At 61.3% G+C, this 57,671-nt stretch carries 51 protein-coding genes and 2 riboswitches (2 of these 53 cut by a window edge); of the genes, 16 read left to right on the forward strand and 35 right to left on the reverse strand.

The genetic code is table 11. From position 1 onward, the window contains the following. Together RGV59_RS22900 and RGV59_RS22905 are read left to right on the forward strand one after the other, a co-directional pair. A protein-coding gene (locus RGV59_RS22900; protein ID WP_126586472.1) for a TonB-dependent siderophore receptor crosses the window boundary here: on the forward strand, window positions 1-693 show its final stretch. The gene continues 1,545 nt to the left of window position 1, outside the view; 693 of the gene's 2,238 nt are visible here — the last part of the coding sequence; its start codon lies off the left edge, out of view; its stop codon occupies window positions 691-693. A gap of 143 nt (window positions 694-836) precedes the next feature. Beyond that, a complete protein-coding gene (locus tag RGV59_RS22905; protein ID WP_046483715.1) occupies window positions 837-1,058 on the forward strand; it encodes a hypothetical protein in 222 nt (73 codons plus the stop codon). 100 nt (window positions 1,059-1,158) lie between these two features. Here RGV59_RS22905 and RGV59_RS22910 read toward each other — a convergent pair whose 3' ends face one another. The 10 genes from RGV59_RS22910 to RGV59_RS22955 all read right to left on the reverse strand — a co-directional run bounded on the left by RGV59_RS22910 (window position 1,159) and on the right by RGV59_RS22955 (window position 10,676). After that, complete coding sequence (locus RGV59_RS22910; protein WP_017848379.1) at window positions 1,159-1,650, reverse strand: GNAT family N-acetyltransferase; 492 nt, start codon at window positions 1,648-1,650, stop codon at window positions 1,159-1,161. 165 nt (window positions 1,651-1,815) lie between these two features. Then, window positions 1,816-2,922 (reverse strand): cell division protein ZapE, encoded by a 1,107-nt coding sequence (zapE, locus tag RGV59_RS22915; RefSeq protein WP_046483725.1) that lies wholly within the window; start codon window positions 2,920-2,922, stop codon window positions 1,816-1,818. 15 nt (window positions 2,923-2,937) lie between these two features. Next, complete coding sequence (locus tag RGV59_RS22920) at window positions 2,938-3,273, reverse strand: nuclear transport factor 2 family protein (protein ID WP_017848377.1); 336 nt, start codon at window positions 3,271-3,273, stop codon at window positions 2,938-2,940. A 51-nt stretch (window positions 3,274-3,324) separates the two neighbouring features. Further along, window positions 3,325-4,041: a helix-turn-helix transcriptional regulator gene (locus RGV59_RS22925; RefSeq protein ID WP_026140198.1), complete on the reverse strand. Its 717-nt coding sequence runs from the start codon at window positions 4,039-4,041 to the stop codon at window positions 3,325-3,327. Between the two features lie 133 nt (window positions 4,042-4,174). Beyond that, window positions 4,175-6,832: an aminopeptidase N gene (gene pepN / locus RGV59_RS22930; protein ID WP_126586474.1), complete on the reverse strand. Its 2,658-nt coding sequence runs from the start codon at window positions 6,830-6,832 to the stop codon at window positions 4,175-4,177. Window positions 6,833-6,845: 13 nt separating this feature from the next. Beyond that, entirely contained in the window at window positions 6,846-7,676 is an 831-nt protein-coding gene (locus RGV59_RS22935; protein WP_126586476.1) for a DUF2797 domain-containing protein, read from the reverse strand. Beyond that, window positions 7,673-7,933 carry a YeaC family protein gene (locus RGV59_RS22940; protein WP_017848373.1) on the reverse strand — a complete coding sequence of 87 codons (261 nt, stop codon included), beginning with the start codon at window positions 7,931-7,933 and terminating at the stop codon, window positions 7,673-7,675. The genes RGV59_RS22935 and RGV59_RS22940 overlap by 4 nt, the downstream gene beginning before the upstream one ends. A 12-nt stretch (window positions 7,934-7,945) precedes the next feature. Next, on the reverse strand, window positions 7,946-8,818 hold the full coding sequence (locus tag RGV59_RS22945) for a rhomboid family intramembrane serine protease (protein ID WP_126586478.1): 873 nt from the start codon (window positions 8,816-8,818) through the stop codon (window positions 7,946-7,948). Next, a complete protein-coding gene (locus RGV59_RS22950) occupies window positions 8,815-9,786 on the reverse strand; it encodes a metallophosphoesterase (RefSeq protein WP_046383153.1) in 972 nt (323 codons plus the stop codon). Before RGV59_RS22950 ends, RGV59_RS22945 begins: the two co-directional genes overlap by 4 nt. Then, window positions 9,786-10,676, reverse strand: a complete 891-nt coding sequence (locus tag RGV59_RS22955) for an NAD(+) kinase (protein ID WP_003217892.1) — start codon at window positions 10,674-10,676, stop codon at window positions 9,786-9,788. The genes RGV59_RS22950 and RGV59_RS22955 overlap by 1 nt, the downstream gene beginning before the upstream one ends. Window positions 10,677-10,819: 143 nt before the next feature. Between RGV59_RS22955 and RGV59_RS22960 the strand changes: the two genes are divergently transcribed. Then, complete coding sequence (locus RGV59_RS22960; RefSeq protein ID WP_079443633.1) at window positions 10,820-11,767, forward strand: DUF1853 family protein; 948 nt, start codon at window positions 10,820-10,822, stop codon at window positions 11,765-11,767. 32 nt (window positions 11,768-11,799) lie between these two features. Here the strand turns inward: RGV59_RS22960 and RGV59_RS22965 are convergent, their stop codons facing one another. The 13 genes from RGV59_RS22965 to cobW all read right to left on the reverse strand — a co-directional run bounded on the left by RGV59_RS22965 (window position 11,800) and on the right by cobW (window position 31,568). Beyond that, a complete protein-coding gene (locus RGV59_RS22965) occupies window positions 11,800-15,093 on the reverse strand; it encodes an ImcF-related family protein (RefSeq protein WP_416152040.1) in 3,294 nt (1,097 codons plus the stop codon). After that, a complete protein-coding gene (locus RGV59_RS22970; RefSeq protein WP_219730913.1) occupies window positions 15,090-16,250 on the reverse strand; it encodes a hypothetical protein in 1,161 nt (386 codons plus the stop codon). Before RGV59_RS22970 ends, RGV59_RS22965 begins: the two co-directional genes overlap by 4 nt. 2 nt (window positions 16,251-16,252) lie before the next feature. Continuing rightward, window positions 16,253-16,606, reverse strand: coding sequence for a PAAR domain-containing protein (locus RGV59_RS22975; RefSeq protein WP_226926366.1), 354 nt, complete (start codon window positions 16,604-16,606; stop codon window positions 16,253-16,255). 55 nt (window positions 16,607-16,661) lie between these two features. Further along, a complete protein-coding gene (locus tag RGV59_RS22980; RefSeq protein ID WP_158243629.1) occupies window positions 16,662-17,027 on the reverse strand; it encodes a YceK/YidQ family lipoprotein in 366 nt (121 codons plus the stop codon). Window positions 17,028-17,143: 116 nt separating this feature from the next. Further along, entirely contained in the window at window positions 17,144-17,926 is a 783-nt protein-coding gene (locus tag RGV59_RS22985; protein ID WP_322247147.1) for a hypothetical protein, read from the reverse strand. Between the two features lie 32 nt (window positions 17,927-17,958). Further along, window positions 17,959-18,738: a hypothetical protein gene (locus tag RGV59_RS22990; RefSeq protein ID WP_322247057.1), complete on the reverse strand. Its 780-nt coding sequence runs from the start codon at window positions 18,736-18,738 to the stop codon at window positions 17,959-17,961. Window positions 18,739-18,965: 227 nt separating this feature from the next. Continuing rightward, on the reverse strand, window positions 18,966-21,059 hold the full coding sequence (locus RGV59_RS22995; RefSeq protein WP_102618979.1) for a lipase family protein: 2,094 nt from the start codon (window positions 21,057-21,059) through the stop codon (window positions 18,966-18,968). Further along, the gene (locus RGV59_RS23000) at window positions 21,056-21,604 is read right to left on the reverse strand and encodes a hypothetical protein (RefSeq protein WP_126587381.1); all 549 of its coding nucleotides are present in this window, start codon (window positions 21,602-21,604) and stop codon (window positions 21,056-21,058) included. Before RGV59_RS23000 ends, RGV59_RS22995 begins: the two co-directional genes overlap by 4 nt. A 13-nt stretch (window positions 21,605-21,617) precedes the next feature. Further along, window positions 21,618-24,974, reverse strand: a complete 3,357-nt coding sequence (locus RGV59_RS23005) for a type VI secretion system Vgr family protein (protein WP_416152041.1) — start codon at window positions 24,972-24,974, stop codon at window positions 21,618-21,620. 110 nt (window positions 24,975-25,084) lie between these two features. Beyond that, complete coding sequence (locus tag RGV59_RS23010; RefSeq protein WP_102618975.1) at window positions 25,085-25,687, reverse strand: vWA domain-containing protein; 603 nt, start codon at window positions 25,685-25,687, stop codon at window positions 25,085-25,087. 53 nt (window positions 25,688-25,740) lie between these two features. Beyond that, a complete protein-coding gene (locus RGV59_RS23015; RefSeq protein WP_126586685.1) occupies window positions 25,741-26,742 on the reverse strand; it encodes an ATP-binding protein in 1,002 nt (333 codons plus the stop codon). Further along, on the reverse strand, window positions 26,742-30,503 hold the full coding sequence (gene cobN / locus RGV59_RS23020) for a cobaltochelatase subunit CobN (RefSeq protein WP_322247058.1): 3,762 nt from the start codon (window positions 30,501-30,503) through the stop codon (window positions 26,742-26,744). The genes RGV59_RS23015 and cobN overlap by 1 nt, the downstream gene beginning before the upstream one ends. A 3-nt stretch (window positions 30,504-30,506) precedes the next feature. After that, the gene (gene cobW / locus RGV59_RS23025) at window positions 30,507-31,568 is read right to left on the reverse strand and encodes a cobalamin biosynthesis protein CobW (protein WP_017846596.1); all 1,062 of its coding nucleotides are present in this window, start codon (window positions 31,566-31,568) and stop codon (window positions 30,507-30,509) included. A gap of 91 nt (window positions 31,569-31,659) precedes the next feature. After that, window positions 31,660-31,860: riboswitch (cobalamin riboswitch) on the reverse strand. A 41-nt stretch (window positions 31,861-31,901) separates the two neighbouring features. Next, window positions 31,902-32,112, forward strand: a riboswitch (cobalamin riboswitch). A 96-nt stretch (window positions 32,113-32,208) separates the two neighbouring features. Between cobW and RGV59_RS23030 the strand changes: the two genes are divergently transcribed. The 4 genes from RGV59_RS23030 to cobM all read left to right on the forward strand — a co-directional run bounded on the left by RGV59_RS23030 (window position 32,209) and on the right by cobM (window position 34,319). Beyond that, on the forward strand, window positions 32,209-32,397 hold the full coding sequence (locus RGV59_RS23030) for a CbtB domain-containing protein (RefSeq protein ID WP_017846597.1): 189 nt from the start codon (window positions 32,209-32,211) through the stop codon (window positions 32,395-32,397). A gap of 11 nt (window positions 32,398-32,408) precedes the next feature. After that, window positions 32,409-33,113, forward strand: coding sequence for a CbtA family protein (locus tag RGV59_RS23035; RefSeq protein ID WP_017846598.1), 705 nt, complete (start codon window positions 32,409-32,411; stop codon window positions 33,111-33,113). Further along, the gene (locus RGV59_RS23040) at window positions 33,110-33,502 is read left to right on the forward strand and encodes a cobalamin biosynthesis protein (RefSeq protein ID WP_046484972.1); all 393 of its coding nucleotides are present in this window, start codon (window positions 33,110-33,112) and stop codon (window positions 33,500-33,502) included. Before RGV59_RS23035 ends, RGV59_RS23040 begins: the two co-directional genes overlap by 4 nt. Before the next feature lie 70 nt (window positions 33,503-33,572). Then, window positions 33,573-34,319 carry a precorrin-4 C(11)-methyltransferase gene (cobM, locus tag RGV59_RS23045; RefSeq protein WP_126586689.1) on the forward strand — a complete coding sequence of 249 codons (747 nt, stop codon included), beginning with the start codon at window positions 33,573-33,575 and terminating at the stop codon, window positions 34,317-34,319. A 254-nt stretch (window positions 34,320-34,573) separates the two neighbouring features. Here cobM and nfuA read toward each other — a convergent pair whose 3' ends face one another. Further along, a complete protein-coding gene (gene nfuA / locus RGV59_RS23050) occupies window positions 34,574-35,158 on the reverse strand; it encodes a Fe-S biogenesis protein NfuA (protein ID WP_003190728.1) in 585 nt (194 codons plus the stop codon). 94 nt (window positions 35,159-35,252) lie between these two features. Next, window positions 35,253-37,547 carry a fatty acid cis/trans isomerase gene (locus RGV59_RS23055; protein ID WP_104903034.1) on the reverse strand — a complete coding sequence of 765 codons (2,295 nt, stop codon included), beginning with the start codon at window positions 37,545-37,547 and terminating at the stop codon, window positions 35,253-35,255. 164 nt (window positions 37,548-37,711) lie between these two features. Between RGV59_RS23055 and metH the strand changes: the two genes are divergently transcribed. Together metH and RGV59_RS23065 are read left to right on the forward strand one after the other, a co-directional pair. After that, complete coding sequence (gene metH / locus RGV59_RS23060; protein WP_017846602.1) at window positions 37,712-41,422, forward strand: methionine synthase; 3,711 nt, start codon at window positions 37,712-37,714, stop codon at window positions 41,420-41,422. Window positions 41,423-41,473: 51 nt separating this feature from the next. Beyond that, entirely contained in the window at window positions 41,474-41,692 is a 219-nt protein-coding gene (locus RGV59_RS23065; protein WP_017846603.1) for a DUF2970 domain-containing protein, read from the forward strand. On the opposite strand, the gene RGV59_RS23070 is transcribed toward RGV59_RS23065, so the two are convergent. Next, entirely contained in the window at window positions 41,689-42,756 is a 1,068-nt protein-coding gene (locus RGV59_RS23070; RefSeq protein WP_017846604.1) for an ABC transporter substrate-binding protein, read from the reverse strand. The genes RGV59_RS23065 and RGV59_RS23070 overlap by 4 nt on opposite strands. A gap of 422 nt (window positions 42,757-43,178) precedes the next feature. Between RGV59_RS23070 and RGV59_RS23075 the strand changes: the two genes are divergently transcribed. Beyond that, the gene (locus RGV59_RS23075) at window positions 43,179-44,837 is read left to right on the forward strand and encodes a nitrite/sulfite reductase (protein ID WP_017846606.1); all 1,659 of its coding nucleotides are present in this window, start codon (window positions 43,179-43,181) and stop codon (window positions 44,835-44,837) included. Beyond that, on the forward strand, window positions 44,821-45,315 hold the full coding sequence (locus RGV59_RS23080; RefSeq protein ID WP_017846607.1) for a DUF934 domain-containing protein: 495 nt from the start codon (window positions 44,821-44,823) through the stop codon (window positions 45,313-45,315). Before RGV59_RS23075 ends, RGV59_RS23080 begins: the two co-directional genes overlap by 17 nt. A gap of 40 nt (window positions 45,316-45,355) precedes the next feature. Here the strand turns inward: RGV59_RS23080 and RGV59_RS23085 are convergent, their stop codons facing one another. Next, complete coding sequence (locus tag RGV59_RS23085; RefSeq protein WP_104904541.1) at window positions 45,356-45,760, reverse strand: MerR family transcriptional regulator; 405 nt, start codon at window positions 45,758-45,760, stop codon at window positions 45,356-45,358. A gap of 70 nt (window positions 45,761-45,830) precedes the next feature. Between RGV59_RS23085 and RGV59_RS23090 the strand changes: the two genes are divergently transcribed. Further along, window positions 45,831-47,054, forward strand: a complete 1,224-nt coding sequence (locus tag RGV59_RS23090; protein WP_126586691.1) for an NADH:flavin oxidoreductase/NADH oxidase family protein — start codon at window positions 45,831-45,833, stop codon at window positions 47,052-47,054. Between the two features lie 77 nt (window positions 47,055-47,131). After that, complete coding sequence (gene poxB / locus RGV59_RS23095; protein ID WP_126586693.1) at window positions 47,132-48,856, forward strand: ubiquinone-dependent pyruvate dehydrogenase; 1,725 nt, start codon at window positions 47,132-47,134, stop codon at window positions 48,854-48,856. Between the two features lie 104 nt (window positions 48,857-48,960). Here the strand turns inward: poxB and RGV59_RS23100 are convergent, their stop codons facing one another. After that, window positions 48,961-49,518 (reverse strand): NADPH-dependent FMN reductase, encoded by a 558-nt coding sequence (locus tag RGV59_RS23100; protein WP_017846611.1) that lies wholly within the window; start codon window positions 49,516-49,518, stop codon window positions 48,961-48,963. 227 nt (window positions 49,519-49,745) lie between these two features. Between RGV59_RS23100 and RGV59_RS23105 the strand changes: the two genes are divergently transcribed. Beyond that, complete coding sequence (locus RGV59_RS23105; RefSeq protein ID WP_046383133.1) at window positions 49,746-49,982, forward strand: hypothetical protein; 237 nt, start codon at window positions 49,746-49,748, stop codon at window positions 49,980-49,982. A 63-nt stretch (window positions 49,983-50,045) separates the two neighbouring features. On the opposite strand, the gene RGV59_RS23110 is transcribed toward RGV59_RS23105, so the two are convergent. Both RGV59_RS23110 and gspG read right to left on the reverse strand, forming a co-directional pair. After that, complete coding sequence (locus RGV59_RS23110; protein ID WP_017846613.1) at window positions 50,046-50,390, reverse strand: hypothetical protein; 345 nt, start codon at window positions 50,388-50,390, stop codon at window positions 50,046-50,048. Window positions 50,391-50,493: 103 nt separating this feature from the next. Continuing rightward, window positions 50,494-50,940: a type II secretion system major pseudopilin GspG gene (gene gspG, locus RGV59_RS23115; RefSeq protein WP_104903031.1), complete on the reverse strand. Its 447-nt coding sequence runs from the start codon at window positions 50,938-50,940 to the stop codon at window positions 50,494-50,496. A 151-nt stretch (window positions 50,941-51,091) separates the two neighbouring features. Between gspG and RGV59_RS23120 the strand changes: the two genes are divergently transcribed. Further along, entirely contained in the window at window positions 51,092-51,985 is an 894-nt protein-coding gene (locus RGV59_RS23120) for a LysR substrate-binding domain-containing protein (protein WP_017846615.1), read from the forward strand. A 5-nt stretch (window positions 51,986-51,990) separates the two neighbouring features. Here the strand turns inward: RGV59_RS23120 and RGV59_RS23125 are convergent, their stop codons facing one another. The 5 genes from RGV59_RS23125 to RGV59_RS23145 all read right to left on the reverse strand — a co-directional run bounded on the left by RGV59_RS23125 (window position 51,991) and on the right by RGV59_RS23145 (window position 57,148). Then, on the reverse strand, window positions 51,991-52,560 hold the full coding sequence (locus RGV59_RS23125; protein ID WP_102618072.1) for a GNAT family N-acetyltransferase: 570 nt from the start codon (window positions 52,558-52,560) through the stop codon (window positions 51,991-51,993). Between the two features lie 20 nt (window positions 52,561-52,580). Further along, on the reverse strand, window positions 52,581-54,836 hold the full coding sequence (locus tag RGV59_RS23130) for an Orn/Lys/Arg decarboxylase N-terminal domain-containing protein (RefSeq protein ID WP_017846617.1): 2,256 nt from the start codon (window positions 54,834-54,836) through the stop codon (window positions 52,581-52,583). 202 nt (window positions 54,837-55,038) lie between these two features. Beyond that, window positions 55,039-55,779, reverse strand: coding sequence for a DNA polymerase III subunit epsilon (gene dnaQ, locus RGV59_RS23135; RefSeq protein ID WP_173677823.1), 741 nt, complete (start codon window positions 55,777-55,779; stop codon window positions 55,039-55,041). 70 nt (window positions 55,780-55,849) lie between these two features. Continuing rightward, complete coding sequence (gene rnhA, locus RGV59_RS23140) at window positions 55,850-56,302, reverse strand: ribonuclease HI (RefSeq protein ID WP_017846619.1); 453 nt, start codon at window positions 56,300-56,302, stop codon at window positions 55,850-55,852. 87 nt (window positions 56,303-56,389) lie between these two features. Beyond that, window positions 56,390-57,148 carry a class I SAM-dependent methyltransferase gene (locus tag RGV59_RS23145; RefSeq protein WP_017846620.1) on the reverse strand — a complete coding sequence of 253 codons (759 nt, stop codon included), beginning with the start codon at window positions 57,146-57,148 and terminating at the stop codon, window positions 56,390-56,392. Between the two features lie 65 nt (window positions 57,149-57,213). On the opposite strand from RGV59_RS23145, the gene gloB reads away from it, so the two are divergent. Then, window positions 57,214-57,671 carry the 5' portion of a hydroxyacylglutathione hydrolase gene (gloB, locus tag RGV59_RS23150; protein WP_126586695.1) on the forward strand. Its footprint extends 310 nt past the window's final position, so 458 of the gene's 768 nt are visible here — the first part of the coding sequence; the start codon lies at window positions 57,214-57,216; its stop codon lies beyond the right edge, outside the window.

The following is a 57,671-nucleotide window of genomic DNA, read 5'->3' on the forward strand; positions in this document are numbered from 1 at the left end:
TTCAACCCGCAGGACGAGCGCAACGCCAGCAAGCAATACCTCGAACCAGTGGTCGGCAGTAACTACGAAATCGGCCTTAAGGGCAGCCTGCTCAACGAGCGTTTGAACCTGGCCACCGCGTATTTCTGGAGCACCCAGGATAACGTCGCCGAACTCGACAATGCGGCCCCGCCGGACCCGATCACCCGCGAGCAGTTCTACAAATCCGGTGGCAAGGGCAACAAGGTGCAGGGCTTTGAAGTGGAGGTGTCCGGCGAAGTCATGCCGGACTGGAACCTCACGGCGGGCTACACCTACACCCATTCGCTCAACGGCGATAAACAACGCAACAACACTGGCCAGCCGATGAATATGCTGAAGGTGTCGACAGCCTATCGTTTACCGGGCGAATGGCGCGGGTTGACGGTGGGCGGCGCGGTGAACTGGCAGAGCGACTTCTACGACTTCGCCGAGCGGCCGATCGGCGGCCGGGACCAAGAGGGTTACCTGCTCACCGAATCCACCAAGATCACCCAACAGGCCTATACCGTGGTCAACCTGATGTCGCGCTACCAGTTCGACGAGCATGTTTCGACTTCGATTAACGTCAATAATCTATTCGATGAAAAATATTATGAACGCGTCGGCTTTTATAATGGCGTGTACTGGGGCGACCCGCGCTCGATAACCTTGGCTCTCGACTGGAAACTCTAACCGCCCTCCGCCGAAGTTAACAACATTGTTAACTTCGGGAGTTCTCGACGTTAATACCCACTTAATAAGCTGCCCGCACAATCGCCCCATGAATCTGATCAAGGACCGAGCGGATACCGACCACACTGAATGGGAACACCTTGATGAAACCCTCGATTTTGATGCTTGCCGGCCTGCTGACCCTGACTTCCGCGGCGGCTTTTGCAGAAGGCGGCTCGGAGCGCTCGAAGGAGTTCTACAATAACTTCACCTTCACGCAGCAGAAACTCCACGGCAGTAATGAACAAACTGCCTCCGCTGACGGTAAAACTTTAAAGCGCGACACAGCTGATCAATCCAGCACCGAGGCACAACCTAAAAGTTAAGTTAACTTTTATTTAACTCGCATCACCCTGTGCCAATCCGCTCTGTTGGCAAAGGTTAACTTGGCGCCATTCAATGGCGCCTTTTTTTGCCTGTGCCTTATTACAGTGGTTTGTTCCAGAACAACATACGCCCATGGGCCGGATCAAATACCGAGTCGTCAAAACCGAACTTGCGGTACGCCGACTGCGCCACAGCATTGCCCTCGAGCACTTCCAGGGTGATCTTGCAGCAGCCACGCTGACGGGCGATTTCCTCGACCTTCTGCAGCATTTTCTGGCTCAGCCCCAGGCCCCGGAACCGATTCATCACGGCAACATCGTGGACATTGACCAGCGGGCGACAGGCGAAGGTGGAAAACCCTTCAAAGCAATTGACCAATCCCGCAGGCTCGCCGCCCACGAATGCCAGGACACTGAACGCATGCGGGCGCTTGGCCAGTTCAGCCGGCAGTTGTTGCAACAGGTCGGCGGGCAGGCTGTGGCCGCCCCCCATTGGGTCTTCAGCGTAATGATTGAGCAGCAGGGCAATGGCCTCGGCATGCACAGGATTGGTGTAGCTGGCTTGCAGCACCAGGATTTCAGGGGTATCCATTTCCGTCCTCGATAACGACAAACAAGGGAATCAGTTCCCTTTGAGGAGGACGATTGTAAGCGTGGAGCAGGCGCCAGATGAAGGAGATTAACTACAAATAGCTGCCGGAAGGCGCGAAGGTTACCCGCATCAAAAGCGGCCATAGGACTTGCACCAGGCTTTTTCCTACCCCCCAAAGCGCTGCAATTGCATCTCCTGCAAGCGGCTCAAGGTTCGTCGGAAGGGGAATTCCAGATAGCCTTCGGTGTAGAGGCTTTCCAACGGCACTTTAGCCTCGATGAACAGCGGCACCTTGCGGTCGTAGCATTCATCCACCAGGGCGATAAAGCGCCGCACGCTGTCATCGTGTACTGACAACTCGGGCAATTCGCGATCACCGGCCGCTACTCGCTGGACACCGTCCTCGGTGCCTCGGGCAATCCGTCCCGGTCGCTTTTGTGCGCTCAGGTTGGGGACCTCACCCAACAGGATCGCCTTGAAACGATCACACAGCAGCATGAAATCCATCGCTGCCAAAGGTTGCTCGCACAGGTCGGCATACCGGCACCACAACACCGTGTCGCTGGCCTGCACCGCCACGATGCAACGATGACCGACACTGATCGGGCCATGGCGCACCGCTTGGCCCTCGCTCAATTGCTCGAACACCGCCGCCAGCGCATCCGGCTGATCGACCCAATAACGTTGCACGCCGACACCCGGGTGCAAGCGATGGTCTTCGCCACCGTCCACCGCCACCACTTGCATGTGCTGCTTGATCGCCGCAATGCCCGGCAGGAAACGCTCGCGATTGAAGCCACCGGCGTAGAGCTGTTCGGGCGGTTGATTGGAGGTGCAGACCATCACCACACCTTCTTCGAACATCACCTGGAACAAACGGCCAAGGATAATTGCATCACCGATGTCACTGACGAACAACTCGTCAAAACACAGCACACGCACCTCTTGGGCCAGCTCACGGGCCAGCGCTTGCAACGGGTCATGGGTGCCGGTGAGCTGGAACGAACGCTGGTGTACCCAACCCATGAAGTGATGGAAATGCTGGCGCCGCGCAGGCACGCGCAGGCTCAGGTAAAACTGGTCCATCAGCCAGGTTTTACCCCGGCCCACCGGGCCCCAGAGGTAAACCCCGAGAATCGGCGAGCGCCCCTGGTGCAAGGCTTGGTGGCAGGTCTGCAGGGCATCCACCGCACGGCGCTGGGCATCGTCGGCGACGAAGCCCAGTTGGGTGGTGGCGTATTGATAAGCGGCGAGCGGCGAGTCGAAAGTCATGCGCGCCATTATGACTTACAAGGAGATATCCAACCGTGAAATCTTGCCCTGTTCGTTCAAGCGAAAGGTATAGCGCAGCTCCAGCGGACTGCCGGGGAAGTTGCCGGAAACCACATTGCTGACCAATACCTTGCCGGTGCGATGCTGCACGTTGAGCACTTCGACCCTGGGCTGATAACGCTGCGCGGTGTCTTCCATCCAACGTGCGATGGCGGCGGTGCCGACCTGATGCGCGCCCTCATCGAACACGTTGGCGTCGTCAGCAAAACAATGGGCGACGGCCGAAGTGTCGCAGGCATTGGTTGCCGCAATGTAGGCGGCGATGGCCGGGGCCAGATCAGCGTGGGACATGGCACAGCTCCTTTGTGATGAGTTATGACGCCATGCTAAACCAGGGCTGTGTCAGTTTTTGTCAGGAGTGAACGGCGAGGAATGCTGCTGCTCCATCAACTTGCGCCAGCCCCGCAACCAATCACTGCGGCGCCCCGGATAGCGCTCGCCGCGAGACTCGGCGGCAGCTACGCGATCGGTGCGAAAGGTGCGATACGCGTCTCGCAGTTCGCACCAGGCCACGATCACCCGCACCTCATTGAGAAAGCCCAGCGCCAGGGGCCAGATCAGCCGCTGGCTCTGGGTCTGGCTCGCGTCGGCGTAATCGATGTGCAGCTTGGCCTGGTTGCGAATGGCTTCGCGAAACACATTGAGCGGTACGCGGTTTTCCGGGTAGCCGAACCCTGGCGGGCCAGGTAGCAGCGTCGGGTTGCGTAACGCTTCCTGGGCGGCGGGGTCCAGCACGTCCGCAATTTTTGCCAAGGCGTTGGCCGCGGCATGGCTCAAGACATCGTCGCCACGCTGATCCACATAGCGCAGACCAAGCACGATGGCTTCGGTTTCCTCGGCATTGAGCATCAAGGGCGGTAAAAACAGCCCGCTGCGCAACACATACCCAACTCCGGCCTCGCCAAAAATCGGTGCGCCCAGCGCAGTCAATTCGGCGATGTCGCGATACAGCGTGCGCTCGGACACCTCCAACTGCGCCGCCAGTACGGCAGCGGTCACCGGACGCTTCTTGCCCCGCAGAGCCTGGAGCAAAGTCAGTAGACGAGTGGTACGCGACACGTTGAGCCCATCAAAAAAAGAAAGTGGCACAGCTTAGCAGAGCACCCTGTCAGAAAATGTCAGCAGCCGCTCGGCCGCCGATTATCCGGGACGAAAAAAAACGGCCTGTCGGCCGTTTTTTTAATTGCGTGGTTTACGCAAGGCTCTTGCTGACCACCTCGAACACATCGCTCGATAGCTCACCGGAAGCTCGAATACGCTCCAGTTCCGCCTTCATCAGCGCCTGCCGCGCGCTGTCGTATTTGCGCCAGCGGGTCAACGGCGCCAATTGACGCGAGGCGATCTGCGGGTTGAAACCGTTCAACTGAATTACCAGGTCCGCCAGGAAACGATAGCCCGAGCCGTCCGCAGCGTGGAAGTTGATCAGGTTCTGCCCGGCAAACGCGCCCACCAGTGCACGCACTTTGTTCGGGTTCTTGATGGTGAACGCCGGATGTTCCATCAACGCCTTGACCCGCGCCAGCCCGCCCGGCAACACGCTGCCGGCCTGCACGCTGAACCACTGGTCCATGACCAGCGGGTTGTCCTTGAAGTTCTCGGCAAACACCGCCAAGGCCTTGGCTTTTTCCGCCTCGAACGGCGAATTCACCAACACCGCCAACGCGGTCAGGCGTTCAGTCATGTTGTCGCTGGTGTCGAACTGGTCCAACGTCGCCGCCAGCACTTGCGGCTTGCCGCTGAGCATCAGGTACGACAGCGCAATGTTCTGCAAGGCACGCCGGGCAAAGTGCTCGGCAGCCGCTACATACGGGGTTTGCTTGGACAGTTCGCGGTTGGCCTGGTAGCGCAGCCACAAACCGTCGAACAGCTGGTCGGCCAGTTGCTTACGGGCGAATTCACGGGCGGCATGAATGGCGTCGACGTCGGCCACTTCGCTGATTTCCGTCAGGTAGGCCTCACCCGGCAACGAGAGCATTTCGGCGACCATCGCCTGGTCCAGGCTTTCGTCGTTCAATACCGTGCGCAGAGCGTCGATCAGGCGCTGATCCAGCTTCAGCGGCTGACCCGCCTGGTACTGGCCGATCAGCTCCTGCAACACCTGCACCGACAGTTGCTGGCCGGCATCCCAGCGATTGAACCCGTCGCTGTCGTGCTGCATCAGGAACATCAACTGATCACGGGTGTACGCAAATCTCAGTTTCACCGGCGCCGAGAAACCGCGCAGCAGCGAAGGCAGCGGCTGCTCGTTGATATCGACGAAGGTAAAGGTCTGCTCGGCCTCGGTCACCGAAATCACGCGGGACGTGCCGGCAGCACTTGCCTCACCGGCCAGGCGCAACGCGACAGCGGCGCCCTTGCCGTCCAGCAGGCCCAATGCCACTGGAATCACGAACGGCAGTTTTTCCACCTTGTCCGGGGTTTCCGGGCAGCTTTGGCGGAAAGTCAGGCTGTAGGTTTTGGCCGCAGCATCGTAGGAATCACTCACCGCCAAGCGCGGCGTACCGGCCTGGCTGTACCAGCGCTTGAACTGGCTGAGGTCGGCACCGTTGGCGTCTTCCATGGCCTTGATGAAGTCGTCGCAGGTCACGGCCTGACCGTCATGACGCTCGAAATAGAGGTCGCTGCCTTTGCGGAAGCCTTCGGCGCCGAGCAAGGTGTGGATCATACCGACCACTTCCGAGCCCTTTTCGTACACGGTCAGGGTATAGAAGTTGGAGATCTCGATAAAACTTTCCGGGCGCACGGCGTGGGCCATCGGGCCGGCGTCTTCGGCGAACTGGTGAGTGCGCAGGTACGCCACATCCTGAATGCGCTTGACCGTGGCCGAGTTCATGTCCGCAGAGAAGCCCGAGTCGCGGAACACGGTGAAGCCTTCCTTGAGCGACAGTTGGAACCAGTCGCGGCAGGTCACGCGGTTGCCCGACCAGTTGTGGAAGTATTCATGCGCGACGATAGCCTCGACCCGCTGATGCGCGGCGTCGGTGGCGGTTTCGGCGCGGGCCAGCACGGCGCTGGAGTTGAAGATGTTGAGGCCCTTGTTCTCCATGGCACCCATGTTGAAGTCGTTGACCGCGACGATCATGAAGATGTCGAGGTCGTACTCGCGGCCGTAGGTTTCTTCATCCCAGCGCATGGATTTTTTCAGGCTGCTCATGGCGTGCTGGCACTTGTCGATATTTTCCGGCTCGACATAGATACGCAGCGCCACGGAACGGTTGGTCATGGTGGTGAAGCTGTCTTCGACACACCACAAATCACCGGCCACCAGCGCGAACAGGTACGCCGGCTTCTTGAACGGGTCTTCCCAGGTCGCCCAGTGGCGGCCGTCTTCGCCAGGACCGCTGGCAATCGGGTTGCCGTTGGACAGCAGCACCGGGTAGCTGTGTTGCTCGGCGATCACGGTGGTGGTGAAGGTACTCATCACATCCGGACGGTCGAGGTAGTAAGTGATCTTGCGGAACCCTTCGGCCTCGCACTGGGTGCAGAACATGCCGCCGGACTTGTACAAGCCTTCGAGGGCCGTGTTGGTTTCGGGGTGGATCTTGACGCTGGTGTCGAGGGTGAAGGTCTCACTCGTGGGCTGCACGGTCAGGTGGCTGTCGGTCACCTGGTAGTCAGCGTCCGTCAATTCCCGGTCAGCCAGGTTCACGCTCAACAGTTCGAGCTGCTGACCGTCCAGCACCAGCGGCGGCAAGCCGGCGCCACGTGCGGGGTTACGGCGCATCACCAGTTGCGCGTGGACCAGGCTGTGGTCCTCGAACAACTCGAAGGTCAGGTGCGTCTCGTCGATCAGGTAGTCCGGCGCCTGATAGTCCTTCAGGTAAATCATCTTCGGTTGTTCGGTACGCATGGGTGGCATCCTTTTACTGATGCACGGCGAGCTGGTAGGCCGTGTACTTGCGAATATTGATGACCCCGGTGTCGAAGATCAGGTATTGGCCCTTGATCCCCAGCAGCGTGCCTTCGGCAATCGGGTTCTTGTCCAGGTTGAAGCTGACGATCTTGGTCGGATACAGCTCGATCGGGTAACGGATTTCGATCGGTTCAATGTCGGCAATCGTTTGGATGGCTTGTAGGCCAAAGCGTTCCTGCAAACTCGCCAGGCCCTCGGCGCAAGACGCGAACAACTCATCGCGCACCTGCTTGAGGTCGACCGATTGTGCATCGCCCTTGAGCAAGGCACGCCAGTTGGTCTTGTCGGCGACCTGGCTGCGGAACAGGTCTTCGACGAAACCGGACTGCTGGCGCGTGGACACCCGCACGATCGGCAGCGCCTGGCTGGCGCCCTGGTCGAGCCAACGCGTGGGCAATTGGGTGGCGCGGGTGATGCCGACCTTGATGCCCGACGAATTGGCCAGGTAGACCACATGGTCGGTCATGCAGAACTGCTCGCCCCACGCCGGATCACGGCAGGTGCCGGCGGCGTAATGACAACGCTCGGGACTCATGATGCACAGGTCGCACTGAGCCAGCTTGGTCATGCACGGGTAGCAATAACCCTGGCTGAAGCTGGTCTTGGTCTTGCGGCCGCAATGGCTGCAATGGATCGCACCCAGGTATTCCAGGCGCACATGGGTGCCGATCAACGGGTTGACCGGCACTTCGGTATCGCCCAGACGAAACGCATATTGAACGGTCGGCTCACCGAGTTGCGCCGACATTTTGCTGACTGCACCGCGACCGATTTCAATCAATGGATCGCGTCCGACTTGAACAGGATGTTCGGCACCGTGGTCGACTTCGATTCACACTCCTGCGTTCCCATGTAGCCGGTGCGCTGGTCTTCCGGCAGGTTCTGGATCTCCCAGGCGATCATCGCTTGCAGCGACAGCTCCCGCTGCTCGGCGGTGAGCTTGCGGCCATCAGACCATTTGCCGATTTCCACGGCGAGCTTGAGGCTCCGGTAGATGTCCGGGGTGATGTTTTCGATCATTTCAGCAAAAGAGGACATTCAGGCTCTTCCTTAACGAATAGTGGATTTGCGACGACTGTATAAACCGCCCAACAAGCCGGTCAGGCAACCGATGGCCAGGCCGCCGACATGGGCGGCATTGGCGATTTCGCCGAAACCGATCATCGAGACCAGCCCCGACAGGCACAGCACCAACCACACCAGCATCATCACCAGCACCCCACGGGGCAGGCGATAAGCCGGGTTGGGCGAGATGAGTTGATAGATCCAGCAATGCCCCAGCAGCCCATACAAGACGCCGGACAAGCCACCAAACAGGCCGGGGCCGCCATACAGGTATTGAGCGAAATTGGAGGCCAGGCTGAACAACAGCGTCAGCCCCAGCAGGTTGATACTGCCCTGGCGCGCTTCAATACGCCGCCCCAGCTCCCAGTACCACATGCCATTCATGGCCAGGTGCAGGATGCCGAAGTGGATCAGCATCGGCGTGACCAGCCGCCACCACTGGCCCGAGGCCAAGGTGTCGGCCAGCGGCGTGAACTGGATGTACTCACCCATCACCCGGAACGGCAGGAAGGTCAGCCAGCTCATCGCTTGCAGGTTTTCACCGAGCAAGGTCACCGCGCCAACGATCAGGCTCGCCAGCAGCACCAGCGCCGTCACCGGGCTATGGCGCACTTGCTGAACAAACCCCGGGCGCGTGACCGCTGCCCGCTCCGGAATATCCAGTTGTTGGTCCGGATCGCCGGCCGGAAAACGTTGATACAAGACGCGCACGTCGTCGCTGATGGTCTCGGGCACCCACAACACCTGCTCGCCCGCTTCTTCACTGACGCGATGGGGCACCTGCATGCGTTGCAGCAGTTTGACGAAACCGCCCAGGTCGACGCTCAGCGGCAAGCGTAATACGGGCACGGCACTCATGTAATCACCTCGGGGCGCTCAACGTCGACCCATACGAATTTATGCGGATCGAGGCGGGTTTCCTGATCCAATCGATACGCCACCAGCTTGCCGTACAGCACCGCGCTGTAGTCCAGGCAGGCCAGGTTCGGACGGATCGGCGCCGGTTTGCCGCTGCGCCAGTAATGCCCGACGAACAGCACAGGCTCGTCGACGCCGTAGCGCAGCAGGGAGTTTTTTTCAGAAGACGACAACGGTGTGCGCGCCACGGGCTCCGGCAACGCGTCGGGCTGGAACACGATGTCGCCGTAGGTTTTCGGGTCCTCTTCCCAGAACTTGGTGCGGAAGAACGAGCGTGTCAGGCCGTCGCCGCCGGTCAGGGTCAAACCGTCCGGCAGACGCATGTCGGTGCCGCGCAACAGGCGGTCAAAGGCATTGCAGGCGAAGCTGCCCGGCACGGCGGCGGCCTGCAGGAAATGCTGATCGATACAGCCATCGGGAAAAGTCGCGCGCAGCGGCTGGATAAACCCGTCATCCCAGCACGCATGCACCACACGAAAACGCCCGGCGTCGACGAACAGCGGCATGTCATAGAACCAGCCGAGGAAGTCGTGCCAATCGGCCGGGTGATCCTCGAACTGGGTCAGGGTCTCGTGGATCAAGCGCTCATGCCGCGGGGTGTGCTCGCGCACGAACTGCTTGCCGCTGCCCGGTGGCGCGGGCGTGGCCCAGCCCAGGGCGTTGAACTCATGGTTGCCCATGATGCACAGCGCCTGCCCGGCCTCGGTCATGTCGTGGACAATGTGCAGCGCCTCGCGAATCCGCGGGCCACGGTCGATGATATCGCCGAGGAACACCGCCATGCGCGACGGGTGGCGCCAGGTACCAGCGTGCTTGTGGTAGCCCAACTGGTCGAGCAGGTGCTCAAGGGTGTGGGCGCAACCATGCACATCACCAATCAGGTCGTAGCTACGCGCGGGATCGAGCATCAGTCGCCTCCACCCCCCAAGCGGCTGCCCCAGCCCAACTTGGTGCGGCACACTTCATAGTAGTTGTGGTCCAGCGGGTGGATCAGCCGCAGCTTCTGCGCTTTTTTACTCACGGTGATGGTGTCACCGGGGGCGCAGGTGAAATGGTTCTGCCCGTCGCAGGAGACTTGCGGGTAAATCTGCATGTCTTTGGAAACCACGATTTTCAGCTCACTGTTGCCATCGACCACAATCGGCCGGCTGGACAACATATGGGGGTACATCGGCACGATCACAATGGCGTCGAGCTTGGGGTGCATGATCGGGCCGCCCGCCGACAGCGCATAAGCGGTGGAGCCGGTGGGCGTGGCGACGATCAGGCCATCGGCCTTTTGACTGCATACGAATTGGCCGTCGATATACAACTCGAATTCGATCATCCGCGTGGATTTGCCGGGGTGCAGCACGACATCGTTGAGGGCGTCGCCCTGGCCGATGGCTTCGCCGTGGCGGCGCACTTCAGCTTGCAGCAGGAAGCGGTTCTCCACCAGGTAATGGCCGTCGAGCACCTTGGCCACTTCGACTTCCAGCTCATCGGGACGAATATCGGTCAGGAACCCCAGGCTGCCACGGTTGATCCCCAGCACCGGCACGTTATGCCGCGCCAGCGCCCGTGCGGCGCCCAGCAGGCTGCCGTCGCCGCCGACCACAATCACCATGTCACAGACTTCACCGAGCATCTTGCGCGACGAGGTTTGCAGGCCATGGCCCGGGAGGATTTCGGCGATGGTGTCTTCGAGGATCACATGCAGGTGGCGCTCGAGCAAAAACTTTTTCAGCCGGCGGACGGTGTCCAACACCTGGGTACTGCCCAGGCGACCGATAATGCCGATATTGCGAAATTGCTCCATGGGGCTCCTGCGGGATTGGGGTGTGGCAAAAAAGAACGATTATGGGCGAAAGGCCGCGTCAGGCAAAATCCTTTGTCGCCGTGAAGCCTTGATGACAACGCTTCTCAGCCACCCTCCCCTGTGTAAAAGGCTATGCTCGGACCATGACCGTGTTCCCCGACTTGCACAACCTGCCCCGCCAACTGCGCCATCCCGAGGTGCGCGACCTGGCGTGGGTGATGCTCGCCCCGCCGATGCTCGCGCAAACGCCGTGGCCGCAACGCCATCCGCTGGCCGGCAGCGACTGGGTACAGGCGCCCGACCGTCTCGAACACTGGCTGCGGCAATTGGACCAGGACAGCAGCCCCCTGCAGCATTGGCTGAACCTGGCACGCACCCGGCGCCTGGGCCTCTACTACGAACGCCTGTGGCAGTTCGCCGTGCAGCATGCGCCGGGCGTGGAACTGCTGGCAGCCAACCTGCCGATCCGCCGCGCCGGGCATACCCTGGGCGAACTGGACATGCTGCTGCGCGACCGCGAGGGCGTGCATCACCTGGAACTGGCGATCAAACTCTACCTCGGCCCGCAGGACGGCAATGGCCAGGACACCGCGCAGTGGCTGGGGCCGGGCTGTCATGATCGGCTGGATCGCAAGCTGGCGCACCTGGCCCAGCATCAGTTGCCGATTTCGGCACGACCGGAGAGCCGCGAGGTGTTGGCCGCGCTGGGCATCGCGCAGTTCGATGCCCACTTGTGGCTCGGCGGCTATTTGCTTTACCCCTGGCCTGGCCAGGCTGAACCGCCCTATGGCGCTCACCCGCAGCATTTGCGTGGGCGCTGGCTGCATCAGCGTGATTGGCGGGACTTTGTCAGCGCCAGCGCGCCCGGCCGCTGGCAGCCCTTGCCCCGACATGCGTGGCTGGCGCCAGCGCATTACCAGGCAGAAGCGGTGTGGAGCGAAGAACAGATGCTGGAATGGCTGGCGGACCTGGCACCGATGGCACCGGCTCAGTTGCTGGTGCGACTGGTTCAGAACGGCGAGGAGTGGGAGGAAGCCGAGCGGTTGTTTCTGGTGGCGGATCTTTGGCCGAATGTGCCGGGCACTCCCTGACCTGCAAGGAGCGGTCTCACCGACTCGAAGGCTCAGCCCTCATTGAGAAATATCTGTTGCGGCAACCTGAAGTCACGCAGCTTGAGCAACGCCAGCGGCCCCGCATCCAATTCAGTGCGCAGGTGCCATGTCAGGCTCAGGCCGTCGGGCGCCTTGAGGGCCAGGCGGTAGCGGCTGTTGCCGTCGTCCAGTGGCGTGACCTGGGCGTTTTCCAGCAGGCGGATCAGGCCCCAGGTGCCGGGGTAGTCGCCAAATAGCCGCTCGCCGGCATGCACGCTGGTCCAGCTGAGGCTCACGCCGGGATAGTCGCTGCGCCCCGGCCAGTTGAAACGCTGCCAGCTTTCTTTCTGGTTGAAGTACTGGTGCCGGTCGCCGTTGAGGATGAAGGTGGTTTGCACCACGTCGCGCACGGGTTTGCCTTGCAGTTCAAAGCTCAGCCCCACGCCGCCGTCGGTGTAGAGCACATCGGCCAGTTCGCTCAGTTGATTGATCGCGCGCAGAAACTGCGGGTTGAAGCGCAGGCCTTGGCTGTGGCGCGGATCGGCTACCCAACGGCTACCTTCCTTGCGCAGCACGCCGCTCAATTGCTGCTGTAAAAACTGTGCGATGCGCCCGGAGTCCGCGCGGATCATCTGCCCCAACATCGGCAACGAGGCGTCGCTGGTGGTGGCGGCAAACGGGTAGCGGCTGGCGAAGGCGGCGTTCCAATGGCTGACGATCGAGCGCTGCCAGTGGCTGTTGAGGCCCGCGGCGGACGGTTGCAACACGCGTTGCCAGGCCTGTTCCAGCGGCTGCACGAACAGCGTCTGCGCCGCCCCGCCCCACTCCGCGCCCAGGCTGGCGGCCAGCAGGGCACCGTAGGATTGGGTGTCGGTGAGGTCGATGCTGCGGCCTTGAAACACGCTTTGTGCCAGGGCCTGAGTCATTTCCAGCGGGTCGGGCGCGGTGCTGATCTGCTGCAGTTTCAAACGCACCCGTGTCACGCGGGTGAGGAAGGCAGGGAGACTGAGGCCGTCCGTGTTGGACTTGTCCAGCAGCGCCAATAACGGGCCGAAGGTCGCCGCCAGCGGCCCCGTGGCGGCCTGGGCCAACGGTTCGATCGCTGGAGCCTTGTCCGGTCCGATCAGCTTTTGCGCGGACTGCACCAGCGAGTCGGCCAGGGCCTGGGGTCGGCTGCCCGCCTGCGCCTGGTAGGCCACGCTGTTCAGCAGCGCGATCAAGGGCGATTGGCGCACGTCGCTCATCAGCGTCAATTGGTCGATTGACTCATCGAGACTCGCGGCCTGCTGCCAGCGCAGGCTGTTGAGCAGATCCTGCCAGGCGCTGGCGTAGTCCTGGAAGTAGCGTTCGGTAAGGCGGGCGCGCAGTTGGTCAGGGCTCAGGCGGGTGTCGACATCGGCGGGTTGGTCGCTGAGCACCCAATCGATTTCCTCGCGGCGCGCCTCGGCGATCGCATCGATGGCGTGGCGCACCGAGCCTTCCCAGGCCCGGCGGGTGAACACGCCGGGCACGCTGGCCTCAGTGGTGAACAGGGCCTGGGCGTCGGTGTCGCCGACCAGTTGCTGCAGGCCCAGGGCCGGGTAGTGATGGGCGGCGTCATCGAGCAGTTGTTGGTACAGATTGGCTTCGGCATTGCGTTGGCCCAGTTGGCCGAGCAGGACCTGCCGGACTTGCGCGACCAGCCGCGCGTCGGTGTCGATGCGCCAAGCCGGGTTTTCCGCCAGGTGTTCAGCGTAGAACTGCCACAGAGTGGGGCCCAGGGCTTGCCAGAGGCCCGCGCGGGAAGGCTCGACTTCGCCGAGGGTTTTCACCAGCAGACTGGCGTCGGCTTTTGCCGGACGCGCCATCATCAGGTAGGCCTTGAGCTGGTCGTAGGCAGCACGGGCGCGTTCGGCGCGCTCGGGATTGTCCGGGGCCAGCTTGACCAGGGCCGTGAGCTGTTGGCGTAAAGCGGCGACGGCCGGGTCGCGGATCAGGCGGTTGTTGGCTTCGACGTAGCGCGGCCACACGGTTTCAAGCAAAACTGGGTTTTGATTCAGGCCGAAGCGCTGGTACCACGGAGCGCCGCCTTGAACGCGATCATCCAGGCGCGCCAATTCGCGGACCAGTTCATGAAGGGCCCGGAGCTGTTCGTCGCCTTGTGATGCGCGCTGCAAGGTCGACAACGAGCTGTGTAACTGGGCGATCTGCGTGCGGTTGCTGATGAATGACAGCAGCAGTCCTGCGCTCCACAGCATGGCTAGGCCGAAAGCCAATGCGTAGCCAACTCGCGGCACGCTCCAGCCCAGCCGACGGCCACGGGGGTTATCGCCGAGTACGCCATGCCACACCGGGGCCACCGACCACTCATGTTGGCTATCATGCGGCGAGCGCTGGACCGGCAGGCTGAACCACACCCCCCGCAACGGCACGCCACGGGCAAATTCGCCGGCCAGGTGCGCCAAGGTGTGACGCCAACGATCAATGCCCTCGCCCTTTAAATCCCGCGACAGACGCAGCAGAAAATCATCCTTCATCACCGCGTTCATCTGCGCCAAACCCGCGCGACGCAAAGGCTCCAGCAAACGATTCAACGCGGCGTCCAATGCCGCCGCCGAAAAGCGCGCGGGCAACTGACAGCCCACCGGCTGCGCTTTGCGCGTGTCCTGCGCCCACGCACTGCCGCAGACCTGCCAGAGAGATAACGGCAACTGCCAGCGCAAGTCACGGGCAAGGCGCTGCACCTGGCGTACACCTTTGCCCATCGCGACATCGTCGGCGGCCTGGGTTTCGTTCAGCGCCCAGACGACTCCGTCCAGCGCACGCCAGCGGCTGAGGCCGCTCCAGCGCTCAGGGAATGATTGATCCAGCGCGGCCTGCGCACTGCCACCCCACAGCAGGACGGTGCCTTGGCCTTCGAGCCATTGGTGAGCGGCCAGGGTGGGGGCGATGGCTTCGATTTCGGTGGGTTCGCCGATGATGAGCAGCAGGCGGGTTTTGTGGCGCCAGAAGAGGCCGTAGTGCTCGCGTAGGTGCTCGCGCAGCTCTAAGAGGTGAGTAGTCGGTGAGTGAGGCAAAACTATCTGTGAGTCCGCCGGGGGATAGACCTTACCCACACGTCCCTGCTCGCGGTGGTTTTGACGTTTGAGATGCGCTAACCACCGCGGTGCCAGAACGCCGCCCATTGCGATGGCGATGATCAGTAGAAAAACCAACAGTTTGTGGTGATTCTCAGCTAGCCCGATCTGATCGCCAAAACGCCAGATCACCCAGCCCAGAGCGGCTACCAGCATAATGACCCAAACTGCTGCCCCCGCACGGCGCCATGAATTACTCCAAACTTTCATGCCAACTCTCCCGTGACAACAGTGCTCATCCAGTGCTGCGATTCTTCTCGTGCCAATACCAACAAAGGCTCGCGCTGATGCCGGACAATTTCCACACACAGCGCAGTTACTAGCCAGTGGCCGAACGGACCAGATAGCCCGCACAGACTTTCCTGAATCCACCGCTGCTCCACGTTGAGCGAAGCACCATGGGCGCCTGCTACAGCAAGCATTTTTCCGGTCAGTGGCTGCCAGTCGGCGGCGTCGGCCAACATGCCGGTTGCCCGGCAAGCGCTCACTTGGGTTTGCAGAAACAATGGTAATTCGCTGTCCAGCACATCGATATCCAATGGCATTGGCCGCAACAAACCAGCGGTGATCGGTAGCTCCAAGGCGATTGCCAGGCTGTCCGGGCATAGCAGCAAGGCGGCAAGCCCGTCGGAGTAAGAGTCTTCACCGTGAACCTGAAGCACCAGGATCAAGTCGATGACTGCGGTGGCGGCCTTCAACGTTTCATCGATCCACCGGTACGACAATTCGCTAATCAATGTGACCGTTACGGGTAGCGGCAGCCTCATCGTGATGACCAAGCTCTGCTGCCAGGTATCGCGCAAGGCTTCGTATTCGCGGGGATCGGCATCGCTCAGCAGGGTGACCCGGAGTTCCCGCCCCGTCGGCAACGCATGCAGTGCCGGCACCAATGCCTGAATCAACATCTGCAGTCCGGCTTGAGTACGTTCCGGCCCTACAGGCAAAGCCGCAATACGCCGCGCTTGCCCTGTGCGGGGAGGCAAATCAAAGGAACCCTGAGTTAATACACTCGCAGATACCTGATCAGGCAGCAGCACACAACTGGCAGACACTGCCAAGTAGCGCTGCGCCCAAGCCTGCCAGGAACGCTGCACACTTTGCGCCTCCTCCTCCAGAAACTGGCAATGGCTCAACGCAGTCCCATAGGCATAGGCACGCGCAGCGAACGCCAGGATCCAGACCACCAATGGCGAAGCGGACAATGCCCAAATGTTGAGCGTACTCAGTAACGGCATCCGTTCGGAGGTATGCAGCAAAAACAGCAGCACGCAGACCAGTACCGCTATGAGTGCAGCCAATAGCCAACGACCCGGCACAGGCGGTTTTGGAGCTTCCACTACATGAGGTGCCTGACGATCCCAGCCCATGACTAACCCACCCCGCAATCGAGAGCGCTGGAAATCACCTGGCAATCGCACTCGCAGCGGCAGCCGTTGATCACCATCGCCCGATCACCCTCAGACCAGTCCGGGCAGCCATCGACAATCCGGTTGACGCCATGCCCCGGCAGCGGGCAACGAACCTCGTCTCCGACCAGTGCTACTCGCTTGCCATTTACGATCATCGTGGATGAGGCTGATATCACTTCTCCACCATGGGTGGTTTTATCACCCAATAAAACAAATCCCTGGGACATAAATAAAACAATCCAAAACTCGCCCATTGAAAAACAGGCTTCCATAAAAACGATCAGAACATTCGTTAGAGAAATGATCTCGACCAATAAAAACTACTCCCCCCAAAAACGCACGAACTTTTAGCTGACCAGCGCCCAAGCGCTACGTAAACTTTCGCGGACAATTCAGCTCACCGCTGTCAGCATCTAATGCATTCCCAAGAGTCAACGTGTCGAGAACAAAAGAAAAAGGTAAGTCGATAATAGCTAACGGAATAATCAGTCCATTACTCCCCTTGATCAGTGTCCAATCAGTCGCCGCATGAAAATCCAGCTGAACGCCTTGATAAGGGCAAGCAGGGCCATTCATAACTGCCGCCCCTATTGCCGCACAGCCCGAATGCAGTCCGGCAAAAAGTCCTAAAACCCCGAACTTTAAGCGCTTCACACAACCACAGCCCAGACTAACCTCGGCAATATTTTTAAAGCGAGACTGGCCAGCACCCGCAATTAAATTCAAATAAATCATCGCAACCACCCAATACAAATACATGACTAGGTTTTATCTAAGACTCACGTCATCCGACATCCGGAATAAAACATTAAGAGTTAACGGTAAGGCCTGAACAGAAGGAAACATGCGATTCATCGAACCTTCTCCGCAGTCAGGCGAATGGATTGCAGCTTCTTGAAGCTTGGGTCACGACCATCAGCCACCACGCTGCCATCGGGGTAGGTGTAGCGGGTATAGTTACCCTCCTTTTTCACCTTCGGCCCCACTGAATAAAGCACGTAGTCGGCATGCAGCACGGGCTCGAACACCACCTGCCGTGCATTTTTGGCACGGTAATACAAATAAATCTCACCCTCGCCGAATAACCTAGCGAGTTTTTCGTGTCCGCCAAGGAAGTGTTCGCTAACCCTGGGGTAGTAGTCCTTCCTGATCAGCAGATCGCCGCTGACTTCTATCGTCGGCTGAAAAGCAGAACGTCGTTGTGGCAGATGCTGATCGAACATCACGATCACCCCGCCCCCAGGGCCCGCTTTAACATTCTCGCCAAAGTGCGTTGTATTGGCGTAGGTAACGCCAAAAGTCACATTGCTCAGTTGCCACTGGCATCGGCTACCACCATTGATGGGCAACTTGGCCTCATACAGGTCGCTCTGCCCCTGCTGTTGCGGTTGAACCGTAGTGGACAAGTAACCGTCCTCTTCATAAGTGGTCCAGTCTGGCCCGGAGCGTTTGATCGGGCATTTCTCCGAGCGGTACATCACCTGCAAGGGTTCCGCCGCGAGGTTCTGCGGGACCTTCACCACGATGCTGACCTGCTCTCCACCCGGTGGCGGTGCCAAGGTCTGGTTCTGGGCGCAACCGCTGAGGTTGAGCAGCAACAACAAAGCAGCGCTTGTTTGGGTGACGCGCTGCATATGCACGGAGGCATGTTCCATCCATAGCGCTGTCATTGTGATTGCCCCAGACGAATGGATTGCAGCTTCTTGAAGTTTGGGCCACTGCCACCAACCACAACACAGCCGTCAGAATAGGTGAAGATGTTGCGATTACCCTCTTTTTTCACCTTCGGCCCTACCGAATAAACGACGTAGTCAGCATGTAGCAGAGGCTCGAAAACCACCTTTCGCGTCGTTGGAGCTCGATAATACGAATACATTTCACCCTGTCCGACTATCCAAGCGAGCTTTTCATGTCGGCCCAGAAACTGTTCGTTTACCCAAGGGTAGTAATCCTTACGGATCAGCAAGTCGCCACTGACCTCTATCGTCGGCTCAAAAGCAGAACGTTGTTGTGGCAGATGCTGATCGAACATCACGATCACCCCGCCCCCAGGGCCCGCTTTAACATTCTCGCCAAAGTGCGTTGTATTGGCGTAGGTAACGCCAAAAGTCACATTGCTCAGTTGCCACTGGCATCGGCTACCACCATTGATGGGCAACTTGGCCTCATACAGGTCGCTCTGCCCCTGCTGTTGCGGTTGAACCATAGTGGACAAGTAACCATCCTCTTCATAAGTGGTCCAGTCTGGCCCGGAGCGTTTGATCGGGCATTTCTCCGAGCGGTACATCACCTGCATGGGTTCCGCCGCGAGGTTCTGCGGGACCTTCACCACGATGCTGACCTGCTCTCCACCCGGTGGCGGTGCCAAGGCCTGGTTCTGGGCGCAACCGTTTAGGCTGAGCAACAGCAACAAAGCGCCGCTCAGAGGGCTTAGGCGAGCATTCATAGGCTGTGTTCCTCCGTGATCGCTGGCAGTGCGTCGGGAAACTCGACGGTTCTCGCATCTGGGTAACGGGAGGGAATGGGTTGGCTGCCCCTCCCAATTTCCTCGACTACGTGATAGTTCACGTGTTGCACTGGCCCCTGCGCAGGGTGGATCAGAATGTTCATGGTTTTATGTCTTCCCTTATGGCTAGTGTGTTGGGTGGGCTGTTGCACCCCGGATGCGTAGATTCAGGCCTGGGTGATCTCGATCATCACGCCAAATTCGCGCTCGCGGCAGAAGCGCTGCAGGGCTTCAGGACCGCCTTCCAGGTCTTGAGTCATGCGCAAGGCCATGGGTAACAACTTCTGCAAGGCAAGGAACTGCTCGTTGCGGTGTTTTTCCGCTTCGGGGACGCCCACCCCATGCATCTGCGTCTCGAACTTCGCCCGTTGCGCCTTGCGCTCCAGTGGCCGGTCGGGATCGCTCAACTCCAGCAACTGGTTGTGCAAGAAGGGTAAGTAGGCAGCGACCATCGAGTGATCCATCGGGTTACTGCGGAGAGTGCTGCGTTCAGGATTGGTGTGTGACGGAAAGAACCGAGTCAGACTTTCCCGGCTCATCGAGCGAATGAGGGTCTTCTGCTCTTCACGGGCGAAGCGGCTGAACTCATCGTTCAGACTGGGCACCAGATAGAGGCGGGTTCGGTGTGGCAAACGCTTAAGAATGGTGGTGTGGTAAGGCGCGCCCAGGCCTTCTCTACTCCGCTCGGCGGGGTTATTTGAGGCCCGTGACTCCACATGCTGGTCGGCACGGTAGAACATGGCGATTTGGCCGTGATGCCAGTAGGGGTCGCCAAAGCGCACCAGTTTGCCGGCCACCAGTTCACCCACGGACCATATGTAGCCCAGGTCGTGGCCCAGCGGCCCCAGGGCATCGTAAAGCCAGTTATCCAATTCCGCCTCGGGTGGCACGCTGGTGATGGTGTCGGCGTCGTTGACATGGCGAAAGTGGGTCACCGTTTTCAGGCGCTCCAGTGCCTTGGCCGTAAAGGTGCGAGGCATACCATAGGTATAGAGTAGAGGGCTGCGATCTATAAGCTCGGCAGAGTGGATTAGAGCCAGGGCACCACCCAAGCTATGGCCGCAAATAAATAACTTTTGTTCAACTACCGCTTTTTGAATGTCATCAAAGCGCTTAGGAAACAACCTCTTAGCCACCTCAAACGCATGCAAAAACCCATAATGCACACTGCCGACATCAGTCAAAGGCGTACACGCAGACTTCAAGTCACAGCCGCTGCCATCGGCCGGCATCGGGCGGTACAGCACATCCGTCAGCCAGTCCTTGGGTTCCTGTGTCCCGCGCCAGGCCACAACCACTTGTGTCTGGTTGATGCAATAGAACAACTGGGTGTTTTCGATGATGAGCCGCGGAATATCGGAGGCACCCGACGGTCGCTTGGCCTCCAGCGAATCCAGCATAACCGCCGTGGTGTAGCGTTGGTTGAAGGGGACGTCTACCACCAGTGCTGGCAGACGCGTCCCTCCAGAGTCAATCATCACCGGCGTGCGCGACAGGTCCAGGCACTGACGTAAAAAGAACTCCTCCACCGAGCCTGAGACGGTACTGGGATCGGTGCCCGGTCGTTGCTTCAAGATGTTCTGGGCGACAATGCTGTAGGACAGGTTAGCCATCAGCCCAAGGTTATAGGCATTGGCCATGCTGTATTCGGGTTGGTGATGCAGCACCAACGACCAGGCGCGGAAGGGGCAAACTTCCAACACGTGGCGGTGATTCAGCGCTTCGTACTCAACGGTGAAACCGCTGAATGCTGTGTCCGGGAAGTGAAAGGCCGGAGGCCGCTTCGGGTCCTCCAAAGGCGGATCAAGGGTCGGTAATCGGTCGCATAACTGACCGATACGCAGGTAGTGGTAGCGGTGACCTGCCGCGAGTGCCTGCTTCTCGACGGGCGAGAAACCCGAACGCTGCGGGCCATACAATGGGGTGCAGTTGCCGATTACAGGCCGATGCGGTTCGGCACGCAGGGCACGCAAGCGACGGGTTTGCAGCAACTCGGCAAAAGGATCGGCCTGCACCTTCAGGGTGATGGGGATGGGGTGCAGCCCCTCGATACGAATCACGCCCTGAGCATCGCTGAGCCCGGAGCATTCGGGGAAGCACCTCTGTCGGATGGCGTCGTTGATCGCCTGATAAGGCATATTCGCCAGGGGGGCCCCCTGCTCGTCCACCAACTGGAATTCAATCCAATGCTGTTTCTGTTTACCGCCAGTAAACTCCTTGCGCGAATTGAGCGTATCCGTGCGGTGCAGGGAATCATTCATTTATCAACATCTCCTGTGCCATCCTGACTCGATGGATCAGTGTTACGGTTGCCACCGCACGAAGGAATGATCTGGCTTCCATCGGCCAGCCGGGTGTACTGAAGATATTCCATGACTCCGGTCGCAGTTTTATTGACACAGAAGACGGCGTCGTAACTATCAGTAGAGCGATATGCATTACGCAGACTGAATATATAAGTTTGATTAACTTCAAGCAGCAGAGGGCGGGCTTTGATTTTGTAGTTGTCGTACTCGTACCCCTCAGGCACGGTGCCTAAAACGATACAGGCACCTGGACTCAGCTCCAATGGTTTAAATCCCGGCAAAAGGGACGCCCCCCAAGTAGGAGGGTTTCGTGTATAGCTTTCTGTTAATGATACGCGGCTCACTGCAAAGACGCCCTTAGCATTGCTAGGCACGCAAATAGCCGGTTTACCATTAACCGAAACCACATCCCCAGCCTCTCTGCGGCCATATGATGCAGCGTAAACACTTTCGACTACTAACCATGGCAAGCTGAGCGTTAAAAACAGTGCAAATTTCATACGACCCTCCTTTTCAACTTGGAAGATGTTTTTTGTCGGCTGGCTTTTTAAGAAACGACTCGAGTGTCGACGCAAGAAGCGCTGGACTTTTGGTGAAGTTGCGCTCATTCCACACACCGTGCGGATTACCCACCACACAAATCAAATAGTAATCCGAGATGATTTCACCTTGCTGCTCCATGTTGTAGTCCGACAAAACGCTCTGTTCTGTCAGAGCATAGCGATAAGCAGGTGCGCCACGACTTGTAACCACCAACCCCATTCGCTTTACCGGATAACCCAACTGGTACTGCCATACATGGGTCATCTCATGTATAAATAGCGCTTTATCTCGATCATCATCAGTAGCGGAAAAATCATGCCTATAGTACCCAGTACTTGAAGGGTAATACATATTACCGTTAGGAGTTGCAGCCGTATTCTGCCGCCCCAGGAACCCCCACCACCCAGCGTGATGCACCTCAACTTTTGTGTAATCAATAGCATCCTTAAAGATTGTTCCTGCCATGGCAATTTCCCCAAGCGTCAAAGAGCGCTTCTTGCCTCTAGGTAGAGAAACCTCCTTTACCGAGCTACCTATTGCTACCTCGTTAGTTGATACATCACTTGACGTAAGATCAATGACCATTGGGGTTTTAATGCTTTCCGCAGCGCAGCAGAAAGCCCCGAAATCCTCCGTAAGAAAAAGTTCTATTTGCGTGATCCGTGTCGGCTCCTGAGTTTCGAAGCGCTGGGTAAAACCCTGCGCACCTGTCACCCCCTCAAATACATGTCCATCTGCCAGAGTGACCGAATATTTAAAGTTACTTACAAGCTCGCCATCAGGCCCGATCAAGCGAAGCTGTTCGTCATAGCGTGTTACTGATTCTGGTAATTCAATTTTCAGGTCTCCGGGCAATAAGGTATGAACGCTCATCGTCTGCCCATGCTTATCCGTCACTCCATTGAATACCTCACCTTGTTGGGTGGTTATCCGGTAGCGACTAAATGGCAGTGGTGTCTCCGTGTCGTCTTTCAAGGTATAGCCGCCGGAGTAACCCGCTGGCAACAGTGACGCCGGTGTATTGAGGCTGGCGCTGCCAAACTTTTGCACATGGTTAGCTTTTAGATAAATATTGCCTGGCGCCCCTAGCTCTATATCACCGCCCTTTAAACGGATATAGGCACCGCCACAGTTGAGCACCAGTTCTTGCGGGGCGTTGATTTCTATACGACCTTCCAGGCTTTCGATCTTAACGTCGGTCTTTGCCAAAGCATGGAGGTAACTGCCTTGAGCGTGCAGTTCAACTTTGCCTTGGGCCGCCTTGAATTGCAGGTCAGCACTTTGCGCAAGCACGCTGACGCCACCCTCGGCGGCTGCGGTGATATCGTGTCCGGCGCTGATGTCGGCGTTGTGCGCGGCGATGATACCCACGCTCTCTCCTCCGGAAGACAGACACACGGCTTTAGGACTCATTACGCCGATACCCGCCGGGGCATGCAGCAGTAATCCCGATTGCGCCAGCCCTATGAGTGACTGAACCAAATCCAGTTGGCTCTCAATATCGCTAGGCTGCACTCCAGCACTACGAGCTGCCTGCGCCAGAGAGCGCGCCAGCGATAGCGCACTTTTCAGTTGCTCAATGGCAGCCACCATGTCGAGTTGTTCACCCCGAGCCTGGCCTTGGTCATCCGCACTGATAAACAAACCTTTCCCCCCACGAATCGCGCCCCAACTATCCGTGCGCAACTCAAACCCTTCCCCACGCTTTTGTTTCGCGGCATCCACCAAATGCCCCAGGTTCAGCTGGCTCTTACCTCCATACTCAGTACTGACCTTGACGTGCTCCCGCCCCCGCGTGTCATCCATCCGCAGCTTGTTGTTCGCCGGGGTACGCAGCACGTTGCGTTTGTAGTTACGCAAGGTCACATGATCGACATGCTGGCTATCGTGCAACGCGTGCGCGATGTAGGGCCGGTCCGGGTCGCCCTGCTCGAACGCAATCGCCACTTCGGTCCCTGCGATCAACGGCAGGTGCAGGCCGTGGGTATCTCCGGCGTAGGGTCGGGCCAGGCGTAGCCATAGGCTTTCTTCGCCGGGTTTCCAGGTGTCGCGGTCGAACAGGAAGTTGACCTTGTAGCGCCCTTCGAGGTCGATGTGGCCGTAGGGGTCGTTGGCCTGTGGGCTGGTGACGCGGGCCGGGACGGTGCCGGCGATTTGGGGTTTGGGCTGCAGTGCGGGGCGAAAGCACACGGTGTCTGAATAGGGTATGGCCTGGAAGGTGGCGACCAAGCTGCTGTCGCGAGCGGCGGTGGTGGTCAGGCCGGTGATCACCGCGCCCGGTGTGAAGGCTTCGGGCGCGCCGCCGGTGATGTGCAGCACCTGCCCCGGCGCTAACGTGGCGCTGCTGGTGATGCCGCTGAGTTGGGTCTGGGCGTTGAGGTAATGCTCGTGGCGCAGGCGTGCGTAGAAGTAGCCGCTTTCACTGAGCAGGTCTTCGTCCTGATCCAGCCGGTCGCCGAGGGTCGTGTAGGGCTCGGCGTAGTGGTAGGCCTCGCCGTAGGTGCCGCTGGCGCCGCGGCTCTGGTCGATCTCGCCGCTCAGGTGGGCGCCGGCGTCGCGGGGGTGGTAGGTGCGGATATGCACCTGTTGTTCGACCACCCGGTGGTTCGATTGCAGGTGCCACACCGCGTCCTGCCCGCTGCTGCCCAACCCGGATTGCGGGCGATACGGCAGCGCGATGTCGAACTGGTAGAGGCGCTGATCGTCGCAGAACTCGACCACATCGATACCCAGGCGTTCGTCGCTGGTGAAGCGGTACCAGATGCCGACGTCGGCGAGCAGACGGTCGATGAAGGCCAGGTCGCTCTCGCCATATTGCATGACCTGCTCGCGCCTGGGGTAGTCGCGTTTCAGGCTGAACAGAAAATCCTGGCCTTCAAAGTCGTGGCGGCTGCGCAGGATGCTTTCGACGATCTGCGGCACGGATTGATGCTGGTAGACGCGAAATTGTCTACCTTGGCCGAGCAGGGCCAGGCGCGGCTGCAGAGTGATTTCATAACGGGCCTGGTCGTTCGAGCCGGACTGACGCTTGAAGCCGGTGACCACACCGTGCAAGGTGCGCAGCGGTTTGACCGCGGGTGCGCTGAAGCCTGAGGCCGGTGGTTTTTGCGGGGCGGCGTGCAGGCTGAAACGGGCGTCCTGGCCAAGCAGGGTTTCGGCGGCGAGGTCACGTTCGGTGCTGGTGAATTCCACGCGATAGGTGAAGGGCTGGCTCAGGTGTTCGTGGCCGTCAAAGGCCAACACGTCGAGACGGGCTTCGATGTTGCGCACACTCAAGGTGTGCCGGCCATGATCGAAAAGAACCCTCGGCAGTACGCTGGAAGTCATTCCCTTTACTCCTGGACGCGAAAGCCCAGAGAGTAAAGATTTGTTATCGGTGATTAATGTCGGAAGATTCGACTTTACAAGAGCGACACTTCCCGATCTGGTTTTAGAGCCTAAAAACTATCGATATGTCGATAATCCAAGCACAGGCGCTGAGCCAGTTCTCGCGCCCTCCCCAACCGAATCGGCCCGCGCTCGATATCGACCAGCAACCCCGGGCACTCCAGCGATGGCAACGCGGCAATCTCCTTGAGCCGCCCGTCAGTCACCACCAGCAACCGCTGCTGTTCGGCGGGGTAGCGCGTTCTGCGTGCCGCCAGCCATTGCGTCGCCTCGCCCAGCGCGGCCAACAGTGGCGTACCGCCACCCGCGCCGAGCTGATCCAGCCAGCCAGCCAGGCTTTTCGCGGCTTTCAGGCCCTGCACCTGCCACTTCGGCGACTGCCCGCTCGCCGTCAGCAATGCCATGCGCGCCCGCTGGCGGTAGGCGTCATCCAACAGTTGCGCCAATAACCCTTTGGCATCGGTCAATGCACGATGCCGCCGCGTCGACGCCGACGCGTCGACAATCACCAACCATAACTCCTGGGCCGAGCGGCTGCGCAGGTGGAAACGCAGGTCCTCACGAGACTGCGGCCGCCCGCCGAGCAAGGTGCCCGGCCAATTGATAGAGCCCTGCTGCGCGTCGCGCGACTTGCCGTGCCTGCCTTTATCCAGTCGCCCCGCCTTGGGCCGGGCATCCGCCCCCGCGTCAGGTCGGGGGCAGATGCCTAAGGCTTTTTTGGCCAGGCGGGCACGTCTCGGCGAGCGCCCGTGGGCAAGGCCGGTGCGGGCATATCGCCCCACTGGCCTTGGCCGGGTGAAGTGTCGGACGCTTGAGGCGCCTGGCCCTCATGGTTGGGCGGGCTGGGCGGCGGGGACTGCGCCTGGCGACGATGGCGCAAGGCAAACTCGGCCACGGCTTCGATATCTTCCTCGGCGATGGCGGTCGCGCCGCGCCAGGCTGCATGCGCTCTTGCGCCACGCAACCAGACAAGGTCGGCGCGCAAACCATCCACGCCCGCGGCAAAGCAGCGTTGGGTGATCTGTGCCAGCGCCTCGTCATCCAATGCAATGGCCTCGAGACAGGCGCGCGCCCGGGTGCAACGCTCGCGCAGGGCGGCCTGCGATTCGGCCCACAACGCGCAGAAGGCCACGGGGTCGCTGTCGAAGTCGAGGCGCCGGCGGATGATCTGCCCACGCTCGGCCGGCACGGTTTGCCCGCTCAAGGCCACATTGAAGCCGAAGCGGTCGAGCAACTGCGGACGCAACTCACCCTCCTCCGGGTTCATCGTGCCGATCAGCACAAAACGCGCCGCATGCCGGTGGGAGATGCCGTCGCGCTCGATCAGGTTGGTGCCGCTGGCGGCCACGTCCAGCAGCAGGTCCACCAAATGATCGGGCAGTAAGTTGACCTCGTCGACATACAACACCCCACCATCCGCCTTGGCCAGCACGCCGGGTGAAAACTGCGCGCGGCCTTCGCCCAATGCCGCATCCAGGTCCAGGGTGCCGACCAGGCGCTCCTCGGTGGCGCCCAACGGCAAGGTGACGAATTGACCGCTGGCCAACAGGTCCGCCAAGCCACGTGCCAGGGTGGACTTGGCCATGCCGCGCGGGCCTTCGATCAGCACGCCGCCGATCTTCGGGTCGATGGCGGTCAGGCACAGCGCGAGTTTCAGGTCGTCGGCACCGACCACGGCCGACAGCGGGAAATGGGGAATATCAGTCATCAGCTGTCTTCTTCTATATCCAGCAACAGGTTTTCCAACGCCTCGCGATACGCCCCCGGCGCTTGCCACATGCCACGCTGCTGGGCTTCGAGCAGGCGCTCGGTCATGTCCCGCAGGGCATCAGGGTTGTGCTGTTGCACAAAGGCGCGGGTGTCGGGGTCGAGCAGGTAGGCGTCGGCGAGCAAGGCGTATTGGTGATCGTCGATCAGCGCGGTGGTGGCGTCGAAGGCGAACAGATTGTCCACGGTCGCCGCCATCTCGAACGCACCTTTATAGCCATGACGCTTCACGCCTTCGATCCACTTGGGGTTGGCGGCGCGGGCACGGATCACCCGGTTCAGCTCTTCCTTCAAGGTGCGGATCTTCGGCACGTCCGGCTGGCTGTGGTCGCCATGGTAGCTGGCGGCCTTGTCGCCGCTCAGGGTTTCCACGGCGGCGAGCATGCCGCCCTGGAATTGGTAGTAATCGTTGGAATCGAGCAGGTCGTGCTCGCGATTGTCCTGGTTTTGCAGCACCGCCTGCACCTGGCTCAGGCGTTGGGCGAATTGCCCGCGGGCGGCGGTGCCCTCGTCGGCGCCACCATAGGCGTAGCCACCCCAGTTCAGGTAGACCTCGGCCAAGTCCTCGCGGCTTTGCCACAAGCGACCGTCGATCGCGCCCTGCACGCCCGCGCCATAGGCACCCGGCTTGGCCCCGAAAATACGCCAGCCCGCCTGTTTCGCCGCCGCGGCCTCGTCCAGGCCGGACTCAAGCAACGCCTGGCGCTCGCAACGGACCTTGGCGGCCAGCGGGTTCATATCGTCAGGCTCGTCCAGCGCCGCCACCGCTTGTACCGCCGCATCGAACAGGCGGATCAGGTTGGCGAAGGCATCCCGGAAGAACCCGGACACGCGCAAAGTCACGTCGACACGCGGGCGGTCCAGCAGGCTGATCGGCAGGATTTCGAAGTCGTCCACCCGCTGGCTGCCCGTGGCCCACACCGGGCGTACCCCCATCAGGGCCATGGCCTGGGCGATATCGTCGCCGCCGGTACGCATGGTCGCGGTGCCCCACACCGACAGGCCGAGCTGGCGCAGGTGGTCGCCGTGGTCTTGCAGGTGCCGCTCGAGAATCAGGTTGGCCGACTGGAAACCGATGCGCCAGGCAGTGGTGGTTGGCAGGTTGCGCACGTCGACGCTGAAAAAATTGCGCCCGGTGGGCAGCACATCCAGACGCCCCCGGCTCGGCGCGCCGCTTGGGCCCGCCGGCACGAAGCGGCCGCCCAGGGCATCGAGCAGGCCGCGCATTTCCGCCGGGCCGCACCCATCCAGGCGTGGCGCCACGACACTGCGCAGGCTTTCGATGACGGATTTGACGTCCTCCCAACCGGGCTCTTCCAGCTGTTCCAGCGGCCCCGCCAGCGCCTGTTCGATCAACCGTGCAGCGTACAGCTCCAGGCGCTCGCGGGTATCACCGGCGGTGCGCCACCGCTGTGGATCGATGGTTTGCAACACCTCCGGGCAGCGTCCGGTCCAGGGTTCGGCGAGGGCGCAGTCCAGCGGGTCGAAACCCAGCTCGAAGGCCTTGGCCAATACCCGTAACAGGCTCGATTGCGCGCCTCGGCCGTCGCCACGCGGGATACGCAGCAACGCGAGCAAGGTGTCGATACGCAAGCGGCCCTGGGGCGACTCGCCGAAGATATGCAAGCCGTCGCGGATCTGCGATTCCTTCAGGTCACACAGGTAGGTATCCAGGCGCGGCAGCCAGATCGCCGCGTCGGCCTCGCTGTCCAGCTCAAGCTCCTGGTCGATACAGGTTTCGCGCACCAGCTTGAGGATGTCCTTTTGCAGCTCGCGGGCGCGGCGCGGGTCGAGCAATTGCGCTTCGTAGTATTCGTCCGCCAACAGCTCCAGGTCGCGCAGCGGCCCGTAGGTTTCGGCACGGGTCAGCGGCGGCATCAAGTGATCGATGATCACCGCCTGGGTGCGCCGCTTGGCCTGGGCGCCCTCGCCCGGGTCGTTGACGATAAACGGGTAGATATTCGGCAGCGGCCCGAGCAGCGCGTCGGGCCAGCAATTTTCCGACAGCCCTACGCCCTTGCCCGGCAGCCATTCCAGGTTGCCGTGCTTGCCGACGTGGATCACGCCGTGAGCGCCGTAGGTGTGGCGCAACCAGAAATAGAACGCCAGGTAAGCGTGAGGCGGCACCAGGTCCGGGTCGTGGTACACCGCGCTGGCGTCCAACTGATAACCGCGGGCCGGCTGGATGCCGATAAACGTCAAGCCCAGGCGCAGGCCGGCGATCATCAGGCGGCCGTCGCGGCACATCGGGTCGTTGTGCGGCGTGCCCCAGCGTTCCAGCACCGCCTGGCGGTTGGCTTCGGGCAGGCGCTTGAACATCGCCTCGTAGTCGTCCAGGCCCAGGCTTTGGTGGCACGGGCGCAGGTCGAGGTTGTCCAGGTCGTTGGTGACGCCACCGAGCAGTTCGTGGATCAGCGCGGTGCCGCTTTCCGGCAGGATTTCGGGCAGCGGATAACCCTCGGCCTGCAAGGCCCGCAGGATATTCAGCGCCGCCGCCGGCGTGTCCAGGCCGACGCCGTTGCCGATGCGGCCGTCGCGCGTCGGGTAGTTGGCCAGGATCAGGGCGATGCGCTTGTCGGCATTCGGCACCCGCGCCAGTTCGACCCAACGGCGCGCCAGTTCAGCGACAAAGTCCATGCGTTCCGGCGCTGCGCGGTAGCACACCACGTCCGACTGGCTGCGCTCACTGCGCCAGGCCAGGTCCTTGAAGCTGATCGGTCGGCTGATGATGCGCCCGTCCAGTTCCGGCAAGGCGATGTGCATCGCCAGGTCGCGCGGGCCGAGGCCTTGTTCGCTGACCTGCCAGGCGGGTTGGTTGTCCTGGGCGCAAATCGCCTGGATCACCGGGATATTGCGGCGAAACGGGCGCAAATGCGGCGCTTCGGGGCTGGACTGGGCAAAGCCGGTGGTGTTGAGAATCACCGCCGCCCCGACCTCATCCAGCCAGTCCTCGACCGCCGTCAGGCAGCCGGGCTCCTTCAGACTGGCCACTGCCATCGGCAACGGATTCAGGCCCGCCGCCTGCAGACGCTGGCAGAACACATCGATAAAACCGGTATTGGCCGCTTGCAGATGGGAGCGGTAGAACAGCACCGCCGCCACCGGGCACTCAGGATTCCAATCCAACTGCCAGTCGTTGAGGCACGCATGGGCTTTACGCGGGTGATAAATCGCGCTGCGCGCCAGGGTTTGCGGCTCGGCCCAGGCATAGTCGCGGCCCAGGTAGGCGCTGGCCAGGCAGCGATAAAAATCCAGCGCATTACCCAGGCCGCCCTGGCGCAGGAACTGCCACAGGCGGTCACGCGCTGCGGCATCCACGGTGCTGAGGCCGCTGAGTTCCGGGTCGGGGCGGTCATCCCCCGGCACCAGGATCAGCGTGACCCCGCGCTCGGCCAACGCCACCAGGCGCTCGACGCCGTAACGCCAATAGCCGATGCCGCCGTGCAGGGAAATCAGGATGACCTTGGCGTGGCGCAGCACTTCATCGACGTACAGGTCCACCGATGCATGGTTCTGCACCTGCATCGGGTTGGCCAGGCGCAGGCTCGGGTAATCCTCGGGCAACTGCTGGGCCGCTTCGGCCAGCAGCGCCAGGCTGGAGTCGCCGCTGCACAGGATCACCAGCTCGGCGGGGGTTTGCCCAAGGTCGGCAATGTTGTCGTCCGCGACGAAACCGCCGGGCTGGGTCCTGAGCAGGTGCATGGGTTAAACGCTGAGGGCGGCGCGCAATTGCGCTTCGAGGCCCGCCGCGTCGAGGTCCTGGCCGATCAGCACCAGGCGCGTGATGCGCGCTTCGTCGGCGCTCCAGGCGCGGTCGAAGTGTTTGTCGAAGCGCGTGCCCACGCCCTGGATCAGCAGGCGCATCGGCTTGTTCGGGATCGCCGCGAAGCCTTTGACGCGCAGGATGCCGTGCTGCACCACCAATTGGCTCAGGGCGTCGAGCAGCAGGGCTTCGTCGGACTGGGGCAAGTCGATGGAAATGGAGTCGAACGCATCGTGATCATGATCGTCTTCGCCTTCGTGATGATGATCGTGATGGCTGTGGCGGCCGTCGATGTGCTCTTCGGAGCCGGCGCCCAGGCCGATCAGCACGTCCAGCGGTACCCGACCGCTGCTGGCTTCGATGATCTTCACCGCCGGCGGCAACTCTTCGGCGACTTCCAGGCGCACGCGGGCCAGGTCGTCGGGGCTGATCAGGTCGCACTTGTTGAGGATCACCAGGTCGGCGCTGGCCAGTTGGTCGGCGAACAGTTCATGCAGCGGTGATTCGTGGTCCAGGTTCGGGTCGAGTTTGCGCTGGGCGTCGACCTGATCCGGGAAGGCGGCGAAGGTGCCGGCCGCCACGGCGGGGCTGTCGACCACGGTGATCACCGCATCGACCGTGCAGGCGTTGCGGATTTCCGGCCACTGGAACGCCTGGACCAAAGGTTTTGGCAGGGCCAGGCCGGAGGTTTCGATGAGGATATGGTCAAGGTCGCCGCGACGGGCAACCAGTTCGCGCATCACCGGGAAGAACTCTTCCTGCACGGTGCAGCACAGGCAGCCGTTGGCCAGTTCATACACGCGGCCGTTGGCTTCTTCCTCGGTGCAGCCGATGGAGCACTGCTTGAGGATTTCACCGTCGATGCCCAGCTCGCCGAACTCGTTGACGATCACCGCGATGCGACGGCCCTGGGCGTTATCGAGCATATGGCGCAGCAAGGTGGTTTTGCCCGAGCCGAGAAAGCCGGTAACGATGGTGACGGGGAGTTTGGCCAGTGTTTTCATCGGATGCCCTTGGGGGCGGGCATACGGGACGATAGGCCCTGCGCGACGCGCAGCAGCAGATTTCGTCACCGGATCACCCCGCCCGGTTGAATTGAAAAATCGGTTGCGAGGCAGGTCTCCTGGCTTGGGGCTTGCGGGTCTTGCGACCGGCGCTGGCTGCGCCTTCCCGCCTTGATGGCAGTGGCGTGGCAGTCAGATAAACCCTTCACAGTTGCGGGGGCAGCCGCGGCTTGAACCGCGTTCCCTTCTTAGCTCCGGCCTGGGCCGAAGAACCTCGAGGGTGCAAGGCTACAGGGGCTCAGTCAATTTGACTACCGTCGCCCTGCATGCTTTCCTACACACCTTGTTTCGGGTGCCCTTCACAGGGTGAAACGGGAAACCGGTGCGTCATAGCGATATGACCAGTCCGGTGCTGCCCCCGCAACGGTAAGCGAGCGAAGCGTCACGGCCACTGTGCTTTGTGCATGGGAAGGCGATGCTTTCAGGACTCAGTTCAAGAGCCCCCTCGCAAGCCCGGAGACCGGCCCGAAAAAAATCATCTAACAAACCCGCGGTGGGCGGGCGCTGTTTGAACCCTGCGTGCCTGGCTCGCGGGTTTTGCATGCGCTCGTGTCACCCTGAACCCCTGAAGGGACGCGCCATGTCGATCATCAGCAGCACCTCGCCTAGCACCAGCAGCACCGCCACCCTGAGCCAACGCCTGGGCGCCGCCATCGGCGCGTCGATCCTCGGCGCATGCCTGGTGTATTTCGCCGGGTTCTCGCATATCGAAGCGGTACACAACGCCGCCCACGATACCCGCCACAGCGCCGCGTTCCCGTGCCATTGAGACCTGCCGACATGATCAAGCGTATTGCGCAAACCGCAGGTTTCAGTGGGCTGCTGGCCGCCCTGTTGTTGACCTTGCTGCAAAGTTTCTGGGTCGCCCCGCTGATCATGCAGGCGGAAACCTTTGAAAAAGCCCCAGCCGCGACACAAGTGGCACACGAGCACGCCGCTGGCACCGCTGCACACACCCATGACGCCGAAGCCTGGGAGCCGGAAGACGGCTGGCAGCGCGTGCTGTCGACCACCGGCGGCAATCTGGTGGTGGCGGTCGGTTTCGCCTTGATGCTCGCCGGGCTCTACACCCTGCGCGCGCCGACTCGCACGGCTCAAGGCCTGCTGTGGGGCCTGGCCGGTTACGCAACCTTCGTGCTGGCGCCAACCCTGGGCCTGCCGCCGGAATTGCCGGGCACTGCCGCTGCCGACCTGGCACAACGGCAGATCTGGTGGATCGGCACGGCGGCCTCAACCGCGGCCGGTATCGCGCTGCTGGTATTCGGTGGCAACTGGCTGCTCAAGGCGCTGGGCGCGGCGATCCTCGTGGTGCCTCATGTGATTGGCGCTCCGCAACCTGAAGTGCATTCGATGCTGGCCCCTGAGGCCCTGGAAGCACAGTTCAAGATCGCCTCGCAACTGACCAACATCGCGTTCTGGTTGGCGTTGGGGCTGATCAGCGCCTGGTTGTTTCGCCGCAACCGCGACGATCGATACACCGCATGACCCTCGTGGTCGGCCTGGGCTGCCAGCGCGGCTGCGAGTTTCAAGCCCTGCTGGACCTGCTGAACGCCGCCCTCGCCGAGGGCGGTATCGAGCGCCATCGCATCACCGCCCTGGCCAGTCTTGATCGCAAGCAGGATGAACCGGGCTTGCTGGCCCTGGCCCAATGGCTGAACCTGCCGCTGCACTGCTTCAGCGCGGCGCACCTGGCGATGTATGACGACCGCCTGAGCCACAGGTCTGCCGTCGCCTTTGCCCATACCGGTTGTTACGGCATCGCCGAAAGCGCCGCCCTGGCCCTGGCCGAACAACTCGGCGGCGCCCCTGCGCGCCTGTTGGTCCCGCGCAAAAAATCCGCCCGGGCCACCTTGGCATTGGCCTGCGTCGACTGAAACCGCGATAATCGCCGCTTCCGATCATGAGCGTTCCTCATGCTCGCGCGTTTTTTCACAGGATTTCTCCATGACCGTCTACTTCATCGGCGCCGGCCCCGGCGACCCGGAATTGATCACCGTCAAAGGCCAGCGGCTGATCCGCAGTTGCCCGGTGATCATCTATGCAGGGTCGCTGGTGCCGGCGGCGGTACTGGAGGGGCATCAGGCCGAACAGGTGGTCAACAGCGCCGAACTGCACCTGGAACAGATCATCGAGCTGATCAAGGCCGCCGATGCCAAGGGCCAGGATGTGGCGCGGGTCCACTCCGGCGATCCAAGCCTGTACGGCGCAATTGGCGAACAGATCCGCCAGTTGCGCGAGCTGGGCATTGCGTTCCAGATCATTCCCGGCGTCACCGCCGTGGCCGCCTGCGCGGCGCTGCTGGAGACTGAACTGACCCTGCCGGATATCGCCCAGAGCGTGATTCTCACCCGCTACGCCGATAAAACCCGCATGCCCGCCGGTGAAGACTTCGACAGCCTGGCCCGCCACGGCACGACCATGGCGATTCATCTGGGGGTCAATCACCTGGAGAAGATCGTCGCCGAACTGCTGCCGCACTATGGCGCGGATTGCCCGATTGCCGTGGTACACCGCGCGACCTGGCCGGATCAGGATTGGGCTGTCGGCACCTTGGCGGACATTGCCGACAAAGTCGCGGCCAAAGGCTTCAGGCGCACGGCGCTGATTGTGGTGGGTCGGGTGCTGGCCAGTGACAGTTTCAGCGCGTCGTCGCTGTATCGGGCCGGGCATGCACACCTGTACCGCCCCTAATCAAAAACATCAAAAACAAAACATAAGACACTGATTTAACTAAACAAACACAAAATAAAATGTGGGAGGGAGCTTGCTCCCGATAGCGGTGTATCTGTTGCTTGATAAGTCGACTGACCCGCCGCTATCGGGAGCAAGCTCCCTCCCACACTTAATTTTCAGCGTTAGGTAGATCGCGTAAGAAGCTGAATTTTAAGCATAAAAAAACGGCGCTCACGGGGCGCCGTTTTTTTTGCTCGCAGTGAACACCTGACTCAGTAGTAGGCGTTTTCTTTCTGCGTATGGTCAGTCACATCACGAACGCCCTTGAGCTCCGGAATGCGCTCCAGCAAGGTACGCTCGATGCCTTCACGCAGGGTCACATCCGCCTGGCCGCAGCCCTGGCAGCCGCCGCCGAACTTCAATACGGCGATACCGTCATCCACCACGTCGATCAAGCTGACCTGCCCACCGTGGCTGGCCAGCCCAGGGTTGATCTCGGTTTGCAGGTAGTAATTGATGCGTTCGTTGACCGGGCTGTCGGCATTGACGTTCGGCACCTTGGCGTTCGGCGCCTTGATGGTCAATTGGCCGCCCATGCGGTCAGTGGCGTAGTCGACCACCGCGTCGTCGAGGAACGCTTCGCTGAAGGCATCGATATACGCGGTGAAGCTTTTCAGCCCCAGCGCGGTGTCTTCCGGCTTCTCTTCGCCCGGCTTGCAGTAGGCGATGCACGTCTCGGCGTACTGGGTGCCAGGCTGGGTGATAAAGACGCGGATGCCGATACCCGGGGTGTTCTGCTTGGACAGCAGGTCAGCCAGGTAATCGTGGGCGGCGTCGGTAATGGTTATGGCAGTCATGGAAACTCCTCACAGGCTTGCTGGCAGTTTACGCCAAAATATTACGCAGATACAAAGCCCCAGTAATTTTGTCGGAAAAGCCTCACCATCGCCGTCAGAGGTTTTCATAGCGGTTCATATCCAGCACACCCTCTTCCACCGGCGTGGTTTCGCGGATGTAGGTCGACAGATCGTGGAAGTACTCCCAGAACTGCGGATGGCTGCGGCGCACACCCCAACGATCGACGATCTTCTCGAAGTGCTGGGCGTCGCGGGCACTTTCCATGGCCGCGACGAACGCCGGCACTTGCTCGGCCGGGATATTGAACATGAAGTTCGGATAACTGCTCAGCACGCCGGGGTAGACCGTCAACGTGTCCAGGCCCGGTTGATAGCGAGAAGCCTCACCCAGCATGAACGCGACATTAGTGTGGGCACGGTTGCGCAGCAGGCTGTAGACCTCACGATGACCGGTGCGGGTTTCGATGCGCAGCATGGTCGCTTCCGGCAATTGGTCGATGACCTTGAGCCCCGCCGCCGGGCGCAACGTCAGGCGACTCAGGGCCTGCTCGGCATCGCGCAGCACCGGTTCGAGGCCCGGCCGCGAACAGTAGGCGCCGACACAGCGATTGATCGGGTCCGGGCTGGCATTGAGGTCGCCATAACGCGCCAGCAACTGGTTGACGAAATCGCGTTTCGGGTCTTTTTCATTCAGTTTCAGGCCGGTGGGTTTATCGTCGTCGATCGACTCATAGTCCATCCACAACTTGACCTTGCCGCCGTTCTGATACCAATCGTCGAGGAAATCGTCCCGCGAATTGGCCGGCATCAGGCGCAGGAAGTTCTGTTCGGCGCCATTGCGGATCAGGTCGAAGTACAAGCGGGTCTGGGCCTGATGGGAGACGTTGCCGAACACGTCGAAGTTGACCACCAATTGGTAGTAGGTGCGCTCCAGCAACGGGTAATCGAACAACCACATCGTCTGCGGGACTTCACCGATCAGGCCTTTATTGACCGACGCGCTGTCGAAGTGACGGAAGATGCTCAACAACGCATTGTCGTTGCCGGCCCACAGCGTCGACCAACCGGGCGCCGGCAACTCGCCATAGCGGTAGCGACGCAGCGCTTCGTACTCGTTGCGCTTGTCACGGTACTTGAGCCACAGGCTGAGCACGCTGCCCACGTCGTCGTTCTGCCCGGGCATTGCCAGCAACGGCGTGGCCCGGCCGCGATAGAGCGGATCGGTGATGTACAGGTCGTGTTCGGGGGCCTGGAACAGCGCCCAGAAATTGTCGCGGATCACGTCCGTGGCGATCTGGCCCCGGCACACCGGGCCGCGGATGAAGGTGCGGACAAAGTACTCGGCGTTATCGAGCATGAACTGGTAGCGCGCCTGGGCCGGAATCGCCTCGAACGTCTCGAACGGGTTGGCACGACGGCCCGGACCGTAGCCCGGCAAGGCGCTGACCTGCCAGTCGCCGCTGTAGAACAAGGCTTTGACCCGTTCCATTTTCGCCGCGCTGAGCGGGTACGTGATGTGGGTCTTATGGACGATCACCCCTTGTATCGGCCACAGCCGGTAGTAGATCCGGGTACCGGGATCGTCGTTGGGGCGACGGGTATTGATCAGGTCGATCGGCTGCCCGCTGGGGGTGCGCGAGCGGACCCACTGGAAGAAATGCCCCGGCTCACCGCCTTCGAAATACAGATGTGCGATAAACAGGTGTTCAAACAGCCAGCGGGCGACCAGGCTTTCGCGGGCGCCGGGGGCGTTGAGCAGGTTTTCCCACTGCAGCACCTGTGCGGCTTCCTGGGCACTTGGCGCCACGCCCTGCTGGTCAATCGGCGCACCGGAGGCCAGCCAGCGTCGCAGGGTCTGGTACTGCTGGTCGCTCAAGCCGGTCACGGCCAGCGGCATGCCTTCATTGGGGTGCACGTCGGCGTAAGTGTCGAACTCCTCTGGCAGCGGGCACATGTTCTCGCGGTTCAGGCCCAGCACGATGTCGTCCGGCAGCTTGCCGTTGGGCTGCAACGGCGCGCGGCTGTGGCCCAGTTCGAGCATGCGCGCCATCAACGCAGCCTGGCTGCCTTGGGCGTCGAGCACGGAAGTGAAGCCTTCGTGCCGCCAGGCAGCCTTGCCGAACGCGTCGTAGAACAGACGCGTCGGCTTGGTCGCCTGACTGCGATCACCATCGTAGACCAGTACCTTGGTCGCCCCCCGCGCCGCGCCCTCGCCACTGCCCAGGTTCAACTGGCAGGCCGAGTCGTAGCAGGCATGACACGCCACGCACTTCTCAGTGAAGATCGGTTGGATATCACGGGTGTAGGAAAGCGCCGGAGCGGGATCTTGGGCCTGTGTAGTGCTGCCAATCAGCAACAAAACGAAGCTGATGATGATGCGATACGGCATGAGCCTGGTCCCGATATGAAGCCAAAATAGAAAACCCCGCGGATTCTACCGATCTAACACGCGCACCAACATGAACGATATTCATGCAAAACCTGCACATGCTCCAAATCCACACAGGTTTGCTATGATCCACGCCCTCCGTAATGCCTGAACAGAGTAGTCCCATGTCCGATCGTAGCGCTCGTCTGCAAGCCCTTCACCAAGCCCTCAAGGAACGCATCCTGATCCTCGACGGCGGCATGGGCACGATGATCCAGAGCTATAAGCTGGAAGAACAGGACTACCGCGGCAAACGGTTTGCCGACTGGCCGAGCGACGTCAAGGGTAACAACGACCTGTTGCTGCTCAGCCGTCCGGACGTCATCGCCTCCATCGAGAAGGCGTACCTGGATGCCGGCGCCGACATCCTCGAAACCAACACCTTCAACGCCACCCAAGTGTCCCAGGCCGATTACGGCATGGAGTCGCTCGCCTACGAGTTGAACGTAGAAGGTGCCCGCGTCGCGCGCAAGGTGGCCGACGCCAAGACCCTGGAGACGCCGGACAAGCCACGCTTCGTCGCCGGCGTGCTCGGCCCGACCAGCCGTACCTGCTCGCTGTCGCCGGATGTGAACAACCCCGGCTACCGCAACGTGACCTTCGATGAACTGGTGGAGAACTACACCGAGGCCACCAAGGGCCTGATCGAAGGCGGCGCGGACCTGATCCTCATCGAAACCATTTTCGACACCCTCAACGCCAAGGCCGCGATCTTTGCCGTGCAGGGTGTATTCGAAGAGCTGGGCTTCGAACTGCCGATCATGATCTCCGGCACCATCACCGACGCCTCCGGCCGCACCCTGTCGGGCCAGACCACCGAAGCGTTCTGGAACTCGGTCAGCCACGCCAAGCCGATTTCCGTGGGCCTCAACTGCGCCCTGGGCGCCAGCGAGTTGCGTCCGTACCTCGAAGAGCTGTCGAACAAGGCCAACACTTATGTGTCCGCGCACCCTAACGCCGGCCTGCCCAACGAATTCGGCGAATACGACGAATTGCCGGCGCAAACCGCCAAAGTCATCGAAGAATTCGCCCAGAGCGGCTTCCTGAACATCGTCGGCGGCTGCTGCGGCACCACGCCGGGGCATATCGAAGCCATCGCCAAGGCCGTGGCCGGTTACGCGCCGCGCCAGATCCCGGACATTCCCAAGGCCTGCCGTTTGTCGGGCCTGGAGCCGTTCACCATCGATCGCCAGTCGTTGTTCGTCAACGTCGGCGAACGTACCAACATCACCGGTTCCGCCCGTTTCGCCCGGCTGATCCGCGAAGACAACTACACCGAAGCCCTCGAAGTCGCCCTGCAGCAGGTGGAAGCCGGCGCCCAGGTGATCGACATCAACATGGACGAAGGCATGCTCGATTCGAAGAAGGCCATGGTGACCTTCCTCAATCTGATTGCCGGCGAGCCGGACATCTCCCGCGTGCCGATCATGATCGACTCCTCCAAGTGGGAAGTGATCGAAGCCGGCCTCAAGTGCATCCAGGGCAAGGGCATCGTCAACTCCATCAGCATGAAGGAAGGCGTCGAGCAGTTCATCCATCACGCCAAGCTGTGCAAACGCTACGGTGCCGCCGTGGTGGTGATGGCCTTCGACGAAGCCGGCCAGGCCGACACCGAAGCGCGCAAGAAAGAGATCTGCAAACGCTCCTACGACATCCTGGTCAATGAAGTCGGCTTCCCGCCGGAAGACATCATCTTCGACCCGAACATCTTCGCGGTCGCCACCGGTATCGAAGAGCACAACAACTACGCCGTCGACTTCATCAACGCCTGCGCCTACATCCGCGACGAGCTGCCGTATGCGCTGACGTCCGGCGGCGTGTCCAACGTGTCGTTCTCGTTCCGCGGCAACAACCCGGTGCGCGAGGCGATCCACTCGGTGTTCCTGCTGTATGCGATCCGCAACGGCCTGACCATGGGCATCGTCAACGCCGGCCAGTTGGAGATCTACGACCAGATCCCCGCCGAACTGCGCGACGCGGTGGAAGACGTGGTGCTCAACCGCACCCCGGACGGCACCGATGCCCTGCTCGCCATCGCCGACAAGTACAAGGGCGACGGCAGCGTCAAGGAAGCCGAAACCGAGGAATGGCGCGGCTGGCCGGTCAACAAGCGCCTGGAACACGCGCTGGTCAAGGGCATCACCACGCACATCGTCGAAGACACCGAAGAGTCCCGGCAGTCGTTCGCGCGCCCGATCGAAGTGATCGAAGGCCCGCTGATGTCCGGCATGAACATCGTCGGCGACCTGTTTGGCGCGGGCAAAATGTTCCTGCCGCAGGTGGTCAAGTCGGCGCGGGTGATGAAACAGGCCGTGGCCCATCTGATCCCGTTCATCGAACTGGAAAAAGGCGACAAGCCGGAAGCCAAGGGCAAGATCCTCATGGCCACGGTGAAGGGCGACGTGCATGACATCGGCAAGAACATCGTCGGCGTGGTGCTGGGATGCAACGGCTATGACATCGTCGATCTGGGCGTGATGGTACCGGCGGAGAAGATCCTGCAGGTGGCCAAAGAACAGAAGTGCGACATCATCGGGCTGTCCGGCCTGATCACCCCGTCCCTTGATGAGATGGTCCACGTCGCCCGCGAAATGCAGCGCCAGGACTTCCACCTGCCGCTGATGATCGGTGGCGCCACCACCTCCAAGGCGCACACGGCGGTGAAGATCGAGCCCAAGTACAGCAATGATGCGGTGATCTACGTGACCGACGCCTCGCGCGCGGTGGGCGTGGCCACGCAGCTGCTGTCCAAGGAATTGAAGGCCGGTTTCGTCGAGAAGACCCGCCTGGAATACATCGAAGTGCGCGAGCGCACCTCGAACCGCAGCGCACGCACCGAACGCCTGAGCTACCCGGCGGCGATCGCCAAGAAGCCGCAGTTCGACTGGAGCACTTACACGCCGGTCACGCCGACCTTTACCGGCGCCAAGGTGCTGGACAACATCGACCTCAAGGTGCTCGCCGAATACATCGACTGGACCCCGTTCTTCATCTCCTGGGACCTGGCCGGCAAGTTCCCGCGCATCCTCACCGATGAAGTGGTGGGTGAAGCCGCCACGGCGCTGTATGCCGACGCCCAGGAAATGCTCGCCAAGCTGATCGACGAGAAGCTGATCAGCGCTCGCGCGGTGTTTGGTTTCTGGCCGGCCAACCAGGTGAACGATGACGACCTGGAAGTCTACGGCGACGACGGGCAGCCCCTGGCAACCTTGCACCACCTGCGCCAGCAGATCATCAAGACCGACGGCAAGCCGAACTTCTCCCTGGCCGACTTCGTCGCGCCCAAAGACAGCGGCATCACCGACTACGTGGGAGGGTTTATCACCACCGCGGGCATCGGCGCCGAGGAAGTGGCCAAGGCTTACCAGGACGCGGGCGACGACTACAACTCGATCATGGTCAAGGCCCTGGCCGACCGCCTGGCCGAAGCTTGCGCCGAATGGCTGCACCAACAGGTGCGCAAAGATTACTGGGGTTATGCCAAGGACGAGCAACTGGACAATGACGCGCTGATCAAGGAACAGTACAGCGGCATCCGCCCTGCCCCCGGCTACCCGGCGTGCCCCGACCACACCGAGAAAGGCACCCTGTTCCAACTGCTGGACCCCGAGGCCCGCGAGATGCATGCCGGCCGCAGCGGCGTGTTCCTTACCGAGCACTACGCGATGTTCCCGGCGGCTGCGGTCAGCGGCTGGTACTTCGCCCACCCGCAGGCGCAATACTTCGCCGTGGGCAAGGTCGACAAAGACCAGGTGGCGAGCTACACCGCGCGCAAAGGCCAGGACCTGGCCGTGACCGAGCGCTGGTTGGCACCGAACCTGGGTTACGACAACTAAGCACGCGCAGATTGTCTATGCTTGCCTCACACATCTTGTGTCGAGGCACGTATGGACGATCCAGCCAACAACAAACCGCCTACCCTGTGGCAGATGCTGCACAGCGTCGTCGCCGCCGCCTTTGGCGTGCAGAGCGGCAAGAACCGCGCCCGCGACTTTACCCATGGCAAGCCCAGCCACTTTGTGGTCCTGGGCATTCTGTTCACAGTGGTGTTTGCCTTGACGCTGTTCGGCATCGTCAAACTGGTGTTGCTGCTGGCCGGGGTCTAGTGCAGCAGCAGACGCATGCTGAAGGGGTAACCATAGGACGCAGGCTTGCCCAGGGCGGACAGTGCGCGGAAATTTACCGTCGGCATGGGCCCCAGCAAGCGCCGCGCCTGGGCGGAATCGATCAGTTGGAATAGCGCCTCCTGGCGGTCGCGCCCGCCGTGAGCGACGATGTCCACGCCCTTGGCATCATCATTGATCAGCACCATCGCCCACCCGCCCACGGTGAAATGCCCGGCGACCAGGGACGACAACTGCCCGTTCAGACGCGCCTGCAAGATCTCCGGCGAACTGTTGACCGCACTGAACAGCGCGTCCTTGCCAGGCACGCGCCCGCTGTCCCGAAACGCCTGCATGGCACCCAGCGCCATCTGATCGTTGGCCGACCACACCAGCGCCGTGTGCGGGTAACGCTTGAACAGCTGCGTCGCTTGCTCGAAGGCGCGCTCGCGGCTCCACTCTCCATAAACCAACTGACGCAGGCGCACCTCGGGGTGTTCGGCCAGCGCCCGGTGCATGCCCTGCTCTCGCAACAGGGCAACGGGAGTGGTCTTGATGCCGGAGAAGGCCAGCAGGTCGAGGGATTCGCCGGGCGCAACACGGCCGTGCTGGCGCAACATGTCCTTGAGCATCAGGTAGCCGGCCTCTTCGTCGTCGGCGACCAGGCTGCCGATCAGATCGATGCCCGTGCGGGCGCCCAACAATTGCACCTGGTCGGCGGTCAGCGCGCTGTTCACCACCAGTAATTTCACCCCACTGCCCTGAGCCATGCGCAGAATCTGCGGGGCGACATACTGCTCATTGACCAGCACCAGATAATCCGGCCGCTCGCGGCCTTGCAGTTCCTCCCGGGCCTGGACCAATGTGGTGTGAAGATCGCGCTCGCCATAGCGCACGCGCAAATCCAGGCCGAGGTCCTTGGCCGCGGCCTGCATGAATTGCGCGTAACTGACCCAAAAGGTTTCCGTCGACATGCCCGGGTTGAGAAACACCACCGACGCCGCCTGAGCCACGCCACAAAATGCTGGCCCCAGCAACCACACACACGCAAACAGAACCTTCACCATGGTTATTCAAGCCTTGAACATTGACCGCCATGATACTGGCAATCGGACAGTCATTCGAGGCTCAGTCAACGCTGTTTACTGGTGGCCAACCCAGAACACCGCCGTCCCTACCACGAGAATGATCAGAAATAGAATGGCCCAGGCATCCACGGTACTGTCGGGTTTACGGGCTTTTGTCGGATGGCTCATCGCATCGCCTCTTGTCGGTTTTATAGGTGATTGCATTCAGACTCGCCCACAGTAAAGTTGATGATTGCCCGCATGACAAATGCGTGTATACCGACAATCGTTCCCATTAGTCGATTTGGTTCTTTGCATATACTCAAACATCACTTTTGCGCATAAACGCAAACTGGTATCGTGCCCCGGCTCCGTTGGGAGTGCGCGGCCGTGCGCGCAGATTTGCCGAGAACAGGACCTATATGTACGTATACGACGAATACGATCAGCGCATCATCGAGGACCGCGTCAAGCAGTTCCGTGATCAGACCCGACGCTACCTAGCAGGTGAACTGAGCGAAGAAGAGTTCCGCCCTCTGCGCCTGCAAAATGGCCTTTATGTTCAGCGCTTTGCGCCGATGCTGCGGGTGGCCGTGCCCTATGGCCAACTGACTTCGCGCCAGACACGCATGATGGCCAAGATTGCCCGCGACTTCGACAAGGGCTACGCCCACATCAGTACCCGCCAAAACGTGCAGTTCAACTGGCCGGCGCTGGAAGACGTGCCGGACATCCTGGCTGAACTGGCCACCGTGCAGATGCACGCCATTCAGACCAGCGGTAACTGCCTGCGCAACGTGACCACCGACCAATTCGCCGGGGTTGCCGCCGACGAACTGATCGACCCGCGCCCCTGGTGTGAAATCGTCCGCCAATGGACCACGTTCCACCCAGAATTCGCTTACCTGCCGCGCAAGTTCAAGATCGCCATCAATGGCTCGACATCGGACCGTGCGGCGATCGAAGTACACGACATCGGCCTGGAGCCGGTCCACAACGCCGCCGGCGAGTTGGGCTTCCGTGTACTGGTAGGCGGTGGCCTGGGGCGTACCCCGGTGGTCGGCGCGTTTATCAACGAGTTCCTGCCGTGGCAGGACCTGCTGAGCTACCTCGACGCGATCCTGCGGGTCTACAACCGCTATGGCCGTCGCGACAACAAATACAAGGCGCGGATCAAGATCCTGGTCAAGGCGCTGACCCCTGAGGTGTTCGCACAGAAAGTCGACGCCGAGATGGAACACCTGCGCGGCGGCCAGACCACCCTGACCGACGCCGAAGTCCACCGCGTGGCCAAACACTTCGTCGACCCCGAGTACAAAGCCCTGGGCAATCAGGACGCCGAACTCGCCGCGCTCGACCAGCAGCACCCAGGCTTCGCCCGCTGGCGTGTGCGCAACACCCTGGCGCACAAAAAGCCGGGCTATGTCGCCGTGACCCTGTCGCTCAAGCCTACCGGCGTCGCCCCCGGCGATATCACCGACAAGCAGCTGGACGCCGTGGCCGACCTGGCCGAGCGCTACAGCTTCGGTCAACTGCGCACCTCCCACGAGCAGAACATCATTCTCGCGGACGTTGAGCAGAGCCAACTGTTCACCCTGTGGGGCGAACTGCGCGAAGGGGGTTTCGCCACGCCGAACATCGGCCTGCTGACCGACATCATCTGCTGCCCGGGCGGCGACTTCTGCTCCCTGGCCAACGCCAAGTCGATCCCGATTGCCGAATCGATCCAGCGCCGTTTCGACGACCTGGACTACCTGTTCGACATCGGCGAGCTGGACCTGAACATTTCCGGTTGCATGAACGCCTGTGGTCACCACCACGTCGGCCACATCGGCATCCTGGGCGTGGACAAGAAAGGCGAAGAATTCTACCAAGTGTCCCTGGGTGGCAGCGCCAGCCGCGATGCGAGCCTGGGCAAGATCCTCGGCCCATCCTTCGCCCAGGAAGCCATGCCCGAGGTGATCGGCAAACTGATCGATGTGTACATCGAGCAGCGCACCGAAGATGAGCGTTTCATCGACACCTACCAGCGCATCGGCATTGACCTGTTCAAGGAGCGCGTCTATGCAGCGAATCATTAAGAACAACGAAGTCGTCGACGAAACCTGGCACCTGCTGCCCAAGGACGCGACCTTCGACGGCATCTCCAACTGCGACGACCTGATCGTGCCGCTGGCGCTGTGGCGCGAGCACGGTCATGCGCTCAAGGCCCGTGACGGCGGCCTGGGCGTGTGGCTGGACGCCGATGAAGAAGCCGAAGAGATCGGTGACGACGTGGCGCACTTCCAGGTCATCGCCCTGAACTTCCCGGCCTTCACCGACGGGCGCAACTACTCCAATGCGCGCCTGCTGCGTGACCGCTACGGTTACAAAGGCGAATTGCGCGCGATTGGCGACGTGCTGCGCGACCAACTGTTCTACCTGCACCGCTGCGGGTTCGATGCCTTCGCCTTGCGCCCCGACAAAGACCCGTATGAAGCGCTGGAAAGCCTCAAGGACTTTTCCGTGACGTACCAGGCTGCAACGGACGAGCCGCTGCCGCTGTTCCGTCGCCGTTAAGCGTTAGCATCGTGAAAAGCCCTGGCATGCCAGGGCTTTTTTATACATCGAGTTTGATCGACGCCAGCACCTGTTTCTGCTCCATGGAACACGGCACACCCTCCGGCTGCGCGCGCACCGCCGCGATCACGCCCAGCAACTGCGCCTTGCTGTGCGCCAGTTGCGCCTGCATCCCTTCGATCTGCTGCACCTTACGCTCCAACGCCTCAATCAGCGCCTCGCGCTTGTGCTCGCCCGGCGTCGGCATCAGCGCCTTGAGTTCCTGCAAGGTAAACCCGGCCTGTTGCGCGCTCTGGATCAGTTGCAGGGTTTGCAGGGCCTCGGGGGCATAACGCCGATAGCCGTTGGCCTGCCTGCCCACCTGGCTGATCAACCCTTCGGCCTCATAAAACCGAATACGCGACGCCGCCAGCCCGCTCTGTTTCGCCAGTTCACCAATATTCATCGCCATGCCCGCTTGACATTAAAGTTAACTTTAAGCTTAGCCTGAGGCCTCCCCCGCTCAGGAGTCAACCATGTCACCTTTCGAACCCTTACAACTGCCCAACGGCCAAGTCCTTGTCAACCGTATCGCCAAGGCTGCGATGGAGGAGAATATGGCCGACGCCCAACAAGCGCCGTCCCGTGAATTGAAGCAGTTGTACCAGGCCTGGGCGGATGGCGAGCCCGGCTTGCTGCTGACCGGTAACGTGATGATCGACCGCCGCGCCATGACCGGCCCCGGCGGCGTTGCGCTGGAGGACGAGCGGTCACTGGACAGCTTTCGCGAATGGGCCGCCCTCGGACGCAACAACGGCGGGCACTTCTGGGTGCAGCTCAATCATCCGGGGCGCCAGACGCCGGCCAACCTGCGCCAGCAAGCCTTGGCGCCGTCCGCCGTGGCCCTCGACCTGGGTATTTTTTCGAAGATGTTCGCCAAGCCCAGGGCTATGTCCGAAGACGAGATCCAGAACGTGATCACGCGCTTTGCCACCAGCGCGCGCCTGGCCGAGAAAGCCGGGTTTACAGGCGTGCAGATCCACGCAGCGCATGGCTACTTGCTCAGCCAGTTTCTCTCGCCCTTGAGCAACCGGCGCACCGATCACTGGGGCGGCTCGCTGCCGAACCGCGCACGCTTGCTGATTGAAGTGATCAAGGCCGTTCGCGCCAGTGTCAGCCCCTCGTTTTGCGTGGGGGTGAAACTCAACTCGGCAGACTTCCAGCGCGGCGGCTTCGACGCGGACGATGCGCGTGCCGTGGTCAAGCTGCTCAATGTCCTGCCCATCGACCTGCTGGAGCTGTCCGGCGGCAGCTACGAAGCACCGGCCATGCAGGGCGAAGCCCGGGACGGGCGGACCCTGGCCCGCGAAGCGTATTTCCTGGAAATGGCCCGCGAGCTGGCGACCCTCGCAAACATGCCGGTGATGGTCACCGGTGGCATTCGCCGCTTGCCGGTGGTGCAGCAAGTCCTCGACAGCGGCATCGCCATGGCCGGTATCGCCACCGCCCTGACCCTGGAACCGCAACTGATCAAACACTGGCGCGAAGGTCGCGACCCCAACCCGCAACTCACAGCGATCAGTTGGCAGCGCAAGCCCCTCGCCGCCCTCGCCGTGGTGCGTCACCAGATGCGTTGCCTGAGCCGCGGCCATCGCCCCAATCCCAACGTTGCGCCGTGCATGGCACTGGTCCGCGATCAATGGTTTATCGTCCGGCGCACTCGCCAATACCGCGCAACCATGACGCAATCTTCACATTAAGCACGGAGCATTCGCCGTGATCGAACTGTCCTCTATTGAGAGGCCACTTTTAACCTCACTGACGATTGGAGTTCTTCATGGCAAAAATCAACCTGGCCCAGCAATTGGCAACCACCCTTGAACAGGCAGGCATCAAGCGCATCTGGGGCCTGACCGGCGACAGCCTCAATGGCCTCACCGACGCACTGCGCACCATGGACAGCATCGAGTGGATGCATGTGCGCCACGAAGAGGTCGCCGCGTTCGCCGCCGGTGCCGAAGCCGCCGCCACCGGCGAGTTGGCGGTGTGCGCCGGCAGTTGCGGGCCGGGGAATCTGCATTTGATCAACGGCCTGTTCGACTGCCATCGCAACCATGTACCGGTGTTGGCCATCGCCGCACAAATCCCGTCTTCCGAAATCGGCTTGAACTACTTCCAGGAAACCCATCCCCAGGAACTGTTCAAAGAGTGCAGCCACTTCATCGAACTGGTGACCAACCCCGAGCAGATGCCCCAAGTGCTGCATCGCGCCATGCGCGCGGCAATCCTCAATCGCGGCGTGGCGGTGGTGGTGATCCCCGGGGATGTGTCGCTGCTGGAAGTGGAAGACACGCTCAAACCCTGGCCGGCCCTGCATGTGCCGCGCACCCTGCCGGCGGAACAGGACCTGCAACGCCTCAGCGAAATCCTCGACAGCAGCCAGAAAGTCACCTTGCTGTGCGGCAGCGGCTGCGCTGGCGCCCATGCCCAAGTGGTGGCCCTGGCCGATGCCTTGGGCGCGCCGGTGGTACACGCCTTGCGCGGCAAGGAGCACGTGGAATGGGACAACCCGTTCGACGTGGGCATGACCGGCCTGATCGGTTTCAGCTCCGGTTACCACGCCATGCTCAATTGCGACACGCTGATCATGCTCGGCACCGACTTTCCGTACCGCCAGTTCTACCCCACCGACGCGAAGATCATCCAGATCGATCGCAACCCCCAGGCGCTGGGTCGACGTGCCACCCTGGACCTGGGCATCGCCGCTGACGTGAGCGAGACGCTCGACGCACTGCTGCCGCGCCTGACCCGCAAGGCCGACCGCAGCTTCCTCGAAACGTCCTTGAAACACTACGAGAAAGCCCGCCAGGGCCTCGATGACCTGGCGCAAGCGTCGAAGGCCAACCGGCCGATTCACCCGCAATACGTGGCGCGCCTGCTGAGTGAACTGGCCGACGACGATGCGATCTTCACCGCCGACGTCGGCTCGCCCACCGTGTGGGCGGCGCGCTACCTGAAAATGAACGGCAAACGGCGCTTGATCGGCTCGTTCAACCACGGCTCGATGGCCAACGCCATGCCCCAGGCCATCGGTGCCCAGGCGGCTTTCCCCGGGCGACAGGTGATCTCAATGTCCGGCGACGGCGGTTTTACCATGTTGATGGGGGATTTCATTTCGTTGGCGCAGCTGAAACTGCCGGTGAAGGTCATCGTGTTCGATAACGCATCACTCGGTTTTGTCGCCATGGAAATGAAAGCCGCCGGCTACCTTGAGGCCGGCACCGAGCTGAAAAACCCGGACTTCGCCGCCATGTCCAACGCCATGGGCATCCTGGGCATTCGCGTGGAGCAATCCGAAGACCTCGAACCGGCCCTGCGCCGCGCCCTGGCCCATGACGGCCCGGTGCTGGTGGACGTGGTGACGGCGACCCAGGAATTGGTGATGCCACCCAGTATCAAGCTGGAACAGGCCAAGGGTTTCAGCCTGTACATGCTCAAGGCAGTGATGAGCGGGCGCGGGGATGAAGTGATCGAGCTGGCGCGCACCAACTGGTTACGCTGATGTGAACACAGGCTGACGGGCTTGCCCGCGATTGCGCGGCTTCAGTGCATGCATCTTCAACTGATACATCGCCATCGCGAGCCAGCCCGTTTCCACATCGGCGATCAGCCGTGCTGTTTTTCTACCCACTTGCCGTAGGCATCGATAAACGCCTGCAGGAACGGCTTGGTTTTCTCCGACAGTTTGCCCGCCTCGTCGAACACACTGCCCGCGCCGCCCAGGTAGGCTTCCGGCTGCTGCATGCACGGCACGTCGAGGAACACCAGGGACTGGCGCAGATGGTGGTTGGCGCCAAAGCCGCCGACAGCCCCCGGCGACACGCTGATAATCGCCCCCGGCTTGCCGCTCCAGGCGCTTTGCCCGTAAGGGCGCGAGCCCACATCGATGGCATTCTTCAGCGGGGCGGGCACGGAGCGGTTGTATTCAGGGGTCACGAACAGCACTGCGTCGGATGAACGCACTTGTTGACGGAAAGTACTGTAGGCTGCGGGCGGTGATGCCCCGTCGATGTCCTCGTTGTAGAGCGGCAAATCGCCAATTTCGACAATGTTCAATGTGAGGTTGGCGGGGGCCAGTTCGGCCAATGCCAGGGCGACCTTGCGGTTGATCGACTCTTTTCTCAAGCTGCCCACCAGGACGGCAATCGTGTAGACCTTGCTCATTGAGGTTTCCCGACGTCTGACTAAAGGAGCTTGTAGTTATAGAGCCTTCGCGACGCGTTCACCAGAAGGTTTTGATAATTCCCCCGGCGTCTGCCTCGCGACCACCCGCGTAGGAAGCGTCTGAAAACATCAACGAATAGTATTTTTTTTCCATAGGTAAACTACCCCGCTCCATGACGGTCTACAGAACCGCAAATCGAGTGTTTATCTCCAGAGGTTCTAAACAGATGGCAGCAGTACTTGTCGGACAGTTCCATGCCAGAGACGCAGAAGGACGCGTGTATTCGGTGCATGAGTTCCAGGAATCCACCCCGCCGCTAGACGGCCTGGCTGGCTCGGCGCCCACCACAACCTACAAGCTGGCCATTGGCGACCGTGTAGAAAAACTGGAAGGCGATGAATTCAAATTGATTCAGTCCGGGACCATTATCGTCCGCGAATCGGAAACCGTCCGCGCGCAATAAGCTTGAGCCCCCGAGCGTACCTGCTCAGTCCTGGCCATTGACGGCATTGACTGGGCCGGGCGATCACGGGCGGCGAACCTCCGTCACTTCAATCCCAGGGTCTCCCTCAACCTGTTTGAGCGTGACCATCAGTCGCCCCTTCTCGCCCTCGACGTCATACATCAAGCGCTTGTAGCCCGGCGTACCATACGCGGGATACGCCACCACCTGCCTGACCAGCGTGATGCCCAACACCGCACCCACCTGCGCGCCCACCTGTTCCTGGGAACGGATGAACGCATCGAGTGCGAGGTTTTCGGACGTAGTGTCGTCGGGATTGCTCAAGAGATAAGCGGCCACGCCTCCCACGGTCACCAGGACCAGCAGTTGCCTGGCCGTTACCCCGAAGAAGTTCGCGGGCATCGGCATTTGAGACCAGACCTGTTTTTGTTGTAAGTACCGGGTAACCGGCATTGGTCGTTGATGATCAGACCAACCATTCTAAACAGGTCGATGGGTAATGCCAGATGAATCAGTTGTCGCCGTAGGTAATATCCTTGTTATCCCCGACACCGCCCAACGTCCGATCCTTGCCGAAGGAGAACAGGTCGAACGGAACCTGGGGTTGGCTCGGCGGAAAGTGATACTGATAAGCAACACCCCACGGATCGGTCAGCAGCTCCTCGTTGACATAGGGGCCTTTCCAATTCGCGTCGGCGGCGGGCGGCTTGATCAACCCCTCCAGGCCTTCCTCATCGGTCGGATAGCGGCCAGTGTCTTGATGGAAGTGCTCGACGGCCTTGCCCAGCTCGGCGACCTGGGCCTTGGCCATAGCGATTTCCGTCAGGGTCATCTCGCCAAACAGCCGCGGCCACAATGCCAGGGCCAACACGCCGATGACGACGAGTACCACCAGCACCGCCCATCGCGTAAAGCCGCCGTGGGTGCGCCGGTTGCCGACTATGACTGGTGCAGACATTCTGAGCTCCCTTGTCGCTCGGTTGATACGCTCGTTATATGCCCTGCTTGTTGCAGTTGCGCAAGGCTAACGTAAGTCGATGCGAATCAACGCTCCCGCTGTTTTTTTCCAGGCCATTGAATCCCGGCCCTGCTGACCCTAGACTCCGGCCATGCGTTTACGTCATATCGAAGTGATTCAGGCCATCTTGCAGACCGGACACCTCGGCACGGCCGCCGAATGGTTGCAGCTTTCTGTGGGCGATGTGGACGCGACGCTCAAGGACGCCGAGCAGCAATTGGGCTTTATGTTGTTCGCCAGCGTGCGCGGACGCCTGCAGCCAACACGGGAAACCCTGGAGTTACAGGCGCAAATCGCCCATGTGTATGAAGCGCTGGAGCCGGTACAACGCTTGGCTAGCCGCCTGAAGCACCATCACGCGCCAACCCTGCGTGCCCTGTGTACGCCGCCCCTGGCCAATCAACTGCTGCCGCAAAGCATCGCCGTGCTGCGCCGACGCTTCCAGGACACGCCGTGCAACCTGTCGAGCCAGCCGACCCGCGAGATCGTCAGGAGCCTGTTGCTGCACGAGGCCGACGTGGGCCTGAGCCTGCATGACCCGGAACATCCGCAAATCCAAAGCAGCGTATTGGCCCAGGGCAAACTGCAACTGCTCGCGCCCCATGGCTGGCTCAAACCCAAGCAGAAGTACATCGCCCTGCAGGACCTGGCCGGGCAGTCGATGATCGGGCTGGAGGGCCAGGACCCGCTCAGTCGCCTGCTCGACGCCAAGCTGCAAGCCCTGCGCCCGCTGCCGGTGGTGCAGACGCGGGTGCAGACTTACCAGATGATGCGCAGCATGGTGGAGGCCGGTGAAGGCCTGGCGATCGTCGATCCGTTCACCGCGTTCGGCGCCCGGGAGGCCGGGCTGGACGCGTGCCCGGTATCGCCGCCGATCATGGTCAGCCTGTATGCGCTGACCCTCCGGGAGGGCGTGACCTCACCGGCACTGAATGCACTGCTGGAGATTGTCACGCAGAAAGCCGAAGGCCTGCTCGCGAGCTGAACGCGTCAGACCGCTTCGACTTCCGCCTTGAACAAGCGATACCAGAAAATCGCCACCTCACGGGTTTGCGGGTCGATCCCGCGATAGCGCAGGTGGTCGATCCCGCCCACCACGTACCCACAACGCTCATACAGGCGGCAGGCGCCGAGGTTGTTGTTCTGGGTCTCCAACATCATGCCCGGCAGGTTTTTCTTGCGACTCCAGAACTGCGCCACGTCCAGCAGCGCCTTGGCCACGCCGTGACGGCGCGCGGGCAACGCCACGGCCAGCTCATCGACGTGCGCGAAGCCATTCCAATTGGTACTGACCACGACATGCCCGACCGGTCTGTCGTCCAGAAAGGCCATGAAGATCGCGCTGTCGGGCGCGTCGCGAAAGCTGGCGAACTCCTCCGGGTCGATGCCGTAGCACTTGCGGTACGGCAGGATGCGCTCCACGAGCCACTGTTCGACCCGCTTGCCCAGCTCCGGCACGCCATAGGCGCTGACCTCAAAACTGAAATCATTGCCCCACACGTAGGCGTCGAAGCCTTCGTCGGCGACCCGCACACTGAGCCCTGGATACTTCGGGTTCATTACAGCTTGCATAAACATCCTTATCCCTTGATGCAATCGACGGTGTAACAACGACCACTGCCGTCGTCTTCGTGTTGCAACCCATGAACATCCGCGACAAAGCCGGGGAAACTGCTATCGAACGTGCGGGCAAAGGCCAGGTAGTCGATGATCGAACGCGTTGACTCGGTAAAGCGCTCACCCGGCATGATCAACGGAATGCCCGGCGGATAAGGCACCAGCATCACCGCGGCGATGCGCCCAGCCAAGGCATCGATGGACACCGCCTCGACGTCACCCCTGACCAATTGGTCATAGGCGTCGGCCGGTTTCATCGCGATTTCGGGCAACACGGTGTACATCCGCTTGAGGTGTTTGGCGGTGGCGTTGCTACGGTAACAGCTATGTAATTGGTCGCACAGGTCGCGCAGCCCCAGGCCTTGATAACGCACTGGGCCCTGGGCAAATACCGAAGGCAGGCAACTGGCAAGGCTGACATTGGCGTCGTAGTTGCGTTTGAATTCCAGCAATTCGGTGAGCAAGGTACTCCATTTGCCCTTGGTGATGCCCATGGAAAACAGCACGAGGAACGAATACAGGCCGGTTTTTTCCACCACCAGGCCACGCTCCCAGAGGAATTTGCTGACCACCGCAGCGGGAATCCCGCAGTCGCTCAACGCGCCGCCAGCAGTGAGCCCGGGCATCACCAACGTGACTTTGATGGGGTCCAGCAGCACGTAATCTTCGGCCACGTCGCCAAAGCCATGCCAGTCGTCCTCGGGCTGCAACAGCCAATCCGCCGTGGCGACCCGGTCGATGCCGGCCACGGACGGCGGCTGCCAGATGGAAAACCACCAGTCTTCGGCAGCGATGTGCTGGCGCAGGTTGGCCAGGGCACGGCGGAAGCTCAAGGCTTCGTCGAACATTTCCTGCAGCAGCGAGCGCCCCGCCGGGCCTTCCATCATCGCCGACGCCACGTCCAGCGAGGCGATGATGCTGTATTGCGGCGAGGTGGAGATATGCATCATGAACGCTTCGTTGAACCGATCGCGGTCCAACTGCCGAGCGCCGCCGTCCTGCACATGGATCATCGAGGCCTGGCTGAATGCCGCCAGCAACTTGTGCGTGGAATGCGTGGTGAACACCAGCGGGCTGTCCGGCGTGCGCGACGTGCCCATGCCATAGCGCCCGGCAAAGAACTCGTGGAACGCCGCGTAGGCGTACCAGGCCTCGTCGAAGTGCAGCACCTCGACACTGTTGCCCAATTGCTGCTTGATCAGCTCGGCGTTGTAGCACAGGCCGTCGTAGGTGGAGTTGGTGACCACCGCCAGCTTCACTTTCGCCGGCCGCCCGCGGGTCAATGGGCTGGCCTCGATCTTGGCGCGGATCGACGCGGGGCTGAATTCACTGAGGGGAATCGGGCCGATAATGCCCAGTTCGTTGCGCTCCGGGCACAAGTACAGCGGGATCGCGCCGGTCATGATGATCGAGTGCAACACCGATTTGTGGCAATTGCGGTCGACCAGCACCAGATCATCTCGAGCGACCATCGAGTGCCAGACGATCTTGTTGGCGGTCGAGGTGCCATTGATCACAAAGAAGGTGTGATCGGCACCGAAATTCCGCGCAGCACGCGCTTCGGCTTCGGCCAACGGCCCGGTGTGATCGAGCAGCGAACCCAGTTCCGGCACAGACACGGACAGGTCGGAGCGCAGCGTGTTTTCCCCGAAGAACTGATGAAACGCCTGCCCCACCGGGCTTTTGCGATAGGCCACGCCGCCACCGTGACCGGGGGTGTGCCAGGAATAATTGGAGTCGGCGGTGTGTTGCACCAGGGCTTTGAAGAAGGGCGGCAGCAAGCCGTCGAGGTACGTGCGCGCGGCGCGGGCGACTTGCCTGGCGAGAAACGGCACGGTGTCTTCGAACAGGTAAAGAATGCCGCGCAGTTGGTTGAGTTCGCTCATCGCATCAGCCGGGGCGTTTTCCAGGGTGACTTGTTCACCCAGGGCGAAAATCGGCAGGTTGGGCGCCCTCAGTCGCGCGAGGCGGATCAGTTCGACCATGTTTTGCAGCAGATGGGTGTTTTCCCCAGCACCTTCGGCGGCGATCAGCATGCAGGCCAGGCCATGGTGGGTCGAGGCCACCAGCCGGCCTTCGGCGTAGTCCACCGCAGAAAAGATACTGAAGCCCTCTTGTTCCAACTCTTGAGCGATACCCCGAACCCGGTCGCCGGCAACGGTGTCGGCCTTGATGTCGCGATGCACGATAAGGATGGGGAACTTCAGGTCTTTGTACATGGGGGCTTTGAGTCCTGAGGATGATGCACTCAGGGTAGAAGCTGTGAGCGGATGTAGCGAATGAAGATTTTGAAAGCAGCGACTGACCAATGTGGGAGGGAGCTTGCTCCCGATAGCGGCGTGCCAGTCGACATTGATGCCACAGATCCACCGCTATCGGGAGCAAGCTCCCTCCCACATTGCTGGATTGCGCTCAACCAGATTATTGCTGGGTCAGTTGGGTCCACAACGCCGGCGCACCCGCCGACTTGGCAATCGCTTCAAGCCGCGCCGCATGCTCGGCCAGGTCCTGCTCGCTGGCGCGGATGATCGGCGTCGGTTTGCGATCCGCCGGCAGGCGACGGATTTCCGAAGGGCGATTGCCCGAACCCTCCGCCGAACCGGCACCGTCAGAAGCATTGCCGGCCAGGGACAGGCTGGTCTGCCCGCCGGTCATGGTCAGGTAAACGTCGGCCAGGATCTCGGAGTCGAGCAACGCGCCGTGCAGCTCACGGCCGGAGTTGTCGACGCCATAGCGTTTGCACAAGGCATCCAGGCTGTTGCGCTGGCCCGGGTGACGCTCACGGGCCATCATCAAGGTGTCGAGGATCGAGCAGTGCCGGGAAATATCCGCGCGATCCGTCTGCCCCATCAGGGCAAATTCGTTATTGATGAAGCCGACGTCGAACGCCGCGTTATGGATGATCAACTGCGCGCCGTTGATGAACTCGAAGAACTCGTCGGCGACTTCCGCGAAGCGCGGCTTGCCTTTGAGGAATTCGTCGGTGATACCGTGGACGCCGATCGCGCCCTCGTCACTTTCGCGGTCCGGTTGCAGGTAGACGTGGAAGTGACGACCGGTGAGGCGACGGCCCATGAGTTCGACACAGCCGATTTCAATGATCCGGTGACCATCGGTCACCGGCATGCCGGTGGTTTCGGTATCGAGTACAACAGATCGGATGGCCATCAGGGTTCAGCTCTCAACGGTGTGGTGTATTTCAAGGGGCGCAATCTTAACACGTCAGCCGGCATCAGCCCTGCTTGTAGCCCCGCACTTCGTCGACGCCACGGTTGGCCAACTGGTCGGCACGCTCGTTGCCATGGTGGCCGATGTGCCCGCGCACCCATTTCCAGGTGATGTTATGGCGGTTGCATTGCTCATCGAGCAGTTGCCACAGGTCGGCGTTCTTGACCGGCTCTTTGGCCGCCGTCTTCCAGCCGCGCTTCTTCCAGTTGACCATCCACTCGTTGATGCCCTTCATCACATATTGCGAGTCGGTCACCAGCAGCACGTCGCAACGCCGCTTGAGCTCTTCGAGGCCGCGAATGGCGCCCATCAGCTCCATGCGGTTGTTGGTGGTGTTGGCTTCGCCGCCCCACAATTCCTTCTCCACGCCCTTGCACACCAGCAAGGCGCCCCAGCCGCCGGGGCCAGGGTTGCCTTTACAGGCGCCATCGGTGAAGAGTTCAACGCTATCGGTCATCGGTTACATCCATCAAAACGGGTTGCCGGGCTTAGGCCGGCAGTATCCCGAGGCCGACTGATCCGGCCTGAAATCAAAAAGAGGGTTCTACGGTTGGCTTTGCTTGCGGTTGACCTTGGCCATCGGCATCGGCACCAGCTTGCCCATGGGTTGGCGTAGCACCTGACGCACCGGCCGCAGCCCGACCACGATCTTGCGTGCGACCAGTAAATAGAAGCCGCCACCCGACAGTTGCCAAGCCCCCGCCCGACGCTCCCAGCCGGCCAGACGGGCCTGCCACTTGGTCGACGCCAGCGGCGGACGATAGCACCCGAAGCGGCGTTTCTCCAGCGCGAAGCCCAGCAGGTTCAGCCAGTCCCCCACCCGCGACGGCGAAATGCAACGGGCCTGGCGCAGGCCGTCATGGGCGAACACATGGCGCAGGCCCCAGCTGCTCCAGGGGTTGATACCGACAATCAGCAAATGGCCACCTGGACGCACGCTGCTGGCGGCTTCGCGCAACAAACCATGGGGTGACAGGCAGAAATCCAGGCCATGCTGCAGCACCACCACATCGGCGGCGTGCTCGCTCAACGGCCAGGCCTGCTCTTCGCAGACGATCTCCACCCCCGGCAACGGCGCGCCCAGGCGCACATTGCGTTGCACCTGCGGCGCGGACGGCGGCGTCTGGGCCGACGGGCCGTAATGCACCAGGTAACCGCCAAAGAACCGGCCCAGCTCGTCTTCGAGCATGCGCCGTTCTTCATCCAGCAAAAATTGCCCGATCGGCCCGGACAGCCAGTCACGGGCCGCGCTGATCAGGGCCAGCCATTCAGGATCGGCCTGGGCGAACGCTTTATCAGTCATTGCATTCTCCAACTCGCCTAGACGTTCTAAGATGCACCAATGTGTTCAGCTTGGCGAATCGAAGAATGATACAGATCAGTGCCCTGCCCGCCTTCACCGATAACTACATCTGGTTGTTACAGGAACCCCAGTCCCGCCGCTGCGCCGTGGTCGACCCCGGCGATGCCGCCCCCGTGCTGGCCTGGCTCAAGCAGAACCCGGGGTGGACGCTCAGCGACATTCTCGTCACCCACCATCACCATGATCATGTGGGCGGCGTCGAAGCGCTGAAACGCGTGAGCGGCGCCACGGTCTACGGTCCGGCCCACGAAACGATCCCGGCGCGGGACGTTGCCCTGCAGGACAACCAGCGCATCAGCGTGCTCGGCTGGGACTTCGCGGTGTACGCCGTACCCGGCCACACCCTCGGCCATATCGCCTTTTACCACCCAGGCGTGCTGTTCTGCGGCGACACGCTCTTCGCCGGCGGTTGCGGCCGCCTGTTCGAAGGCACGCCGGCACAAATGCATGCCTCGCTGCAACG

The sequence above is a fragment of the Pseudomonas sp. FG1 genome, from assembly GCF_034313875.1.
Taxonomy (GTDB): domain Bacteria; phylum Pseudomonadota; class Gammaproteobacteria; order Pseudomonadales; family Pseudomonadaceae; genus Aquipseudomonas; species Aquipseudomonas veronii.

Bases quoted from the DNA above. Each gene is read 5' to 3' on its own strand.
- RGV59_RS22905 (WP_046483715.1), top strand. From the start codon at position 837: ATGAAACCCTCGATTTTGATGCTTGCCGGCCTGCTGACCCTGACTTCC.
- RGV59_RS22910 (WP_017848379.1), bottom strand. From the start codon at position 1,650: ATGGATACCCCTGAAATCCTGGTGCTGCAAGCCAGCTACACCAATCCT.
- zapE (WP_046483725.1), bottom strand. From the start codon at position 2,922: ATGACTTTCGACTCGCCGCTCGCCGCTTATCAATACGCCACCACCCAA.
- RGV59_RS22920 (WP_017848377.1), bottom strand. From the start codon at position 3,273: ATGTCCCACGCTGATCTGGCCCCGGCCATCGCCGCCTACATTGCGGCA.
- pepN (WP_126586474.1), bottom strand. From the start codon at position 6,832: ATGCGTACCGAACAACCGAAGATGATTTACCTGAAGGACTATCAGGCG.
- RGV59_RS22940 (WP_017848373.1), bottom strand. From the start codon at position 7,933: ATGTCCTCTTTTGCTGAAATGATCGAAAACATCACCCCGGACATCTAC.
- RGV59_RS22945 (WP_126586478.1), bottom strand. From the start codon at position 8,818: ATGAGTGCCGTGCCCGTATTACGCTTGCCGCTGAGCGTCGACCTGGGC.
- RGV59_RS22950 (WP_046383153.1), bottom strand. From the start codon at position 9,786: ATGCTCGATCCCGCGCGTAGCTACGACCTGATTGGTGATGTGCATGGT.
- RGV59_RS22955 (WP_003217892.1), bottom strand. From the start codon at position 10,676: ATGGAGCAATTTCGCAATATCGGCATTATCGGTCGCCTGGGCAGTACC.
- RGV59_RS22960 (WP_079443633.1), top strand. From the start codon at position 10,820: ATGACCGTGTTCCCCGACTTGCACAACCTGCCCCGCCAACTGCGCCAT.
- RGV59_RS22965 (WP_416152040.1), bottom strand. From the start codon at position 15,093: ATGAAAGTTTGGAGTAATTCATGGCGCCGTGCGGGGGCAGCAGTTTGG.
- RGV59_RS22970 (WP_219730913.1), bottom strand. From the start codon at position 16,250: ATGGGCTGGGATCGTCAGGCACCTCATGTAGTGGAAGCTCCAAAACCG.
- RGV59_RS22980 (WP_158243629.1), bottom strand. From the start codon at position 17,027: ATGATTTATTTGAATTTAATTGCGGGTGCTGGCCAGTCTCGCTTTAAA.
- RGV59_RS22985 (WP_322247147.1), bottom strand. From the start codon at position 17,926: ATGCAGCGCGTCACCCAAACAAGCGCTGCTTTGTTGTTGCTGCTCAAC.
- RGV59_RS22990 (WP_322247057.1), bottom strand. From the start codon at position 18,738: ATGAATGCTCGCCTAAGCCCTCTGAGCGGCGCTTTGTTGCTGTTGCTC.
- RGV59_RS22995 (WP_102618979.1), bottom strand. From the start codon at position 21,059: ATGAATGATTCCCTGCACCGCACGGATACGCTCAATTCGCGCAAGGAG.
- RGV59_RS23000 (WP_126587381.1), bottom strand. From the start codon at position 21,604: ATGAAATTTGCACTGTTTTTAACGCTCAGCTTGCCATGGTTAGTAGTC.
- RGV59_RS23005 (WP_416152041.1), bottom strand. From the start codon at position 24,974: ATGACTTCCAGCGTACTGCCGAGGGTTCTTTTCGATCATGGCCGGCAC.
- RGV59_RS23015 (WP_126586685.1), bottom strand. From the start codon at position 26,742: ATGACTGATATTCCCCATTTCCCGCTGTCGGCCGTGGTCGGTGCCGAC.
- cobN (WP_322247058.1), bottom strand. From the start codon at position 30,503: ATGCACCTGCTCAGGACCCAGCCCGGCGGTTTCGTCGCGGACGACAAC.
- cobW (WP_017846596.1), bottom strand. From the start codon at position 31,568: ATGAAAACACTGGCCAAACTCCCCGTCACCATCGTTACCGGCTTTCTC.
- RGV59_RS23030 (WP_017846597.1), top strand. From the start codon at position 32,209: ATGTCGATCATCAGCAGCACCTCGCCTAGCACCAGCAGCACCGCCACC.
- RGV59_RS23035 (WP_017846598.1), top strand. From the start codon at position 32,409: ATGATCAAGCGTATTGCGCAAACCGCAGGTTTCAGTGGGCTGCTGGCC.
- RGV59_RS23040 (WP_046484972.1), top strand. From the start codon at position 33,110: ATGACCCTCGTGGTCGGCCTGGGCTGCCAGCGCGGCTGCGAGTTTCAA.
- cobM (WP_126586689.1), top strand. From the start codon at position 33,573: ATGACCGTCTACTTCATCGGCGCCGGCCCCGGCGACCCGGAATTGATC.
- nfuA (WP_003190728.1), bottom strand. From the start codon at position 35,158: ATGACTGCCATAACCATTACCGACGCCGCCCACGATTACCTGGCTGAC.
- RGV59_RS23055 (WP_104903034.1), bottom strand. From the start codon at position 37,547: ATGCCGTATCGCATCATCATCAGCTTCGTTTTGTTGCTGATTGGCAGC.
- metH (WP_017846602.1), top strand. From the start codon at position 37,712: ATGTCCGATCGTAGCGCTCGTCTGCAAGCCCTTCACCAAGCCCTCAAG.
- RGV59_RS23065 (WP_017846603.1), top strand. From the start codon at position 41,474: ATGGACGATCCAGCCAACAACAAACCGCCTACCCTGTGGCAGATGCTG.
- RGV59_RS23070 (WP_017846604.1), bottom strand. From the start codon at position 42,756: ATGGTGAAGGTTCTGTTTGCGTGTGTGTGGTTGCTGGGGCCAGCATTT.
- RGV59_RS23075 (WP_017846606.1), top strand. From the start codon at position 43,179: ATGTACGTATACGACGAATACGATCAGCGCATCATCGAGGACCGCGTC.
- RGV59_RS23080 (WP_017846607.1), top strand. From the start codon at position 44,821: ATGCAGCGAATCATTAAGAACAACGAAGTCGTCGACGAAACCTGGCAC.
- RGV59_RS23085 (WP_104904541.1), bottom strand. From the start codon at position 45,760: ATGAATATTGGTGAACTGGCGAAACAGAGCGGGCTGGCGGCGTCGCGT.
- RGV59_RS23090 (WP_126586691.1), top strand. From the start codon at position 45,831: ATGTCACCTTTCGAACCCTTACAACTGCCCAACGGCCAAGTCCTTGTC.
- poxB (WP_126586693.1), top strand. From the start codon at position 47,132: ATGGCAAAAATCAACCTGGCCCAGCAATTGGCAACCACCCTTGAACAG.
- RGV59_RS23100 (WP_017846611.1), bottom strand. From the start codon at position 49,518: ATGAGCAAGGTCTACACGATTGCCGTCCTGGTGGGCAGCTTGAGAAAA.
- RGV59_RS23105 (WP_046383133.1), top strand. From the start codon at position 49,746: ATGGCAGCAGTACTTGTCGGACAGTTCCATGCCAGAGACGCAGAAGGA.
- RGV59_RS23110 (WP_017846613.1), bottom strand. From the start codon at position 50,390: ATGCCGATGCCCGCGAACTTCTTCGGGGTAACGGCCAGGCAACTGCTG.
- gspG (WP_104903031.1), bottom strand. From the start codon at position 50,940: ATGTCTGCACCAGTCATAGTCGGCAACCGGCGCACCCACGGCGGCTTT.
- RGV59_RS23120 (WP_017846615.1), top strand. From the start codon at position 51,092: ATGCGTTTACGTCATATCGAAGTGATTCAGGCCATCTTGCAGACCGGA.
- RGV59_RS23125 (WP_102618072.1), bottom strand. From the start codon at position 52,560: ATGAACCCGAAGTATCCAGGGCTCAGTGTGCGGGTCGCCGACGAAGGC.
- RGV59_RS23130 (WP_017846617.1), bottom strand. From the start codon at position 54,836: ATGTACAAAGACCTGAAGTTCCCCATCCTTATCGTGCATCGCGACATC.
- rnhA (WP_017846619.1), bottom strand. From the start codon at position 56,302: ATGACCGATAGCGTTGAACTCTTCACCGATGGCGCCTGTAAAGGCAAC.
- RGV59_RS23145 (WP_017846620.1), bottom strand. From the start codon at position 57,148: ATGACTGATAAAGCGTTCGCCCAGGCCGATCCTGAATGGCTGGCCCTG.